Annotated in this window: 53 protein-coding genes and 1 riboswitch (2 of these 54 running past the window's edge); of the genes, 30 read left to right on the top strand and 23 right to left on the bottom strand. The window is 38.9% G+C overall.

Going from position 1 to position 57671, the window contains the following annotated elements:
- From glnE to F935_RS01085, 7 genes are all read left to right on the top strand, one after another.
- On the top strand, positions 1 to 2467 hold the 3' portion of the coding sequence (gene glnE / locus F935_RS01115; RefSeq protein WP_016137223.1) for a bifunctional [glutamate--ammonia ligase]-adenylyl-L-tyrosine phosphorylase/[glutamate--ammonia-ligase] adenylyltransferase. Its footprint begins 284 nt before the window's first position; the window shows 2467 of its 2751 coding nt (coding positions 285-2751); the start codon falls outside the window, past its left edge; it ends in the stop codon at positions 2465 to 2467.
- Positions 2468 to 2491: 24 nt separating this feature from the next.
- The gene (locus F935_RS01110; protein WP_016137222.1) at positions 2492 to 3418 is read left to right on the top strand and encodes a branched-chain amino acid transaminase; all 927 of its coding nucleotides are present in this window, start codon (positions 2492 to 2494) and stop codon (positions 3416 to 3418) included.
- A 67-nt stretch (positions 3419 to 3485) separates the two neighbouring features.
- Complete coding sequence (locus F935_RS01105) at positions 3486 to 4376, top strand: mitochondrial fission ELM1 family protein (RefSeq protein WP_016137221.1); 891 nt, start codon at positions 3486 to 3488, stop codon at positions 4374 to 4376.
- A gap of 22 nt (positions 4377 to 4398) precedes the next feature.
- On the top strand, positions 4399 to 5427 hold the full coding sequence (locus tag F935_RS01100) for a glycosyltransferase family protein (RefSeq protein WP_016137220.1): 1029 nt from the start codon (positions 4399 to 4401) through the stop codon (positions 5425 to 5427).
- A complete protein-coding gene (locus F935_RS01095) occupies positions 5424 to 6179 on the top strand; it encodes a polysaccharide deacetylase family protein (protein WP_016137219.1) in 756 nt (251 codons plus the stop codon). Before F935_RS01100 ends, F935_RS01095 begins: the two co-directional genes overlap by 4 nt.
- On the top strand, positions 6176 to 6940 hold the full coding sequence (locus F935_RS01090; RefSeq protein ID WP_016137218.1) for a glycosyltransferase family 2 protein: 765 nt from the start codon (positions 6176 to 6178) through the stop codon (positions 6938 to 6940). The genes F935_RS01095 and F935_RS01090 overlap by 4 nt, the downstream gene beginning before the upstream one ends.
- Before the next feature lie 11 nt (positions 6941 to 6951).
- Positions 6952 to 7986, top strand: a complete 1035-nt coding sequence (locus F935_RS01085; protein WP_016137217.1) for a glycosyltransferase — start codon at positions 6952 to 6954, stop codon at positions 7984 to 7986.
- Here the strand turns inward: F935_RS01085 and ghy are convergent.
- Positions 7983 to 8870 carry a glycosyl hydrolase Ghy gene (gene ghy / locus F935_RS01080; protein WP_016137216.1) on the bottom strand — a complete coding sequence of 296 codons (888 nt, stop codon included), beginning with the start codon at positions 8868 to 8870 and terminating at the stop codon, positions 7983 to 7985. The two genes, F935_RS01085 and ghy, sit on opposite strands and share 4 nt — an antisense overlap.
- Positions 8871 to 8953: 83 nt before the next feature.
- On the opposite strand from ghy, the gene F935_RS01075 reads away from it, so the two are divergent.
- Both F935_RS01075 and F935_RS01070 read left to right on the top strand, forming a co-directional pair.
- On the top strand, positions 8954 to 9712 hold the full coding sequence (locus F935_RS01075) for a glycosyltransferase family 25 protein (RefSeq protein ID WP_016137215.1): 759 nt from the start codon (positions 8954 to 8956) through the stop codon (positions 9710 to 9712).
- A gap of 38 nt (positions 9713 to 9750) precedes the next feature.
- Positions 9751 to 10695, top strand: a complete 945-nt coding sequence (locus F935_RS01070; RefSeq protein ID WP_016137214.1) for a glycosyltransferase family 2 protein — start codon at positions 9751 to 9753, stop codon at positions 10693 to 10695.
- 6 nt (positions 10696 to 10701) lie between these two features.
- Here F935_RS01070 and F935_RS01065 read toward each other — a convergent pair whose 3' ends face one another.
- Both F935_RS01065 and F935_RS01060 read right to left on the bottom strand, forming a co-directional pair.
- Positions 10702 to 11625 (bottom strand): glycosyltransferase family 32 protein, encoded by a 924-nt coding sequence (locus F935_RS01065; RefSeq protein ID WP_016137213.1) that lies wholly within the window; start codon positions 11623 to 11625, stop codon positions 10702 to 10704.
- Positions 11626 to 11658: 33 nt separating this feature from the next.
- Positions 11659 to 11874, bottom strand: a complete 216-nt coding sequence (locus tag F935_RS01060) for a hypothetical protein (RefSeq protein ID WP_016137212.1) — start codon at positions 11872 to 11874, stop codon at positions 11659 to 11661.
- A 203-nt stretch (positions 11875 to 12077) separates the two neighbouring features.
- Here F935_RS01060 and F935_RS01055 point away from each other — a divergent pair, with 203 nt between their 5' ends.
- The gene (locus F935_RS01055) at positions 12078 to 13106 is read left to right on the top strand and encodes a stealth conserved region 3 domain-containing protein (RefSeq protein WP_016137211.1); all 1029 of its coding nucleotides are present in this window, start codon (positions 12078 to 12080) and stop codon (positions 13104 to 13106) included.
- A gap of 65 nt (positions 13107 to 13171) precedes the next feature.
- Here the strand turns inward: F935_RS01055 and aspS are convergent, their stop codons facing one another.
- Positions 13172 to 14956 carry an aspartate--tRNA ligase gene (gene aspS / locus F935_RS01050; protein WP_016137210.1) on the bottom strand — a complete coding sequence of 595 codons (1785 nt, stop codon included), beginning with the start codon at positions 14954 to 14956 and terminating at the stop codon, positions 13172 to 13174.
- Between the two features lie 170 nt (positions 14957 to 15126).
- Entirely contained in the window at positions 15127 to 15891 is a 765-nt protein-coding gene (locus tag F935_RS01045; protein WP_016137209.1) for a DUF4184 family protein, read from the bottom strand.
- 137 nt (positions 15892 to 16028) lie between these two features.
- Here F935_RS01045 and znuD point away from each other — a divergent pair, with 137 nt between their 5' ends.
- Both znuD and F935_RS01035 read left to right on the top strand, forming a co-directional pair.
- Positions 16029 to 18080, top strand: coding sequence for a zinc piracy TonB-dependent receptor ZnuD (gene znuD / locus F935_RS01040; protein WP_016137208.1), 2052 nt, complete (start codon positions 16029 to 16031; stop codon positions 18078 to 18080).
- A 75-nt stretch (positions 18081 to 18155) separates the two neighbouring features.
- Positions 18156 to 19619: a phospholipase D family protein gene (locus F935_RS01035; RefSeq protein WP_016137207.1), complete on the top strand. Its 1464-nt coding sequence runs from the start codon at positions 18156 to 18158 to the stop codon at positions 19617 to 19619.
- A gap of 312 nt (positions 19620 to 19931) precedes the next feature.
- Here the strand turns inward: F935_RS01035 and F935_RS01030 are convergent, their stop codons facing one another.
- A complete protein-coding gene (locus F935_RS01030; RefSeq protein WP_004789125.1) occupies positions 19932 to 20378 on the bottom strand; it encodes a hypothetical protein in 447 nt (148 codons plus the stop codon).
- A gap of 164 nt (positions 20379 to 20542) precedes the next feature.
- On the opposite strand from F935_RS01030, the gene F935_RS01025 reads away from it, so the two are divergent.
- Entirely contained in the window at positions 20543 to 20926 is a 384-nt protein-coding gene (locus F935_RS01025) for an RcnB family protein (RefSeq protein ID WP_004789127.1), read from the top strand.
- 48 nt (positions 20927 to 20974) lie between these two features.
- Here F935_RS01025 and F935_RS01020 read toward each other — a convergent pair whose 3' ends face one another.
- The 4 genes from F935_RS01020 to F935_RS01005 form a co-directional block, all read right to left on the bottom strand.
- Positions 20975 to 21457 carry a phosphate-starvation-inducible protein PsiE gene (locus F935_RS01020; RefSeq protein WP_016137206.1) on the bottom strand — a complete coding sequence of 161 codons (483 nt, stop codon included), beginning with the start codon at positions 21455 to 21457 and terminating at the stop codon, positions 20975 to 20977.
- Positions 21458 to 21579: 122 nt separating this feature from the next.
- Positions 21580 to 23361: an acyl-CoA dehydrogenase C-terminal domain-containing protein gene (locus F935_RS01015; protein ID WP_016137205.1), complete on the bottom strand. Its 1782-nt coding sequence runs from the start codon at positions 23359 to 23361 to the stop codon at positions 21580 to 21582.
- 167 nt (positions 23362 to 23528) lie between these two features.
- Positions 23529 to 25331: an acyl-CoA dehydrogenase C-terminal domain-containing protein gene (locus tag F935_RS01010; protein ID WP_016137204.1), complete on the bottom strand. Its 1803-nt coding sequence runs from the start codon at positions 25329 to 25331 to the stop codon at positions 23529 to 23531.
- A 289-nt stretch (positions 25332 to 25620) separates the two neighbouring features.
- Positions 25621 to 25998 carry a hypothetical protein gene (locus tag F935_RS01005; RefSeq protein WP_016137203.1) on the bottom strand — a complete coding sequence of 126 codons (378 nt, stop codon included), beginning with the start codon at positions 25996 to 25998 and terminating at the stop codon, positions 25621 to 25623.
- 132 nt (positions 25999 to 26130) lie between these two features.
- Between F935_RS01005 and baeS the strand changes: the two genes are divergently transcribed.
- Together baeS and F935_RS00995 are read left to right on the top strand one after the other, a co-directional pair.
- Positions 26131 to 27789: a sensor histidine kinase efflux regulator BaeS gene (gene baeS, locus F935_RS01000; protein WP_016137202.1), complete on the top strand. Its 1659-nt coding sequence runs from the start codon at positions 26131 to 26133 to the stop codon at positions 27787 to 27789.
- 21 nt (positions 27790 to 27810) lie between these two features.
- Positions 27811 to 28497 (top strand): response regulator, encoded by a 687-nt coding sequence (locus F935_RS00995; protein WP_003655179.1) that lies wholly within the window; start codon positions 27811 to 27813, stop codon positions 28495 to 28497.
- 71 nt (positions 28498 to 28568) lie between these two features.
- On the opposite strand, the gene F935_RS00990 is transcribed toward F935_RS00995, so the two are convergent.
- The 3 genes from F935_RS00990 to F935_RS00980 form a co-directional block, all read right to left on the bottom strand.
- A complete protein-coding gene (locus F935_RS00990; RefSeq protein ID WP_016137201.1) occupies positions 28569 to 29150 on the bottom strand; it encodes a L,D-transpeptidase family protein in 582 nt (193 codons plus the stop codon).
- A gap of 65 nt (positions 29151 to 29215) precedes the next feature.
- Entirely contained in the window at positions 29216 to 30658 is a 1443-nt protein-coding gene (locus F935_RS00985) for a protein adenylyltransferase SelO (protein WP_016137200.1), read from the bottom strand.
- Positions 30659 to 30757: 99 nt separating this feature from the next.
- Positions 30758 to 31930 (bottom strand): acyl-CoA desaturase, encoded by a 1173-nt coding sequence (locus F935_RS00980; RefSeq protein WP_016137199.1) that lies wholly within the window; start codon positions 31928 to 31930, stop codon positions 30758 to 30760.
- A 208-nt stretch (positions 31931 to 32138) separates the two neighbouring features.
- Here F935_RS00980 and F935_RS00975 point away from each other — a divergent pair, with 208 nt between their 5' ends.
- Entirely contained in the window at positions 32139 to 32672 is a 534-nt protein-coding gene (locus F935_RS00975) for an META domain-containing protein (protein ID WP_016137198.1), read from the top strand.
- A gap of 28 nt (positions 32673 to 32700) precedes the next feature.
- Here F935_RS00975 and F935_RS00970 read toward each other — a convergent pair whose 3' ends face one another.
- From F935_RS00970 to F935_RS00960, 3 genes are all read right to left on the bottom strand, one after another.
- Entirely contained in the window at positions 32701 to 33414 is a 714-nt protein-coding gene (locus F935_RS00970) for a glycerophosphodiester phosphodiesterase (protein WP_016137197.1), read from the bottom strand.
- A 74-nt stretch (positions 33415 to 33488) separates the two neighbouring features.
- Positions 33489 to 34067 carry a cob(I)yrinic acid a,c-diamide adenosyltransferase gene (locus F935_RS00965; protein ID WP_016137196.1) on the bottom strand — a complete coding sequence of 193 codons (579 nt, stop codon included), beginning with the start codon at positions 34065 to 34067 and terminating at the stop codon, positions 33489 to 33491.
- Between the two features lie 96 nt (positions 34068 to 34163).
- Entirely contained in the window at positions 34164 to 36038 is a 1875-nt protein-coding gene (locus F935_RS00960) for a TonB-dependent receptor plug domain-containing protein (protein ID WP_016137195.1), read from the bottom strand.
- Positions 36039 to 36073: 35 nt separating this feature from the next.
- Positions 36074 to 36281, bottom strand: a riboswitch (cobalamin riboswitch).
- 126 nt (positions 36282 to 36407) lie between these two features.
- Between F935_RS00960 and F935_RS00955 the strand changes: the two genes are divergently transcribed.
- The 4 genes from F935_RS00955 to F935_RS00940 are packed head-to-tail and all read left to right on the top strand — an operon-like array spanning position 36408 to position 39835.
- Positions 36408 to 37076 (top strand): phosphoribosylanthranilate isomerase, encoded by a 669-nt coding sequence (locus tag F935_RS00955; protein WP_016137194.1) that lies wholly within the window; start codon positions 36408 to 36410, stop codon positions 37074 to 37076.
- Positions 37051 to 38280, top strand: a complete 1230-nt coding sequence (gene trpB / locus F935_RS00950) for a tryptophan synthase subunit beta (RefSeq protein WP_016137193.1) — start codon at positions 37051 to 37053, stop codon at positions 38278 to 38280. Before F935_RS00955 ends, trpB begins: the two co-directional genes overlap by 26 nt.
- Before the next feature lie 9 nt (positions 38281 to 38289).
- Entirely contained in the window at positions 38290 to 38802 is a 513-nt protein-coding gene (locus F935_RS00945; protein WP_016137192.1) for a DUF1543 domain-containing protein, read from the top strand.
- A 37-nt stretch (positions 38803 to 38839) separates the two neighbouring features.
- A complete protein-coding gene (locus tag F935_RS00940; RefSeq protein WP_016137191.1) occupies positions 38840 to 39835 on the top strand; it encodes a DUF2804 domain-containing protein in 996 nt (331 codons plus the stop codon).
- Positions 39836 to 39843: 8 nt separating this feature from the next.
- Here F935_RS00940 and F935_RS00935 read toward each other — a convergent pair whose 3' ends face one another.
- Positions 39844 to 40719: a metal-dependent hydrolase gene (locus F935_RS00935; protein WP_016137190.1), complete on the bottom strand. Its 876-nt coding sequence runs from the start codon at positions 40717 to 40719 to the stop codon at positions 39844 to 39846.
- Positions 40720 to 40840: 121 nt separating this feature from the next.
- Here F935_RS00935 and F935_RS00930 point away from each other — a divergent pair, with 121 nt between their 5' ends.
- The 6 genes from F935_RS00930 to F935_RS00905 all read left to right on the top strand — a co-directional run bounded on the left by F935_RS00930 (position 40841) and on the right by F935_RS00905 (position 47187).
- Positions 40841 to 41890: an AraC family transcriptional regulator gene (locus F935_RS00930; protein ID WP_016137189.1), complete on the top strand. Its 1050-nt coding sequence runs from the start codon at positions 40841 to 40843 to the stop codon at positions 41888 to 41890.
- Between the two features lie 246 nt (positions 41891 to 42136).
- The gene (gene trpA / locus F935_RS00925) at positions 42137 to 42940 is read left to right on the top strand and encodes a tryptophan synthase subunit alpha (RefSeq protein WP_016137188.1); all 804 of its coding nucleotides are present in this window, start codon (positions 42137 to 42139) and stop codon (positions 42938 to 42940) included.
- A complete protein-coding gene (gene accD / locus F935_RS00920) occupies positions 42937 to 43833 on the top strand; it encodes an acetyl-CoA carboxylase, carboxyltransferase subunit beta (protein WP_016137187.1) in 897 nt (298 codons plus the stop codon). The genes trpA and accD overlap by 4 nt, the downstream gene beginning before the upstream one ends.
- The gene (gene folC / locus F935_RS00915; RefSeq protein WP_016137186.1) at positions 43830 to 45116 is read left to right on the top strand and encodes a bifunctional tetrahydrofolate synthase/dihydrofolate synthase; all 1287 of its coding nucleotides are present in this window, start codon (positions 43830 to 43832) and stop codon (positions 45114 to 45116) included. The genes accD and folC overlap by 4 nt, the downstream gene beginning before the upstream one ends.
- On the top strand, positions 45107 to 46165 hold the full coding sequence (locus tag F935_RS00910; RefSeq protein ID WP_016137185.1) for an SPOR domain-containing protein: 1059 nt from the start codon (positions 45107 to 45109) through the stop codon (positions 46163 to 46165). The genes folC and F935_RS00910 overlap by 10 nt, the downstream gene beginning before the upstream one ends.
- A gap of 92 nt (positions 46166 to 46257) precedes the next feature.
- Positions 46258 to 47187 carry a DUF6929 family protein gene (locus F935_RS00905; protein WP_016137184.1) on the top strand — a complete coding sequence of 310 codons (930 nt, stop codon included), beginning with the start codon at positions 46258 to 46260 and terminating at the stop codon, positions 47185 to 47187.
- Between the two features lie 136 nt (positions 47188 to 47323).
- On the opposite strand, the gene F935_RS00900 is transcribed toward F935_RS00905, so the two are convergent.
- The 3 genes from F935_RS00900 to F935_RS00890 all read right to left on the bottom strand — a co-directional run bounded on the left by F935_RS00900 (position 47324) and on the right by F935_RS00890 (position 49584).
- Positions 47324 to 47905: a dual specificity protein phosphatase family protein gene (locus F935_RS00900; protein WP_016137183.1), complete on the bottom strand. Its 582-nt coding sequence runs from the start codon at positions 47903 to 47905 to the stop codon at positions 47324 to 47326.
- Entirely contained in the window at positions 47902 to 48714 is an 813-nt protein-coding gene (locus F935_RS00895; protein ID WP_212749572.1) for an MBL fold metallo-hydrolase, read from the bottom strand. Before F935_RS00895 ends, F935_RS00900 begins: the two co-directional genes overlap by 4 nt.
- 219 nt (positions 48715 to 48933) lie before the next feature.
- Positions 48934 to 49584, bottom strand: coding sequence for a peroxiredoxin (locus F935_RS00890; RefSeq protein WP_016137181.1), 651 nt, complete (start codon positions 49582 to 49584; stop codon positions 48934 to 48936).
- A 407-nt stretch (positions 49585 to 49991) separates the two neighbouring features.
- Here F935_RS00890 and secA point away from each other — a divergent pair, with 407 nt between their 5' ends.
- Both secA and F935_RS00880 read left to right on the top strand, forming a co-directional pair.
- Positions 49992 to 52712, top strand: a complete 2721-nt coding sequence (secA, locus tag F935_RS00885) for a preprotein translocase subunit SecA (RefSeq protein WP_016137180.1) — start codon at positions 49992 to 49994, stop codon at positions 52710 to 52712.
- Between the two features lie 133 nt (positions 52713 to 52845).
- A complete protein-coding gene (locus F935_RS00880) occupies positions 52846 to 53289 on the top strand; it encodes a hypothetical protein (RefSeq protein WP_016137179.1) in 444 nt (147 codons plus the stop codon).
- Between the two features lie 61 nt (positions 53290 to 53350).
- On the opposite strand, the gene F935_RS00875 is transcribed toward F935_RS00880, so the two are convergent.
- Together F935_RS00875 and trhA are read right to left on the bottom strand one after the other, a co-directional pair.
- Positions 53351 to 54661 carry an MFS transporter gene (locus F935_RS00875; RefSeq protein WP_016137178.1) on the bottom strand — a complete coding sequence of 437 codons (1311 nt, stop codon included), beginning with the start codon at positions 54659 to 54661 and terminating at the stop codon, positions 53351 to 53353.
- A gap of 133 nt (positions 54662 to 54794) precedes the next feature.
- The gene (trhA, locus tag F935_RS00870; protein WP_016137177.1) at positions 54795 to 55436 is read right to left on the bottom strand and encodes a PAQR family membrane homeostasis protein TrhA; all 642 of its coding nucleotides are present in this window, start codon (positions 55434 to 55436) and stop codon (positions 54795 to 54797) included.
- 127 nt (positions 55437 to 55563) lie between these two features.
- Between trhA and F935_RS00865 the strand changes: the two genes are divergently transcribed.
- Positions 55564 to 56775 (top strand): class I SAM-dependent methyltransferase, encoded by a 1212-nt coding sequence (locus F935_RS00865; RefSeq protein ID WP_016137176.1) that lies wholly within the window; start codon positions 55564 to 55566, stop codon positions 56773 to 56775.
- 12 nt (positions 56776 to 56787) lie between these two features.
- Entirely contained in the window at positions 56788 to 57207 is a 420-nt protein-coding gene (locus tag F935_RS00860) for a GNAT family N-acetyltransferase (RefSeq protein ID WP_016137175.1), read from the top strand.
- Positions 57208 to 57236: 29 nt separating this feature from the next.
- Here F935_RS00860 and F935_RS00855 read toward each other — a convergent pair whose 3' ends face one another.
- A protein-coding gene (locus F935_RS00855; protein ID WP_035365929.1) for a patatin-like phospholipase family protein crosses the window boundary here: on the bottom strand, positions 57237 to 57671 show its 3' portion. 426 nt of this gene lie beyond the right edge of the window; only the last 435 of its 861 coding nucleotides appear in the window; its start codon lies beyond the right edge, outside the window — the gene reads right to left on this strand; the stop codon is at positions 57237 to 57239.

The raw sequence follows: 57671 nt of genomic DNA, 5'->3' as shown, positions 1-57671 counted from the left end.
TTCTGATTTTGCCGATGCCAGTATTTGTGCGGCAAAGGACTTTGCACGTGTAGCACTTGTGGCGAAACACGGTGAACCGATGAGTTACTCTGGCAAACTTCAGGATTTGATTGTGGTTGCCATGGGTAAGCTTGGGGCACAAGAGCTTAATCTATCGAGTGATATTGACCTGATTTTTGCTTTTGATGAACAAGGCGAAACCAATGGCCGCAAATGTATTGATGTACAGCAGTTCTGTATTTTATGGGGACAAAAACTCATTTATTTGCTTGAACACATTACCGCAGATGGTTTTGTATTTCGAGTTGATATGCGCTTACGCCCTTGGGGAGATGGCTCGGCACTAGCGATTAGTCACGCAGCTTTAGAAAAATATTTAAGTCAGCATGGTCGTGAGTGGGAACGCTATGCATGGATTAAAGCGCGTGTTGTGACGGGAGGTAAAGAAGGACAAGACTTGTTGGAAATGACACGTCCTTTTGTGTTCCGCCGTTATGTCGATTACACCGCTTTTGCCGCGATGCGCGATATGAAAGCGATGATTGAGCGTGAAGTGTTACGTCGTCATATTGAGGATGATATTAAACTCGGGGCAGGTGGTATTCGCGAAATTGAGTTTATTGTTCAGGTCTTTCAGCTTATTTACGGTGGCTCTAAACGTGAGCTGCAAGACCGCCAGTGTTTAGTTAGCCTTGAGCATATTGGTGAAGCAGGTTTGTTAGAAAGACAGGCTGTTTTAGAACTTGAGGATGCTTACCTGTTTTTACGCCGTATTGAACACGCGATTCAAGCGCTGAATGACCAGCAAACACAATTGTTGCCAGAAGAAGTAGACCTAAGACAGCGCATTATAGATACCTTAGGTTTTGCGAGCTGGGATGAATTTATTGATGTTCTTAACGAGAAACGTCAAAAAGTAAAAGTTCAATTTAAGCAGCTCATTGAAGATACAAGTTCAAATGCCGCAACTGAAAACTTTGGACAGTTAGAACAGCAGTTAGATGAAGTGTTGGATGACAATGCGAAAAATCTGATTCATGAATTCTGGCATGGTCACGCACTCAAAAAATTACCTTCAAATGCTGTCCAGCGTTTAAAAACATTCTGGCCTCATTTAATTGAAGTGATTTTACAGTCAGAACAACCTCAAACTGCACTTTTGCGTTTAATGCCGCTGATTGAATCAGTCATGCGCCGAACCGTGTACTTAGTGATGCTGATTGAAAGTAAAGGTGCATTGCAACGTTTAGTTAAAATGGCGACGGTAAGTCCGTGGATTTGTGAAGAGTTAACGCAATATCCAGTGCTGCTTGATGAGTTTTTATCGATGGGCTTTGAGTTGCCAAAACGCAAAGACTTAGAGGATTCTTTACGTCAGCAATTGCTTCGTATTGAAATTGATCAAGTTGAAGACCAAATGCGCGCACTTCGACTGTTTAAAAAGAGCAATGTACTCACTGTTGCGGCAAGTGATGTGTTAGCGGAAAGCCCGCTAATGAAAGTATCTGATGCATTAACCGATATTGCTGAAGTCAGTGTAAATGCAACACTTCATTTGGCTTATCAGACTGTGGCAAAGCGTCATGGTTATCCATGTGATGTCGAGGGAAAACGTTGCTCACTCGACTACAAAGCCTTTGCCGTTATTGGTTATGGCAAGGTGGGTGGTATTGAGCTGGGTTATGGCTCTGACTTAGACCTTGTCTTTATTCATTATCTAGATGAGCAAGCCGATACGGATGGAACGAAGTCGATTACTGGCTTTGAGTTTGCTATGCGTGTCGCTCAAAAGTTTATGTCACTCATGACCACTCAAACGCTTGATGGCCGTGTCTATGAAATTGATACACGTTTAAGACCTTCAGGTGAGGCCGGTTTATTGGTGACGAGTCTTAAGGCCTACGAACACTATCAGTTGAAAAGTGCATGGCTTTGGGAGCATCAGGCACTCGTTCGAGCTCGCTCTATTGCAGGCGATGAGGTGCTTTGCCAGAAATTTGAAATATTTCGCCGCGAGATATTGACTCAATCTAGAGATGAGGCTTATGTTCGTGAGGAAGTGTTGAAAATGCGTCAGAAAATGAAAGACCACCTGGGTTCATCTTCTGAACAAAAAAAACATGGTATTTTTCATTTAAAACAGGATGCAGGTGGTATCGTAGATATCGAATTTATGGCACAGTATGCTGTACTTGCATGGAGCGGGACGAACCCCGATCTCGCCCATTATTCTGATAATGTAAGAATTTTAGAAGATGCTGCTAAAGCAGACTGCTTATCCAGTGAAGATGCCACAGCATTAATTCGAGCCTATCTTAGTGAACGTGCCGAAAGCCACCGCTTAGCCCTTGCGAATCAATCCATGCAAGTCAGCGCAGCGGACTGGCGTAGTACCCGTGCGGTCGTTTGCAATTTATGGCAAAGATTAATAGACCCAACCGCCTCGGTTGAGTTGGATAGTGAATGATTTTATAACAATTTGGAGTGTTCCATGAATTTGGCTGATCGTGATGGTTTTATTTGGCAAGATGGGCAATTAATTGATTGGCGTGATGCAAAGATTCACGTTTTAACACATACTTTACACTACAGTATGGGCGTATTTGAGGGTGTTCGTGCTTATGAAACTCCTAAAGGTACTGCCATTTTCCGTCTTCAAGACCACACAAAACGTTTGTTAAATTCAGCAAAAATTTATCAAATGAAAGTACCGTATGACCAAGCAGCGCTTGAACAAGCACAAATTGATGTTGTACGTGAAAATAAACTAGCTTCTTGCTATTTACGTCCGCTTATTTGGATCGGTTCAGAAAAACTTGGTATTGCAGCAACAAATAACACGATTCATGCCGCAGTTGCAGCATGGGCGTGGGGCGCATACCTTGGTGATGAAGCAATGGCGAATGGTATTCGCGTTAAAACTTCATCATTTACTCACCATCATCCAAACGTGACGATGTGTAAAGCAAAAGCATCTGGTAACTACACATTGTCAATTCTTGCTCACCAAGAAGTTGCACATTCTGGTTACGATGAAGCAATGTTAATGGATCCACAAGGTTATGTCTGCCAAGGTTCTGGTGAAAACGTATTCTTGATTAAAGATGGCGTTTTACATACTCCAGATATCGCTGGTGGTGCGCTTGATGGTATTACACGTCAAACAGTAATGACGATTGCTAGAGACCTTGGTTATCCAGTTGTTGAGCGTCGTATTACACGTGACGAATTCTACATTGCAGATGAAGCATTCTTCACTGGTACTGCTGCGGAAGTAACGCCAATTCGTGAATATGATGACCGTCAAATCGGTGCAGGTGGCCGTGGCCCAATTACTACTGAAATTCAAAAGACTTACTTTGATGCAGTTCAAGGTAAAAATCCGAAATATGAACACTGGTTAACTTACGTAAAATAAGTTAATCCGTTAACATAAAAAGGCGAACTTTGGTTTCGCCTTTTTATTTTTGGCTTAGGGAGCTTTTATGCATATTGTCTATGTCTCTGATGGTAAGGCAGGACATCGCTCACAAGCATTAGGCTTGTTTCAGGCGATGCAAAGACAAAAGGCAGAAACAACTTTTGAAGAGATCCTTATTTCTGATTTACCTATTATTTCTTTAATTCAGGCACTGTTCTCTTCAAAAAATTCCTTATTTAAACAAGCACCCGATTTTATATTCGGAGTGGGAAGCCACACTCATTTTCGTGTCTGGTTATTCGGTAAAATTTTTAGAAAAGCCAAAACTATTATTTTGATGAAGCCTAACTTACCTTTGGTTTGCTTTGATTACGCTGTTATTCCTGAGCATGACGGTATTCACGCCAACAGCAATTTGATTGTGACACGCGGTGCATTAAATCCAATTCGTAATGAAAACCGCCATGAAAAAGACCGAATTTTAATCGCTTTAGGCGGCTCATCTAAGCGACATCAATGGAACCCAAATAAAGTATTAAGCAGTGTTCAAAAAATTGTTGAGAATAATCCAGATGCTGAAATTATTCTGACGACTTCACGCCGAACGCCACCAGAATTTATCGATATTTTAAGACAGCAAAGCTTTGCTGGGCATTTACAAATATTTCCGGTTGAGCAAACACCGCAGGGCTGGATTTTTGAAGAAATGCAAAAAGCAGAAGCTGTTTGGGTAACTGAAGATAGTGTGTCTATGATTTTTGAGGCGCTTACCGCGGGTTGTCGAGTCGGTGTAATGGCAATGGACCGTTTGAAAGACGACCGGATTACCCACTCAGTTGATCAAATGTTAGAATCAAAATTAATTTCACAGCAGACTTGTGTTGTACAGTTACCACAACCTTATGCTTTTAAAGAAGCAGACCGTGTGGCAACATATCTTTTAGCGAAAAATTAAATTTTTTATTTTGAGTAAATAAATGAAAATATTGCATATTGCGAATTTTGGCTTTAATAAACAAGGCGCCCATTTTTACTGCACAGACCGTAAAATTTCTGCCGGACTAATTGAAAATGGCCATTTCGTTTATGACTTTAGTTTTCGTGACATGGCTCGAATGGGAACTATTTTTAAAACAAAAAAACTGGGTGCCAGTTGGGCCAACAAAGAAGTACTAAAGGTCGTTAATAATATTGAACCTGATCTGGTACTGATCGGGCATAGTGACTTAATGAGTCCAGATGTTCTCAGACAGATTAAAGAATCTTATCCAAATACTAAAATTGCATTTTGGTATGTTGATCCGCTTTATCTCGAAAGCAAACTCGACTTTGTTAAAGCATTCTCGCCATATTTAGATGCTATTTTCTGTACAACCGGTGGCGAATATCTACAAAAATTAAAACAGCCGCATTTAAGCGTAGCTTATCTGCCAAATGTGGGTCATCGTAATGTGGAAACACTACAGCAATTTTCAAATGTGAATACGGATAAGACCTTTATTTTTTGTGGCGTGGTCTATAAAGAACCTGAGCGTGAGAAGTTCTTAAAGGACTTAGCAGATGCGTTGCAACAAGGCCATGTGAACTATCAATATTATGGTTGTTTTGAACAACCGGGTGTTTACGGTAAAGCTTATTATAAAGTTCTATCTGAAACAAAAATGGGACTTAATTACTCACGCCGTAATGATGTAACTCTGTATAGTTCTGACCGTATTGTACAACTGACTGGTAATGGTTTATTGACTTTTAGCCCAAGAATTCCGGGCTTTGAGAAGCTCTATACCGAGCAGGAAGTGGTTTATTTTGATGATCAGTTTGATTTGGCCAAGAAGATCCAATTCTTTGATCAAAACCCAGATCAGGCTGAAAAAATAGCGAAAGAGGGCTGGGAGAAAACACGTAGGTCTTTCAATGCTAAACGCATCACCCAGTTTATGGTTGAGGTGACATTTAAGCAGCCCCTTTCAGAAGATTATGAATGGTCACATGAGGTTTATGCATGATGTGGTTTTTGTACGTTGCGGTAGGCCTATTAGTACTTGCTGCACTGTTATATGTGCTGGGTAATTATACTTTCTGGCTTCCGTTTCGTTCAAACAAACTACCACGTATTGTAATGTTGCATCAGGTTACCCCTAAAGATGCAGCCTCTGGCATGAACATGCCTCCTGAAAAGTTTGAACAACTCTTACAGTTGTTGACGCGTAAAGGAGCTACTTTTTGTTTTGTCTCTGAGCTTGACCAATACCGTAATCAAAAAAATGTCGTTGCTTTAAGTTTTGATGATGGCTTTATGGATAATTATCTTTATGCCTATCCATTACTCAAAAAATATAATGCAAAGGCAACTATTTATTTGGCGACACAAATTGAAGGAATCGAAAAGCTAACTCATGAGCAAATCCATGAAATGGCGAATTCAGGTTTGATTGAATTTGGTGCGCACACACAACATCATGTGAACTTACTTAAACTTGATGATCAAACTGCTTACGATGAGATGTTGCAATCTAAACGTGACGTTGAAGCATTAGTTGGAAAATGTCCGAGCTTTGCCTATCCATTTGGTCGATTTAACGAAAAACACCAGAAAATGGCTCAAGAGATTGGCTTTAAAAATGCAGTATCGACTCGTAAAAAAATCGAAGCTTACGAAGCAGTTAATCAATTTAATATTCCACGTGTCAGCACGCATGGTGCCATGAATGCTTTACAGATGCGTATCGCCCTTGCTAAAGGACGTTATAAGTTATGAATAAAATTCCATGTAGTGTCTATATTGTCACTTTAAATTGTGATGCTTGGTTAGAGCGAACATTACAAAGTGTCAGTGAGTTTGATGAAGTCATTATTTTAGACTCTGGCAGTACTGATAATACTTATGAAATTGCACAGCACTTTGAAAATACGCAAATCTCTCATCAAGATTGGCAAGGTTATGCTGGGCAAAAAAGTTTGGCTTTAGCAAAATGCCGAAATGATTGGGTACTCAATTTAGATGGTGATGAAGTCTTATCTAATGAGTTAAAACAAGAAATTGTTGAGACCATTCAGAAAAATAAGCTTGATGCTTTAATCACACCGATTAATGACGTGTTTTTAGGTGTTCCCAACAGTAAACATACTAAAAAACATGCGAAAGTCCGTTTTTTCCGTAAGTCTAAAGGGCATTATGACCTTGCCAATAAAGTCCATGAAAATGTGATTGTGGAAGGTGAATCTCAGCGCGCTCAATATGATATTTATCATTATGGCGAGTCGAGCATTTTCGTTAAAGTCGAAAAAAATAACCAATATTCAAACCTCAAAGCACTAGAGAAATACCAAAAAGGAAAGTCTCCAAGCGTTGCAAAATTGGTTTTGGTAATGCCAGTGACTTTTCTGAAGTCTTATTTTATTCGCCGTAGTTTCTTAAATGGTTGGCGTGGTTTCGTAAATAGTATGATTAACGCGTTTTATGCTTTTCTAAAAGAAGCCAAACTGTTTGAACAGACCATGAATAAAGATAAAAAATAAGTAGGCAAGCTATGAAAATTGTTCAGGTATTGGCAACTAGTGGTGGAATTGGTGGTTTAGAGCAGCACACTTTTAACCTTGTTAATGAGCTTGCTTTAAATCATGAAGTACATGTGATTGCACATCCTTGCTATCTAGACAAATTTAGCCAACAAGTACATTTTCATGCTGTTGATTTTGCACGTAGCCGTTGGAATATTTTTTTACTCTGGCAACTTAAAAATCTCATTCAGCAAATTCAGCCTGCTATTGTTCATGCACAAGCAGGAAAGGCGGCTGAGCTGATTGCCCGAATTAAGCCATTTTTATCTGGTCCAAAATTTGTAACGACAGTACATGGTACTAAAAAGAATAAATCTGCTTATTTAGCCGGTGATGCGGTTATTGCCGTGAGCCAAGCACTCACGCAAGGCATTCCAGAGTCTAAAGCACATGTGGTTTATAACGGGGTCTATCCTCAACCCGTACTTACAATTGAAAATAAAGAAAAGTTACTTCAATCTATTCAAAAAGATTTTGCTGAGCTAGATGCAAGCAAAAAAGTTGTTATGTGTATTGGACGTCTAGAGCCAGTAAAAAATATCAGTTTATTGATTGAGTCGATGCAACAAATTGATGCCAATTTATGGATTATTGGTGATGGTTCACTTCGAGTAAGTTTGGAAAAACAAGTTAGTGAATTAAACATGCAAGATCGGGTCGCTTTTCTTGGATTTAGAACTGATGCTCGAGATCTGGTGCAATTAGCAGATATCGTGGTTTTGTCATCAGATCGTGAAGGTTTTCCACTTGTTATGGTCGAGGCTTTACAGGCTGATAAAGCAATGGCTTCAACCAAAGTAAACGGTGTGATTGAGTGGCTGCCAGAGCAATATCTGGCAGAAATTGGAGATGCACAAGGTTTAGCAAATGCGATTCAATGTGCACTTCAACCTGAGGCTCAAAACGACTTTAGCGCTTTATATGCAAAAGCCAAGGCTGAACTGACTGTACCAGCCATGGCTGAGCAGACGCTTAATATTTATAAAGGCCTGCTGAAAACTTAATTATTTTTTGGCGTAAGGCGGATGGCATCAAGTACTACGAAGTTATCTTCGACATTAATGGTATGGCAACCGTCATCAGCCTGATTCCAGTCTGGCAAAACTACTTCTAGTAATTTTTCTTCATAAGCTGTCGGGCTAAGCTGAGTAATTGTCTTTAATTCGATATTGCCGCCATAACGTTTTAACGAATCTTGGCTTGGTCGAACCAGTTGCCCTTTATAAATAAAAGGTTTACCCGCCATACGGAACTGCTGACTGCCTTGGCACACTGGGTTCATTGGGTGCTCTTGCCAGTTCGGATTTAAAATATCTTCGGTAAAGAATAGGTCTAAACGGTCACCAAATTTCTTACAATCACGACGCGTTGAAGTAAAAAGATACCATAAGCCTTCATGATAAAAAGGTGTGCTGTCGACTGCTTCGATATTCTCGATCAGATTAGAATGCTTTTCCCATTTCAGTGGAAATTCAGTACATTTCCAAAGTTCAATCGTCTTGTTGGCAGAAGTTTCTGGGATCATGTACCAAGTGTCTTCTACTTTAAATACACAAGGATAAGAAAGGTGATAGTCGAGTTTTAATATTGTCTCGGGTGGGGTGTAAGTGCCATCTTTAAAGACTTCTAAGACCGAAAGAAAGCCCACTGGATGTTCGTCATCTACTTCTTCAAAAAAAATGAAATGACGACCATTTTCATAAGCATAAAAGCTATCTGCAAATGTAAACTTTTTAGGGGAGTGGATCTCAAAGAGAGAATCTAATTGCTCAAGTGTTGTAAACGGTTGTTCTAACCAGCCAAAACGCATATACCAATGAGAGTCAAAAGATTTTGCTTTTTTTGCTTGTTGGTATTTGTACCATTTTTTTTGAATTGAACGAATCATGACAATACAAGAAAATAAAAAAGATATATTAACTCTATTTTACATTAGATATGATACTCGCTGTTCAAAAGGGGAAGAGCTTAATGCAGATTTATATTGTAACTATCGAAGATGAAAAATCACCTCGTTTAAGAAAATTCCTCGACCAAAATTTTTTCAAGACTAGCGAAGTTGATTACAAAAAAGTAGGCGTTAAGGGAGTAGATTTACCCGTAAAACAATATTTTGAAATGGCCGTTAAAGGTCGTTCTCAGCCTTTAACACCTAGTGAGCTAGGATGTACCTTATCTCATTTAAAAGCTCTAGAGCTTTTTCTTGAGTCGAAAGATAAATATGCATTAATTTTTGAAGATGATGCAATCTTGCCCGATGATTTAATGATTGATACGTTGAAGCAGGAATTAGAAAAAGTAGCTTTACCATCGAATTTACTATTCAGTTTAGGCGGCATTCAAATGAAGGAGTGTTTAAAAACAAGAGGTGAATTCAAAGACTATAATTTTTTGAATAAAAAAGTATTAGAAGTGGTTCCAGATTTTTTTCATCGTGCTTGTTATGCATTTGCGTACGTTGTTGATAGAAAAATGGCAGAAACATTACTTAAATATCATCATAAAATAAGAAAAGCAGATGATTGGAGCTATTTGTTTGATTTTGATTCAACTGTTCATATCTTAATGTCATTTATTGTCGATCATCCAGTAATTGAAATTGGAGAAAAAGATCCAATATTAAGCCGGTTAGAAAGTGAAAGAGCAAAAACTGAAGATTTAGAAAAAAGTAAATACGGTCATGGTTTAAGAAAAAATTTGGCGAAATTATCATATAAGCGATACTTTTAAAATTTTAAATTATATTTTTAAGCTTAGAGATATTCTATATGAAAACTTTAATTAGTATTATTGTGCCAGCTTATAATGCCTCAAATACTATTCTTGATACTATTAAATCAATAGACGAACAAACTTATACAAATTTTGAGTGTATAATTGTAGATGATGGATCAAACGATAGTGCTGAGCTATGTGAAAATATAGCTGATTATCTAAGTAAAGATAAGTATAAATATTTTAAAAAAGAAAATGGGGGAGTATCGAGCGCTAGAAATTGGGGAGTAAATAATGCCTCTGGTGATTATTTAATGTTTATTGACTCTGATGACAAGATTGAATCTAGCTATATTGAAAAATGCTTAAATATATTGCAAATGCGTCCTGACTTAGCATTTGTATGTACAAATGTTCAAGAGTTTGAGCGCTCAAATAATAAGATTAACCATAAAATAGTGAGTTTAAAAGAATTCATTTTTCATAATGCTGTTTTTCCTTGTATTGCTCTAATGAGGACTGCTGACTTTAAAAGAGTAGGAGGCTATGATGAAAAACTTAAAGTATGTGAAGATTGGAACTTATATATATCTTTATTAAAAAATAACGAAAAATATTTTGTTATTCCAGAGTATTTATATTTTTATAGAAAAAGATCTGATTTATCTAGTTTAACTGATCAAATTGATTGTCAAAAAATTTCAAAACAAATTGCTTTGAATAGAATATATGATAATCATACAGACTTATATAGTGATCGACTGGGCTCAATCTGGGATATGGTTGAAACGAATAATAACACCATAAAAACTTCTAAAAGATATAGTAGAAGTGTTAGTCTGATTTTTACTGTATCCCTCATAAGTTTCTTTATTGCATTTTGGAGTGCTTCCTCTCAATATATTAAAATAACATTAATTTTTAATATATTTGTTTTTGCACTATTCCTTTTTTTAAATAATAAATTTAAAAAAGAAATAACGAGTCAGAGATATTAATAAGCTTTAAAAATCAAGAAGTGAGTTTTTCTTAACTTTATTTGATTTAATATATGGCTCTAATAAATTTCTATCTGAGCCAATTAGCTTTATAAGATATGGCATATTCAATGGTCTATAATTTAATACTAATGACTCAATAAAATGGATGTGAGATTTTTTATTGAAACTATGATAAATAAAAGCATTCTGATCACAGTTAATTAATGTAATACTCATCTCTGTTCGTCTAAGAACTTTTTGACAAGCTACATAAATGACAAGATATTCAAGCCGTCCGATATTTTGAAAATATTCATTACAATTTGGACAAGATTTTTTTATCTCATAAATGTAGTTTTTAATTCCTAACCTAACTGCATAAATTAGCTCATCTAACCACTCTTTAAAGAAATTATTATTTTTTTCTGAGGCTAAAAGCCAACTTTCAATTACTGGATACTGTTTTACTGTTGTATTGGCATTACTATAATATCCAAATGCTTTTGTTTTATTGTTATTACATAGATCAATAATCCAATCTAAATTATTATAGAGGATTACACTTGCATCAACCCAAATACCACCATGTTTATATAATAAATATAAGCGTAGTAGATCAGATTTTAATTGAGGAGTGAGACCTTCAAATTGAGAAAAGTCAATTTCACAAAAATCATTTATATTATTGTTATCTAAAATATGAACAGTATATTCGAGATTCAAACTTTTAATACATTCTAAACAGCGATCTACAAGTTCAGGTTTTTTAGAGTCCCAATATATCCATATGATTTTGGGAATATTAATTTTACCTTCAGATTGAGGATGAAGGGTGATTAGATTTGCTAGGTTGTTAGGTTCAATATTTTTGAAACGTTTATCTGTATAAAACCTAAGATGAAATCTTAAAAGGAAAAAAAGTTTTCTTGTAGATTTTCGTAAACCCATAACAACCTCAACTGATAAAATAAAAATTTCTTTTTATTTATCCGCATTTCCTTTTAAAACCATATAAATCAGCGCAACAAAAATAAGCAATGCTCCTGCTAAGCTACTTACGCAGAAATAAAGAATACGTTGACTTGTAGTGATGTTAAATAATTCATTTGCAAGGATATAGCGCATGAAAAACCATTGCGCAAGAGAGAATACAATTACGATTAAAGCGTGTCGACGTACATCAGGGCGCATTGCCATAATGAATCACCAAGGGAGAAAAAGTGGTGATATTATGCCATTTGCCCACTCTCATCTCAATAGAGCCTTAATTGAGTCAATTGTGTAGAAAAATTAAAATTATGAATAAATTGTGAATTTTTATTAACATTAATAAACATTGAATTCCATTTTTTATCTGAAATTTTCTAGTAAATTTCTGTACTTATTTGGATATATGTTTAATGCAGCCTGTTGATTTTGTAATGATTTGGGTGGACTCAACCGATACGAAATGGCAGCAACAATACTTATATTATAAATCCAAAGAAACTAAAACAAAGGCGGTTGAACTTGTTGATCAATGCCGCTATCGCGACTGGAATAATCTCCATTACTGGTTTCGATCTGTTGAGAAATTTTGTCCGTGGGTTCGAAAAATCCATCTGGTGACTTGTGGTCATTTCCCTGAATTTTTAGTCAAAAATCATCCTAAGTTAAATTTGGTCACACATGATCAAATTATGGAATCAAACTGTTTACCGACATTTAACTCACATGCTATTGAAATCAATATTCATAAAATTGAGGGATTAGCAGAGCATTTTGTTTATTTTAATGATGATACCTTTATCAATAGGCCTTTAGAGCCCGAGTTCTTTTTTAGAAATGGTTTACCTTGTGATGGTGTGCGTTTACAGCCACTTATGGTCGTAGGTGAAGAGAACTTTCTAGGCGCAGTTGCCCTAACGGATGTTGCGATTATTAATAAGCATTTTGATAAGCGAAAATTACTTCATAAAAATCCCTATGCACTTTTTAATTATCGCTATTCTATGAGCAGTAATTTGGGTAATTTTTTAAGTTTATATAACCGAAAATTTTCAAGTTTTTATAGTACTCATTTGCCTCAACCTTTTTTGAAATCGGTATTTGAAGAAGTCTGGAAAACTGAAGAAGCTTATTTAAAAGAAGTATCAAGTCATCGATTTAGACAGCCTTTAGACGTTAATCAGTATCTTTTTCGGTTGTGGCAGTTGTGCTCATCTCGTTTTTATCCTGTTAATATATTTGAGCGTGGACAAAATTTTAACTTAAGGCTACAAAATCTTCCTGAAATTAATCAGGTTATTAAGAGTGAACAACTTCCACAAATTTGTCTAAATGATGATGAACATGTGGTCGATTTTGAAAAGCTTAAAACCGAAATCATTCAGATTTTTGATCAAAAATTTAAAACGCTCTCAAGTTTTGAAAAAGAAATATCCCATTGAAATTTGAAAATTAATGAATAAAAAACCCTGCATAAGCAGGGTTTTTTAATTTGAGAATCTAAAAATTATTTAGATTCTTCAGCTTTTGGCTTTTCACGTAAGCGGATGCCCAAGTCACGAAGCTGATTTGCTTCAACAGGAGCAGGTGCTTGAGTAAGTGGACATTCAGCAGTCTTAGTTTTAGGGAATGCAATAACGTCACGAATAGAAGTCGCGCCAGTCATTAACATCACTAAACGGTCAAGACCAAATGCCAAACCACCGTGAGGAGGAGCACCGTAACGAAGCGCATTTAATAAGAAGCTGAATTTCTCTTCTGCTTCTTCATCAGAAATACCAAGCGCTTCAAAAATCGCTTTTTGCATTTCTAATGTATAAATACGTAGAGAACCACCACCAACTTCAGTACCGTTCAATACCATGTCGTAAGCAACAGAAAGTGCTTCACCTGGATTGCTCTTCACTTCTTCTACACTTGATTTTGGTAGAGTGAATGGATGGTGAACAGAAGTCCATTTGCCATCGTCAGTTTCTTCAAACATTGGGAAGTCAACAACCCAAAGTGGAGCCCACTCACAAGTTGAAAGATTCAAATCATGGCCAATCTTCACACGAAGCGCGCCCATTGCATCATTTACAACTTTAGCTTTATCAGCACCAAAGAATACGATATCGCCATCTTGCGCACCAACACGTGCCAACAGTTCAAGTACGATCGGTTCAATGAATTTCACGATTGGAGATTGAAGACCTTCAATTCCTTTAGCGAGTTCATTAACTTTGATGTAAGCCAAACCTTTTGCACCATAGATGCCAACGAATTTAGTGTATTCATCGATTGCACTACGTGGCAATGCTGCTGCACCCGGAACGCGTAAGGCAACAATACGGCCTTTAGGATCTTTTGCAGGACCCGCAAATACTTTGAACTCTACTTCTTGCATTAAGTCTGCAACGTCAATGAGTTTCAACGGGATACGCATATCAGGTTTGTCTGATGCATAGTCACGCATTGCATCTGCGTAAGTCATACGTTGGAATTTATCGAATTTAACACCAAGAAGTTCATCGAACATCTTCACAGTCAGGACTTCCATTAAGTCCATAATGTCATCGTCACTCATGAACGATGTTTCAACGTCGATTTGAGTAAATTCTGGTTGACGATCAGCACGTAAATCTTCGTCGCGGAAACATTTCGCGATTTGGTAGTAACGATCAATACCACCCACCATCAACAATTGTTTGAATAATTGTGGTGATTGTGGAAGTGCATAGAAACTACCATTTTGTACACGACTTGGTACTAAGTAGTCACGCGCACCTTCAGGAGTTGCACGTGTCAAAATAGGTGTTTCAACGTCTAAGAAACCATTATCTTCGAAATAGTTACGAATAAGATTGGTCAATTTAGAACGGAAGCGTAAACGATCCAACATTTCAGGACGACGAATATCTAAGAAACGATATTTCAAACGAATTTCTTCAGAAATATTGGTATTTTCATCATTTAACGGGAATGGAGGTGTTTCTGAAGCGGCAAGAACTTCGATGTCTTTACCCAAAACTTCAATTTGACCACTCACCATGTTGGCATTTTCAGTGCCTTCATAACGGCGACGAACACGACCTGTAATTTTTAATACATATTCAGAACGTGCTTTATCTGCAGTTGCAAATGCTTCTGGAGTATCTGGGTCAATAACCACTTGAACGAGGCCATCACGGTCACGCATATCAAGGAAAATAACACCGCCATGGTCACGGCGACGATGTACCCAACCGCATAGTGTAACGGTTTGGTCGATTTGGGCTTCAGTTAAAGAGCCACAGTAATGAGTTCGCATCATGATGAAAAATATCCAAACTATATTGGCTGAAAAGACGGATGCGTAAACCGCGCACCGTCAAAAAAATAAGTTTTCGATTATGCCTTGTTGCTTGGTTTGCCACAAGAACTAGATCAAAAAACCGCGGAAATTAAGCTGAAAATGAGCAATTTGGCAGCAACTTTTCTGATTCATCCCATTCTTTGTTGTCGATCTAAAAACAAGAATAATAAGCATCCTAAGCTAAAGGTACTTAACCAACCTTGCATAAACTCGTTGATAGAACGGCCCGTAAAATAATAGGTATCAGCATGCCAAACTTCATGAGGTATGTAGCGGGCATAATCCCAAAGTGAAAATAAGCCTAAGACTGTAGATAGAATAAATAGAGACCATGCAAAAAATTTAATTTTTTTACTTACTTTCCAGTGTTGTTTGTAGCGCTGGTAATAGTGAATACTCATCCAACCGAGAAAAGGTAGAGCAAGAGCAGACGAGCCAAGCTGTAAAAGACGATGCAAGGGGTAAGGATGACCAAAAAAATGAATAGTTGTAGCTAATACATCTTTAAATACAAACGTTCGAAAGTCTGAATGTGTTAAACCATCCCAAATTAGATGAGTTGTTATACCGACAATGAGTGCAAATATAACGCCAATAAAAAATATAAAAATACGTTTTAAAGAGCTGAGGCCAAGATCATGTTGCACACCAAAAAAACGGTACACCACTGGACGATAAAGAAAATACCAAACTGCACAAAAGACGAGGCCTAATGCAAGGTTGGGATAAATCAGACCTTTCCATTGGTGCGTCAGCATGCTGGACTGAACTGTAAATAAGCGGTAAAGATCGGGTGTCATACTCCCAATGGCTAACGCAGCAATCGGTAAAGTGTTTTGGCTAAGCTTGGAGAGAGGAGGAGCTATAACGGCATGAGAGATGGTAAAAGGCATTAGAAATCAAAAATTACTCACATCATTTAGTTGACCAGTCTAACGAATCATCTAATTAAAAATGTTTTTTATTGCAAAACAAATGAAATGTTATAGTATAACAAAAATAAAACATATCGTGATCCGGGACACATCCAATGCAGTTTTATAAAAATATTTTGACCATATCCATTTTAGCTGTCATATCCGTTCCTTCGTTTGCAGCAGAAAGTGAAAATGTTGAAAAGTTAGAAACTATTCGAATTAAGGCTCATCCACTTGAGCAAACTTCACAAGATTTTGCAGTTGCAGATACTGTTGTTGATCAAAAGCATTTATCGCAAGGTGCCGCCACCATTGGGGATGCGCTGAGTAGTGAAGTAGGAATTTATGCTAATCAGTTTGGGGCTGGTTCGAGTCGTCCAGTGATTCGTGGACAAGATGGGCCACGCGTTAAAGTACTTCAAAATTCATCAGAAAATATTGATGTTTCGACCTTGTCTCCTGACCATGCGGTAACTGTAGATCCTGTGCTTGCGAAGCAAGTCGAAGTGATTCGAGGCCCTTCAACTTTACTGTTTGGTGCTGGAACTGTAGGTGGTTTAGTCAACGTTATTGATAACAAGATCCCTACGCAAATGCCTGAAAATGGTTATGAAGGACAAGTTGGCTTACGTTACAACACTGGAAGTGATGAAAAACTGGCGAGCGCTGGAGTAACTGTTGGCTTGGGTAGCCAAGTTGCTTTACGTGTTGAGGGGTTAACACGTGATGCGAATAACTACATTGCGCCAAATTACATTCATGAAGGTGAAAAAGAGCGCCGTGTAGACAATACTTTTGCTCAGGGTGATTCAGTTAACGTCGGGTTGTCTTGGATTTATGACCGTGGTTATACGGGTATTTCTTATAGCAACCGTCGCGATCAATATGGTTTACCGGGGCATAGTCATGAATACGAAACCTGCCATGTAGATGATCTGAGCTTGCATTGTGGAGATCATGACCATGCAGGTCATAGTGATGAAGAAGCTCATGATCACGAACATGGCGGTCCATGGATTGACTTAAAATCTGAGCGTTATGATTTTAAAACTGAGTTAAATGATCCGTTTGCAGGCTTCCAAAAGTTACGTGCACAAGCGAGCTATACCGACTATCAACATGATGAAATTGAAGAGGGAGCAATTGCAACCCGATTCCAAAACAAAGGCTATGACGGACGTGTTGAGTTAGTACATAACCCAATTGCAAGTTGGGAAGGGGTGATCGGTGCACAGTTAGGACAGCAAAAACTGAATTTAACTGGCGAAGAAGCATTTATGGCACCGACTACTACTAAAAAGTGGAGCGTATTTGCTTTAGAACATAAGCAATGGAAAGACGTACACTTTGAGCTTTCTGCACGTGCAGATCAGCAAGAAGTTGATGTAGACGATAACTCTAAACAAGATTTTGATGGCTCTGCATTTTCTTATGCAGGTGCTGCGAATTGGGAGTTTGCACCGAACTACAAACTTTCTTTTGTCGCTTCACATCAGGAACGTTTACCTTTAGCTCAAGAGTTATATGCAAATGGTGGGCACTTTGCGACAAATACTTATGAGTTAGGAAATGATCAACTCAGTAAGGAAAAATCGAATAATGTTGAGTTAGGTTTGCATTTTGATAATGACAAACTTGATTACCATCTTCATGTTTACCATAACTGGTTTGATGACTACATCTATGCACAAACCCTTGACCGTTATAAAGACTTCCGTTTAGTTCAATACACTCAAGATAAAGCACGCTTCTATGGTGCAGAGGGTGAAATTGGTTATCAAATTACCCCAATGTACAAGATCAGTGCTTTTGGTGACTATGTACGCGGTAAAATTGATGCAGAAGGTAATGCTCCGCGTATTCCAGCAGGACGTTTAGGTACTAAAGTCGATGCAGATTTTGGTGATGGTTTTAGTGGTTCTGCTGAGTATTATCATGTCTTTAACCAAGATAAGATCGCAGCTTACGAGACTGACACTGAAGGCTATAACATGCTCAATCTTGGAGTGGCATATTCTGGGCAATATGGTGCAAAAACAGATTATCGTGTTTATATGAAAGCGAATAATTTGTTAGATGACACGGTTTATCAACATGCATCGTTCCTATCAAATATTCCACAAGTTGGACGCAATTTTACAGTAGGTGTTGATTTTAGTTTTTAAGGCTTTAACACGAAACTAAACTTGAAAAATCAATCCAAAAGACCTAATTTGAAAGCATCAAGTTAGGTCTTTTTTATGCGTATTTTTCAACGAATTCATCAAAAAATAAATTGGTCAGGGCGTCGTTATATGGCGATATTACTTTGCGTTGTTGCTATTGCATATCTTGCATCAGCAATTTACCACACAGTAAAACCATTGCCGCAAGGGATTAACTTTAGTGGCAAGCTTAGACATGCCGATGTTAAATTTTTAGCAGATAAAACCTACCTTGATGCAAAAGGGCAACAACAGGTTGATCAGCATATCTTTGATGAAATTTTGAAAATGATTGATGAGGCAAAGACCACGGTTGTGGTGGATATGTTCTTGTTTAATTCAGAAGTAGGTGACTCAAAACTGAAACAAAGACCATTAATGCAAGAGTTAACCGATGCATTAGTCAGTAAAAAAAGACAAAATCGCCTAATCCAGATTGTATTAATTACTGATCCGATTAACTCGGTATATGGTGGTTTAAGCCCTGAACATTACCGCCAGTTACGTCAAGCAGGTGTTGAGGTAGTTGAAACCAATTTAGGCCCTTTACGTGCTTCTAATCCGTTCTGGTCAGGCTTATGGTATATCTGCTGTCAGAATGTGGGAAATAACCCTGAGAAAGGCTGGTTACCAAATCCATTCGGTGATGAAAAAATTACACTGCGCAGTTATTTGAACTTATTTAACTTTAAGGCAAATCACCGTAAAACTGTAGTTGTCGATACTGATGCTGGTTGGAAGTCACTGGTGACTTCAGCAAATCCCCATGATGGTAGTTCTAGACACTCAAATGTTGCATTAGTAGTAACAGGAGCGACAGCAGCGGATGTTCTACAAACTGAAGCCGCGGTTGCGCGAATGTCAGGTAGTAGTTCTCCATCGCTCATTTTAGGTGACTTCGAAAAAGACGTAACTAAACCTCAAGTTCAGGTGTTAACTGAAGGGGCCATTTATCAATCTGTATTGAAATTGATTAATTCAGCTAAGCCTAAAGAGCATCTTGATTTAAGTATGTTCTATTTGTCTGAACGCAAGATTATTCAGGCTCTAAAAAGTGCTCAAGAGAGAGGGGTTATTGTCCGAGTTCTACTTGATCCAAATAAAGATGCATTTGGCCGACAAAAGAATGGTATTCCTAATCGACAAGTTGCTTCAGAGTTACATGCTACGGGCATTCCAATCCGTTGGTGTGACACACATGGTGAGCAGAACCATAGCAAAATGATTTTGAAATATAACGCCCAACACGCTGAGTTAATTGTGGGATCTGCTAATTTTACAGCCCGTAATTTAAAAAATTATAACCTTGAAACAGATATGTTGGTTATGGGTAAAGTTCAAGATCAAGTTTTTAAAGATGCTCAAGATTACTTCAATACTTCTTGGTCAAACTTACAAGGTAGACAGATGAGCGTGGATTACGCGAAGTATGCAGATGAGTCTAAAGTGAAGTATTGGATTTATCGTTTTATGGAATGGTCAGGATTGTCTACTTTCTAATGACCATCTTTGGAGTTTTCCAAAAATGGCTTGTGCCTAGAGTCATCCACAACCTGAGCGAGGGAAAGCAAACATCGTTTGCTTCGAGCGCAAGACAAACAAAGTGCGTAGTTCAAACTCAAGCATAGCTTTCGCCTTGCGGTACGGCAAAGATTATTAATCTTTGCTATTCGTACCTCAGGTTTTGTGGATGACAAATGCTTTTGGTTACTTTGGGCGAAACCAAAGTAACGAATTGGCTACTACAACTAGAACTTAAAGCGGTAAGACTCCGTCGTGCTAATTAAAAAAGAGAATAAAACTTTGAATATTTTAAGGTGCTGGCGGAATCAACTGATCCAAAGTCTTATCATCTAACTTTTCCAACTCACTCAAATCAGTCTTAATTTTCCACTGCGACTCATCATCCACAGGATTTGGTAAACGTGCCTCAAGCCAGTCACAGACCACATCTGGGTTAAATTCAGGATGGTTACACTGAATAATCCACGATAAAAAGTCTTTCGCTTCACCGTTCATGTAAGGCGGTGGAGAAACAGGGAAGAATAAAGTCGGTAGACGTTCATTCGTCGAGAGATAGTTTAAAACATGTCCTAATTCTTGAACTGTTTGCCATGCTAGCGGATGTTCTACATCAATGCTGAACTTAAACCACCAAGCATGTTCGCCATCTGCTCCATGAGCCATGATACGGGCTTCTTGTACGGTTGGAACTTTGCAAAAAAATTGATGAAGACGTTCAAAACTGATTTCAGACACAGCAATTGACCTAGTTTGAAAAATGGTAATGGTAGCACAGATACAGATTCTTCATATTTTCTTTATAGTCATTACAAACAATATCAATCAAAGCTGTTTTATTCATGGTTTCTCCTTGACTCTCTTTTAATCTAGCTTCAGATCAAGATAAAAGGAAATAGTCCATGAAAAAGCCAATCGTTCTTGTACTTTCAACATTAATGTTGGGTATGTCAGCTACTGCGATGGCCGATACAAGTCATCGTTGGGACAATAATCATGGTAAAAACTATGATCGATATGAGCATCGTGATGACCGCCGTCATGACTACAGAAATGATCATCGCGCTCCACAGTGGTCAAATGCCGATCGCGGTAAGCACTATGGTCGATATGTAGCATTTAAGCGTGGCGATCGTGTTCCAGCAGAATACCGCAATAGTCGCTATTATGTTTCAGACTGGAGATCGCATCGTTTGTATGAGCCGCCACGTGGATACCGTTGGGTGAAAACACCGAACCAATATTTACTCGTAGATTCAAAACATCAAATTTATCGTGTTCGTTAATTTTGAAATCTAGAATATATAAATGGCCTCAATATTGAGGCCATTTTTTTATGCTAACTCATCATCTTGAGGTTGAGGAGGCTTTAACGTTGTTGATGTTTTTGCATGTTTCTCTTTCATCACTGAAGGATAATTCCAAGATGCAAAACGAACCACCAAAATAGACAAAGCTAAAATAAGAATTGAGCCGGTAATAATGACTTGGTCCATATCAGCTTTATGGTCATGTTGAATATCTGAAATGAGTAGGCGCGTTAAGGCCGTAATCGCAACATAAATAAGAAAGCGTACAGGCATATGGTTAGTTTTAAAGTAAATTCCAACCATCGCCCCAAGTTCTAAGTATATAAATAATAATAAAATATCATCAATTGAAGCATACTTTTTGACGGTTAAAATTTCAAAAACAGTATTGGCTGCGGACCAAGCCACCATACATCCAATAATAAACAGGGCTAAATAGTGGAAGACTTCTACGGCGTAATGACCAAAACGGTCAAGTATTCGCTCGTATTTTTTAGGATCAGGCATAGTAAGATCTTTTGTTTGTTTCTTAATGTTTAGAAATTAAACAAATTTCATGCTAATGGAAATAGTAAATACAAAATAAAAAAACGCCTGAATATTCAGACGCTTTTTCATAAAGAATTTAATTAAGCTTGGTTCGTAAAGTAGTCTTCACTGAAGCCCATAATTAAGTCAGAACCCGCTTTAATTTTAGCAATACGTGCATCAATATCCGGCAAGATACGATCAGCAAAGTATTGAGCTAAAGCAAGTTTGTTTTGGTAGAAATCACCAGACTTATCTTTTGCTGCCGCCGCAATTTTCGCAAACATATAAGCGAAGCTGAGTAAACCAACTGCATGTAGATAATCAACAGCAGCAGCATTCGGGAAGTCTACGTTTTCAGCAGCTTGTTCAATAATAAACTGGGTGATTGCTTCTATTTCAGTTGCAGCATCTAAAGTTGCATCTTTAATGAAGTTCAAATCGGTGTCTAAGTCATTTGCAAAGTCACGAATTTCAGTGATGTATTCAGCAATGAACGCACCGCCACATTTAATGGTTTTACGACCAATTAAATCTTGAGACTGAACGCCGTTCGTTCCTTCGTAGATTTGAGCAATACGAAGATCACGAATACATTGTTCCATGCCCCATTCACGAATATAACCGTGACCACCAAATACCATCTGAGCATCTAAAGTTGCTTGGAATGCGGTATCTGTGAGGTAAGCTTTAGCAATTGGTGTTAAAAGCGCAACGCGATTATTGGCTTTTTTCACAGCTTCGGCATCAGTTGAGAATTTAGTGATATCGAGCTGTTGGCCAACATAGACTGCAAAAGCACGTGATGCTTCATTGTTTGCACGTACGTTTAACAACATACGACGAACATCACCATGGACTAAAATGCTGTCAGCAGGTTTATTTGGTGATTGAACACCAGCTGCACTACGACCTTGTAAACGGTCAGTCGCATATTGCGCTGCATTTTGATAAGCAAATTCAGATGCGCCTAAACCTTGGATACCCATTGATAAACGTTCGTAGTTCATCATGACAAACATGGCAGCAAGACCTTCGTTTTCTTTACCAACGAGGTAACCTTTTGCTGCATCAAAGTTCATCACACAAGTTGCAGATGCTTTAATCCCCATTTTATGTTCGATCGAACCTGGGCCAACGAGGTTGCGTTCACCTAATGAACCATCTTCATTCACCAAATACTTTGGTACGATGAACAACGAAATACCGCGTGAACCCGCAGGGGCATCTGGAGTTTTAGCAAGTACCAAATGAATGATGTTTTCTGCTAAATCGTTGTCACCGCCAGTAATAAAGATTTTAGTACCTGTAATGTTATAAGTACCATCTTCATTAGGTTCTGCTTTGGTTTTAATAATACCTAAATCAGTACCTGCATGTGGTTCAGTCAAACACATCGTGCCCGACCATTCACCTGAGTAAATCTTTGGTAAGTAAGTTTCTTTTTGTTCTTGAGATGCATAGCTGCTTAAAGCCATGCCTGCACCCACAGAAAGAAGCGGGTAGAGCATAAATGAAGGGTTAGTTGCAAATAACATTTCATCAGAAAGAACGGTGAGCATTTTTGGCATGCCTTGACCGCCCCATTCTTCATCGGCACCTAAGCCAATCCAACCACCTTCTGCATATTGACGGAATGCATCTTTAAAACCAGCTGGTGTGAATACCTCGCCGTTTTCATAGCGAGCGCCTTCTTCATCACCAGTACGGTTTAATGGATGAGTCACGTTCTGAGCAAATTTAGCCATTTCTTCTAAAATTGCTTCAGCTGTTGCAGCATCTACATGAGCGAGTTTCTCATTAGACTGCCAAAATTGTTCTGCTTTAAATACATCATTTAAGATGAATTTCATATCAGCTAAAGGAGCATTGTAAATTGGCATAATCGTTCACCTTTTTTGTGCACATTGGCCTGTGCTAGATATCCTGTAAAACGAAATGGATATGGAATTTAAAGTGTAAATTTATCATTGATTTTATAAAAAAAGGACCGTCAAAACTGAGCAGTCCTTTTTTGTTTTTTAACATTGCATATCGCAACTAACTATGGTTAGAAAGCGAAATGTTCAGCATCTAATGACATTAATGGATCTACACCACCAGCAATCACATCAACATGTGAGCGAACGCGTGGCAAGATTTTTTTGAAATAGAAGCGAGCAGTGGTTACTTTTGCGTTGTAGAAATTAACATCGGTCGTACCTTCTGCTAATTTCTCTTGTGCAACAAGTGCCATACGAGCCCATAGGTACGCTAAAGTAATGTAACCTGAGAAGTAGAGGTAATCTACAGCAGCAGCACCTACTTCATCCGGGTTTTGCATTGCACGCATACCAATTTGCATGGTGAGATCGCCCCATTCTTTGTTAAGAGCTGCAAGCGGCTCAACAAATTCTTTCATGGCAGCGTTGTCTTTATTTGCTTCAACAAATTTGTGAACCATTTTGGTAAAGTCTTTCAGCATTGCACCTTGAGTTTGCAATACTTTACGACCTAACAAATCAAGTGCCTGAATTTCAGTTGTACCTTCATACAAGCATGCAATACGTGTATCACGTACGATTTGCTCCATGCCATGCTCAGAAATAAAGCCATGACCACCGAACACTTGAACACCATGCTTAGCAGACTCAGAACCTGTTTCAGTTAAGAATGCTTTTGCAATTGGAGTCAATAAAGACAAGATGTTGTCAGCAAACTTACGCTCTTCTTCTGTTTCGCCTTTTTCAACGATGTCAGCATATTGAGCAAGTAAGTAAACAAGTGCACGACCACCTTCAGCAAATGCTTTTTGAGTTAAAAGCATGTTACGAACAGCAGGGTGAACAATAATTGGATCTGCATCTTTTTCTGGAGCTTTAGGACCAGAAAGTGAACGCATTGCTAAACGTTCTTTTGCGTAAGTTAACGCACCTTGGAAAGATGATTCAGATGCTGCTAAACCTTGAACAGCAGTACCAATACGTGCTGTATTCATGAAGGTGAACATACAGTTCAAACCACGGTTTTCAGGTCCGATTAAGTAACCTTTAGCTTGGTCAAAGTTAATGACACAAGTCGCGTTACCATGAATACCCATTTTGTGTTCGATAGAACCACAACGGACTGCATTACGCTCGCCCACAGTTCCATCTGCATTTACATGGAATTTAGGAACGATGAATAATGAGATACCTTTGGTACCTTTTGGTGCACCGGGTAAACGAGCAAGAACGATATGGATGATGTTCTCAGCCATGTCATGTTCACCAGCAGAGATAAAGATTTTCTCGCCAGAAATTGCATAGCTACCATCAGCATTTGGTTCTGCTTTAGAGCGGATAATACCTAAGTCCGAACCTGCATGAGATTCAGTTAAGCACATCGTACCTGTCCAAACACCTGAAACAAGGTTTGGTAAATAAGTATTTTTTTGTTCATCAGAACCATGATGTTCTAATGTACGTACAGCTCCGTGAGACAAGCCAGGGTACATACCCCAAGACCAGTTTGCTGTACCAACCATTTCAGAAATTGCAATACCTAAAGAGTTAGGTAAAGCCTGACCACCGTATTGTTCTTCTGCTGATAAAGACGGAAAGCCAAGTTCAATATATTTTTGATAAGCTTCTTTAAAGCCTGTTGGCGTGGTAACTACACCATCATTCCAAGTACAACCTTCGCGGTCACCAACTTGGTTTAAAGGAGAAAGTTCATTTTCACAAAAGTCTGCCGCAGCTTCTAAATATTGATCAACCAATTCACGGCTTACGTTACCTTGGAAATCAGGTAATTTTGCATAGTGTTCTTCAGCATTTAATAATTCATGCAAAACGAATTGCATATCACGTAAGGGCGCTTTGTATTGTGGCATATCGGGTTCCTCAATACTGGTGAAACCAGAGTTATAATCTTAATCTATGAGAATGTGCCATGAGGCACCTTGGACTATTACATCGTGCAACAACTTGCATAACTGCACAAGCACCTCGGGACCTTTACTTTGTGACTGCAAAGTCAAGAAAAAAATGCTTAAACTAGCTAAGTGCTTTGAGTGTAAACACTTTTGGTTATGTTTATATGATACAAATAGTCAAAATCGTAAATAGTTATGTATAAACAAAAGGCGCCCCTAGGCGCCTTTTGTTTTATGATTTTTAGAATTATTTTGCTTGAGCTGATGCAGGAGCAGGGGCGTTAACTGGTGGTTGAGGGCGTTTTGGTTCAAAACGAAGGCTACAAGTACCTTCAATTGTTTTGTCGCCAAGTTGAACATTTATATTCTGCCCATTGACCTTGCCATCACATGCTTTTTGGATTTGTTCAAAGCGAGCTTGACGTTCTGCACGGTGTTGTTCCCATGCTGCTTTTTGCTCTGGTGTGAACTCACGATGTTTCATACGGTGATGGCCTTCACGTGTGCCATCTTGCATCATGCCACGCTCTGGTTTAGGTGGTTGAGTCGTTGTTTGACACGCCGCTAAACTTCCCATTGTTACAATTGCCGCACTGAATAATGCAATTTTTGCCGTCATTTTCATATTTAAAGCCTTTTAATGTTGTGTTTACTCATGGCTTAAAGATTAGATAATAAAGATGTAGAAACAATGGAGAGTTTTTCTTTTCGTTGTTGGTTACAATGCCAAATATAGGGTAAAAATGAGAGAGTGCTTTTGAACGTTCTACGTGTTCCCATTGCATTACGGTTGTTTTTGACAGTCTTGCTCACTACATTGCTTATTGCGACTGCAAGCTTGAGTGTTTTGCACTGGACAATGCAAAAGAACTTTGCCAAATATGTGGCCGACGTTGAAATGCAGAAGCTTGATCGACTCATTACCAATCTGGGCGATGTCTATACGGTGTACCATGATTGGGGAAATGCAATTCAGGCGCAGATTTTACAAATCGAAGGAACCGCAGCTCCTGACGACTATGATCGTCTCTCACAGTGGTGGCTTCGTCGTCAATATGACATTGCGATACAACAGCATTCTTTCGATGAACATGCTCTCATTAATATTTCACCTCAAGTTACGCCGACAAATAAAAATACTATTTTTAGTGATGAAGAACTTAGAACACTTGAGAAAAATTTACCCTCTCAATATCAACCCTTTGAAGGGTTAAGATTCCCCTTGAGTGCAAACCAGTTTCGCCCAAGTGATGATAAAAATAAGTCTAAGAAAGGGAGCTTAAAAGATATTGAAACTCAAAATGGTAAGAAGCGTTTTATTGCTTTGCCTGACCGTTTGGGTTTGAGTTCTCGTTTGTCTTTATATGATGCACGGCACCAGTTTGTTGTTGGTGAACCGCCTTCTTCAGATCAGATGTCTTTTCGCCCGATTATCTTAAATAATCAAGTGGTCGGATATTTAGGCTTGAAACCCGTTTTAGATAAAGAAGACGCTTTGAGCATTAATTTCTTTAGTAATCAAAAGCGCTATTTACTCTTAATTTATGCTTTAACCTTACTTTCAAGTTTAGTTGCAGCGCTATTGATGGCGACTTATTTTAAAAAACCGATTCAGCGTTTATTAAATGCAACCAATGAATTAACGAAAGGAAATTATCAACATCAAGTTATTATTAAACGAAATGATGAGTTGGGTGATTTATCAACTCAATTGAACCATTTGGCAGAAATTTTACATCAGCATGAAGAGTCACGACGTCAATGGGTGGCAGACACTTCTCATGAGTTAAAAACGCCGCTGGCTGTATTACAAGCGCAAATTGAAGCGATGCAAGACGGGATTCGAAAAGCAACCCCTGAACATTTAGATGCGATGATGCGTCAGGTCTCAAGTCTGAAAAAATTGACCCAAGATCTTGCAGACTTGGCACAGGCAGATGCACAACAACTCAAGTGCTATTTGAGTTCTGTAAATCCATGGGAAGTGGTATTACAAGAGATTGAAAACTTTAAACCGAAACTTGAGCAGGCTGGTCTCGAAATTCAGGTTGAAGGAACAGGTTCTCCGCTATTATTAGACCGCGATCGGTTTAAACAGATTATTGTTAATTTAATTAGTAATAGTATTCGTTACACAGAAACAGGTGGCAAAATTCATATTCATACGGCTCAAACTCCGCAAGAGTGGACTCTGTATGTCGATGACAGTCCATTTGGTTTAAACGATGAGCAGTTATCTCGTTTAGGTGAACGTTTCTATCGCGTAGATGATTCGCGTACGCGTAGTACAGGTGGAACAGGGCTTGGTTTGGCTTTGTCTTGTAAAATTGCGCAAGCACTTGGTGGTACACTCAGTTTTGAACATTCACCGTTAGGTGGTTTACGTTGTGTACTCACTTTTAAAAAGCAGAGTTAAATATAAAAGGAAAAATATCTCATGAAACATGTGATGTTGGTTGAAGATGAAGTCGAATTAGCGCATTTGGTGCGTGATTATCTTGAAGCTGCCGGTTTTGAAGTAAGTATGTTTCATGATGGTCAAGATGCCTATGCGAGTTTTCAGCAACGTAAACCTAATTTAATGGTTCTAGATTTAATGGTTCCACGAATGGATGGTTTGACCATTTGCCGTAAAGTTCGTGAACAGTCAGATTTACCGATTATTATGGTGACGGCTCGTACTGAAGAAATTGACCGTGTATTAGGTCTCAACATGGGGGCTGATGATTACGTATGTAAACCGTTTAGCCCAAAAGAGTTGGTTGCTCGCGTACAGGCAGTTTTACGCCGTTTAGAGCGTAAAGCAGAGCCTGAACAAAATGATTCTTTTCGCATTGATAAAGCTCAGCAAAGAATTTGGTATCAACAAAAATCATTGAGCTTAACGCCAACCGAATTTCGTTTACTTGAGCTATTTTTAGAACATGTAGGGCAAGTATATTCACGTGCACAATTATTGGATCATATTAATCCAGATAGTTTTGACGTTGCCGATCGTGTAATTGACAGCCATATCAAAAACTTGCGTCGAAAAATTAGTGAAGCGGCTGAAACTGGTAACCGCCATGAATGGATTCAAGCTGTTTATGGTGTAGGTTACCGCTTCGAATATCCTGAAGAGTAAAACACTAGCGAAAGTTATTCTGTGGATAACCACAATGTTATCCACAGAAAATGTGGATAGTTTTAAAGATTTCATGGATAAATAGTAATCTTCGTTTGATTTGGTACGAATTGCCAAATCTCATCTATATCTGCATTTCTAACCGCAATACATCCTAATGTCCAATCCTTATGTGGTATATAAGTCGAGCTAAAAGGCATAGATAAAAAGGATTTTGGAACGGATCCATGAATCATGATATCTCCACCTGTTGGTTGATTATGTTGTTTTGCATAAGCAATATCTTTCATATCGGGGTAGGAAATATGCAAAGATTTATAGTACGCACTTTGTGAATTGCGCCAATCTATAGAATAGATCCCCTCAGGTGTTTTTCCATCATTTTCAAAGTGTTTATGTCCTTTGGGATTAAAGCCAAGACGAATAGGATAACGACGAATTACTTCCTGATTACTCTTGAGCAGAAGTACGCGTTGATTTTTAACCACTTCAATTGAGGTGACGGGCTTTGTCTTGATTATTTCTAGGATCTCTTCATTTGAAAGTGCTTGATGGCTTGGCGTAAAAGTTGGTAAATATTTTTCATAATTATAAAAAGTGATTCCGAGTGGAATCATAAGAAGTGTACAAATAATGATAGGTTTAATTTTCATATATTATTCTTTGATGTTTAAGCAACTCTCTTAAGTGACTTAAGAGAGTTTTAGTCTTTAAAGTATTAAGATGAACAACTGACTGCTACGTCTGGTACATCACTTGGTAATGGACCTAAATCTTGTGGCTGTTCGAGCTCTGGTTGCCTTGTGTATGGCTGATTAAGCAGCTTAAACAAACGGTCTACTTCGCTAAAATCATCACGTTCCGCGGCTTCAATAGCACGCTGAGCCATGTGATTACGTAAAATATAAATCGGATTTGCTTCCTGCATCTTTGCATCAAGTTCATCAGTATCTTGATGTTCACGAATACTTTGATATTGGCTAAGAAACTCATCAAACTGTCGAATATCAAGGCAATCATCTCGTAGAGTTTTATATTCTTTATTTTGAAGTCGGATAAAGCTCTGAGTGTAATCGAGTTGTTCGGTTTGTAAGATTCTTAAAAACGCAAAACTACAATCAAGGCTGTCTTTGTGGAAATGGGGAAGTCCCATTTTTTGACATAAACCATTTGTGTAATGTTCAATAAAAGTCGGTTCAAATTGTTCTAAGCAACGCGCTAACTCTTCTTTGAACTGATCCTTTTGTTCAGGTTCAGCAAGTGGAATCAAGTTGTTTAACCACGTCCATAAATTCCAATGGCCTATACTTGGTTGGTTTTGATAAGTATAACGACCTTGATAATCTGAGTGGTTATTAATCCAGTTCGGGCGGAAGCGTTCCATAAAACCATATGGACCAAAATCGAGTGTTGAACCTGTAATATTTAAGTTATCGGTATTCATCACGCCATGAGCAAACCCAACCAATTGCCATTTCGCAATCATGATTGCAGTACGCTCAATTACCTTTTTTGCAAAAGATAAAATAGGGTTCTCAGTTTCTAGACACTCAGGATAATGCCATTCAATACATTTTTGAGTGAATTCTGGCAGCAATTCTGGAGCGTATTGATTAATCCATTCAAAATGTCCTAAACGGATATGACATTCAGATGTTCTGAGCAGCATTGCTCCCAATTCTAGTTTTTCGCGCTGCACCCCTTGAGTAGAGGTCGTAAAACCTACCGCGTGACTAGACGCGACACCTAAAGCATTTAGAGCATGACCAGCTAAATATTCGCGGACAACAGAACGCAATACCGCGCGTCCATCTGCCATTCTTGAGTAGGGCGTCGGGCCTGCACCTTTTAGATGTAGATCTATGGTTTGACCTTTTGTATTGAGTATTTGTGCAATCAGTAAGCCACGACCATCACCGAGTTGTCCTGCCCATTGTCCGAATTGGTGGCCAGCATAGACCATCGCCAGAGAAGGGAATTCAGAGAAAGTACGCTGTCCGCTACAGATTTCAACCCATGCATTTTTTTCGTCTTCTGACCATTGCAGCTCATCTGCCAAAGCGGCATTGAAATGGCCTGCTTTTGCACCACGTAAAGGTGATGGCTGCTGAACATGAAATAATTTAGAAGGAAGTGAAGGGTAGAGCGGATTAAATTGCATGGGCTTGGCAAAATAGAGAGAGCGGATTTTACTATACCATAGTTAAAAAGCAGGCATAAAAATAGCTCCCGAAAGAGCTATTTTAGATCAGAATTTATTTTAGTCTGACACTATATTGGTATTCTTTTTAACACTACGCATGAGTGTTTCTAAGCATTCACGGTGATGACTTAGACGGTGTTCAAGCAATTGAAAATCAACTTTAAGCTTGTGATCCATTCTATGAATCTTTTCAGCCATTGCTGCTTTTTTCACTTGTAACTCTTGTTCTTTAAGTTTTGCCCAATCATTTAAAGTATGGGTAAATGCTTCATATTCTTGTGCAATACGTTGTTTCATTTGACTAATGTCAGCATTTACATCATGACCATAAATAGCAAGATCTTGCTCGGCATATTTAAACTTCATCGCTAGTTCTGCTTTTTTAATATTAAAGCTTGGAATACGACGTAAATTTTTAGCTAAACCAAGTTTAGAACAAGACCAAATCAACCATTTTGTTGGGTCATATTGCCACCATTTCACACCATTACGATAATCGTATTGGAAGATATGGTGATAGTTGTGGTAACCCTCGCCCCAAGTGGCGATAGCTAACCAGAAATTATCACGTGCTGAGTTTTCGTCTGTATAAGGACGTTTACCCCACATATGACAAAGTGAGTTAATAAAGAAAGTCACTTGATGGCTAATGATTAAGCGTAATAGACCACCTATGAGAACTACACCCCATAAATCGCCAGTTGCCCAACCAATTAAGCCTAAAATTCCAACATGAACTGCAACTACGAGTAAACCGTAGTATTTATGCTGGAACATAACTAATTTATCATTGAGCAAGTCAGGTGCATTTTTAAAGTCAGGCTCAGATGGTGAATGATCCCGGATCATCCAACCCATATGGGCATACCAAAAACCACGCTCAATTGAATACGGATCTTCATCCACATGATCAACATGTCGATGGTGAGTACGGTGACCAGATGCCCAGAACAAAATACTATTTTGTACGGCAAACGTTCCACCGATCATTAAAAGAATTTTAAGCGGTAACGACGCTTCGTAAGCTCGGTGAGCCCACAGGCGGTGATAACCAGCAGTAATCCCCATACTACTTAGAGCTAAAAGAAAAAATAAGCTTACCCATGCGCTTACACTAAAATCATAATAATACGCGTAAATCGGGATTATTATTGCGGCAAGAATTGGTAAACCAATTAAGGTAATGCTAGCGGTCCAGTTAATTGGGGCTTTGAGTGGGGCGGAAGTCATATCCGGCAGCGCTCCTAGAATCCTTGTTAGACAAGGTACAAAGACAAAACGACATAGCAAAACCAATCATCAAGATATATTGCTATTCTATCCTTCATATTAACACGTGCTTAGTGAGATTCACTAAGATTATTGTACAGATGTATTGAAAGAACGGTAACAGATTTAAACTATGTCACAGAGTTTTTCAAGTAGGAGAAGTTGTTTAATGAACGTACAACGATTGAAAAAAAAGAACAGCATTGATATTGCAAGAAAATTATCATTGAAGTGTATTTTGGTCACAATCAGTCTTGTATTAGCCGCATGTCAAAGTGCACCCGATCAAAATACAAAAAAAGTTCAAACAAAAAAAACAGTTCATCATGTTCAATCGCCTGTGGTGAAAAAGAGAGTGAGTTCTGATGGTATTCAAGATATTGATTGGCAGATCACTCAGATCAGTGGCCATAAGGCAAAATTCTTTACACAGTGGCCAACTCTCTCTTTAAATTCTGCGATCAAAACAGTATCAGGCCATACAGGCTGTAACGGAGTTTTTGGTCGTTATACATTTGATTTTAGTCAGCAAAAACTTGATATGCAGGTTAATGCAGGGCATTTAAGTTGTGATGGTGCTTTGGCTCAAGAAGCAGAGCTGGTGGATGCTTTACAACGTATTCAACGCTTCCAGTTAGTAGGTAATACGTTATATCTGCTCGATCAGAATGGGCAACGCCTCATTCAGGCACAAAAGAAATAAAAGGTGGTTTTACCACCTTTTTTTATATTTATAGAGCTTGTAACATTGTGGTTGGAATATCTGTAATTAGCCCTTGTACATCTAAATCTCTGAGCCTTTTTGCTCTTTCTACCTCATTGACTGTCCAGACACTAATATTTAAGTCAGCCTGTTGTGAAAGTTGAATCATTTCATCTGTTGCGAGTTGATCGTGCCAGCCAATATGACAGCAACCATATTGATGAGCGAGTTCAATTGCGATTGCGCCCACTGGAAGCTCAACCAATAAGCCTCGTTTAAATTGAGAATTCATCTCACGTAAAGCAGTTAAAATTTGAAGATCAAAACTTGTGATGGTGACAACTTTTTCAAAACCCTGTAATTCAGTCTCAAGCTTTTGAACGAGTCGTTCTGCAAAAGCTATGTCTCTTACAGCTTTCACTTCGACTTCAATATGATCGAAATTATCAAGTAAATTTAAAACGCCTATGAGTGTTGGTGTTGGCTCTGAACTTGGCCAGTCAGGCCAGTTTTGACGATGATCAAATGACAACGCTTGAGCCAAACTAGATTGCTCAACAATTTGGTCGACTCCAGCTGTACGTAAAAAATTGTCATCATGAATTACGACTAACTCTTGGTCTTGAAGCTGACGAATATCAAATTCGACACCACGAATACCTAATTTTTTTATGTGCTGAAAACCGCCTAACGTGTTTTCAGGAGCTTCTTTGCGTGCACCACGGTGACCAATAATGCGCATAATTTTCTTCTATCAAGTATTTTTAATGATGGTCTCTTCAAAAGAGTAGAGACCATGTTTAATCTAATCTATTTTTAAATAATCTCATTAATATTTTTTTGCCAAAGTACTTCTTGTCCATCTTCGGCACGTTGTAAAGCACGAGATGCAACAAACAACCAGTCAGACAGGCGGTTTAAAAGTTGAAGTGCTGTGGTTTGAATGTTTTGATCACGTGTTTGTACCGACAGTAGAGATCGTTCTGCGCGGCGACAAACGGCACGGGCTTGATGGGCATAACTGCAAGTTAAAGAGCCTGACGGTAAAATAAACTCTTTAAGCATTGGTAAGTCTTCATTCATACGGTCAATTTCTTTTTCAAGAAACTCAATACAAACAGGCTCAAGTAAATTGTAGTTTGGAATACAAACCTCTCCACCTAAATCAAAAAGCCAATGTTGAACAAGGCTCAGACTTTTATCCCAATCCGCTTTGTTGGCCACTTGACTAGCTGTGATTTGAGCACGAAGTACCCCAATAATGGCATTGAGTTCATCGACATCACCAAGTGCTGCAATTCGTAAATCATCTTTGGCAACACGAGAGCCATCACCTAAACCTGTTGTGCCTGAGTCGCCTGTGCGTGTATAGATTTTGCTTAAACGGTGTCCCATGATGGATATCCTGAACATAAAAAAGGGGATAATGTCGGTCAGAACATTACCCCGAAACTGGAGTTAAGAAAATATTTTTGTAATTAAAGTGAGATATTAATAACGGAAAGTTACGCCAACAGAAGCTTGACGGCCACCGTTGATATATTCTGAACCGAAATCGTTAACGACAATATTTTCTACATCACCGATATTCTGAATATTCGTGAAAAGTTTTACATTTGAGCTGATATTCCAAAAAGCATTTAGATCAACTGTTGCATAACCTGGAACTTTAATATTAGCAGCGCTTGTATTTGCTTTTGAGCGAGCAACTACAGCAGCATTGACGCCATACAATCCATCATCATAGCCCACTGTCAATGTATAAGTTTGACGAGGTCGATAAGGAGTATCTAATTTAGTCTCTTTATTTTGTGCTTTTGAGTAGACATATTCAGCATTTGCAAATAGATTGTCGAGTACCCATTTTAAGCCAATTTCACCACCTTGAATTTTTGCTTTATTTAAATTGATGTAGGTTGTTTTTCCATCTATCTTGCCCGAGCTAATCAAATTCTCCACATCAGTAGAATAACCTGAAATATAAGCTGATAATCCGTAGTTTAGTTTTTGATCTAAACCAATTTCATAAGAGACACTTTTTTCTGGCTTGAGATTCGGATTACTATAAAAGCTACTACCATAAGAACCATATAAATGTTCTAGTGTTGGTGCTTTAAATGCCGTACCAACATTGGTATAGATACTTGTAAGTGGTAAAAGCTGATAGCGTACTGCGATTTGTCCAACAGTATGTGTGCCAAACCAATCATTATCTTCTAAGCGTATGCCAGCTTGAGTGTTGAGACCATTATTCTGATATTGGTGTTGTAAATAATAACCTGTAGAGTTCGTACTGCGTATCGCTTCCGGAGTAGATGATGCATCATATTCTGACTTGCTATATGTAACACCAGCTAAAATATTCTGGTGTTCCATGAATTTCCAAACTGCGTTTAGATCACTTTCATTTGTTTCAGTATTATAGTGACCAGATGTAAGCTTATAGGTTTGCCAATCTGTATCTGTTGATACACTTGTGTTCTTAATATTGGAATAACGTGCATTAAGCTTAATATCAGGATTGACTTGATATGAACCTAACCAATTGATGAGTTGATTTTTGAAATCACGTATTCCTGTGTTGGAATTTAAAGTTGAGTCATAATATACATTGGTACCTTGATTCTCACTAATAGAGAGACTGGTATCAATCTGATTTTGCTGATAACCTATTTTTGCATGGTATCCTTTTTGATCAAAGCCAGCTTTATCATTTTTATCTTGAATGCTAAGTATTCGTGTTCCATCCGATTCTAAACGTTGTCCGCCTACCTGAGCATAGAATCCAGAAGCATCAACATAATCTGCATTAATAATCGACTTATAAGTATTATTCTCTCCATAAATTCCAGTCAAATTTATGCCTGATTTTGTTGGTTTTTTTGAGATTAAGTTGATTACACCACTAATAGCATCTGAACCATATTGTACTGAAGCTGGACCTTTTAGAATTTCAATTTGATCAACATCAGTTAAATTTATAAATTCTGGATTGACTGGACCGAAACTATTTTGTGAATTTAAACGGGCACCATCTTTCAATAAAAGTGTTTGCCCAGTTTGCCCACCTCGTAAAGATAGGTCTGCAAGTTGGCCAATTCCACCATTTTGTTTTACATAAATAGATGCATCTTTTTGCAAGATGTCAGATAGATTTAAAGCAGGATTTTTTTCAATTTCTTCTTTAGAAATCACTGAAATTCGCGCCGGAACTTCACTGGCTTTTTCAGCACTTTTTGAGGCAGTGACTACAATTGGATCAAGTTGAGTTGCGTTCGTGGTATCTTCAGCAAAAATAACAGGTGAAAACCCCATCGCAATAGCGATAGCCCCTACCAGACGAGTAGGTTGAAAAGACTTAGACATAACATGCTCCATACATTCACCCCACGTGAATGATCGGGTAGATAGATGAAACAAGTAGGTCTCCGGACTTCAGCGCCATATTTGTGTTATGGACATATTCACCTTCCCACATTATTGCAGTGGCGTAAGTCGATATCGACTAAAAAAATATGCTTTACATTGTTACCGTTGCGGGGGCAGTGCCGGACTTTCACCAGCTTCCCTAAAGCATTAATTGCTTACACTTGCTTCCAATTTTACGCAGTATAAAGTGGTGATTTATTTCATACAATGTCATTTAGCCCAATTCCCAGAGAACTTTTACGCAAGGGGCAAAAATTGCATTACAATGGTGCTTATTTTAAGAAATGGTTGTAGTTTAGGCAGATCATGAGCCCATCAAACCAAAAACGTACACGAGCAAAAATCTGTGGAATTACTCGCATTGAAGATGTTCAGGCAGTTGTTGCTGCTGGAGCAGATGCGATAGGTTTTGTTTTTTTTCCGCCAAGTCCAAGACATGTGACAGTTGCGCAGGTTCAAGAATTAGCAAAAGTAATTCCACCTTATGTACAAATGGTTGGTTTGTTTGTTAATGCAAGTGCCACTGAAATTCAGGATGTACTTGATTGTGTTCCCCTAGATGTATTACAACTACATGGCGATGAAACTCCAGAACAATGTCAGGAAATAGCTCGCCATTGTAAACGTCGCTGGTATAAAGCGATTCAGGTTAAACCTGATTTAGATGTAATTGCTGAAATTCAAAAATATCAGGCGGCTGGTGCCAGTGCTGTATTGCTCGATGCGTGGCATCCTGAGCTTAAAGGGGGCACAGGACATCAGTTTGACTGGTCTAAATTCCCAAAACTTGATATTCCTTTAATCTTGGCAGGTGGTTTAACCCCTGACAATGTCATTGACGCTATTCATACTACCGGTGCTTTTGCAGTAGATGTGAGCGGAGGCGTAGAATCCGCAAAAGGTATAAAAGACCAACAACTCATTGAACGATTTATGCAAGGAGTCCAACGTGGATCAGCAAAACAATGTGATTGACTATACACAGTACCCAGATGCTGCAGGGCATTTTGGTATCCATGGCGGACGTTTTGTGTCAGAAACTTTAATGGCGGCATTAGAAGATTTAGAAAATCTCTATTCCCGCATGAAAAATGATGAACAGTTTCTGGCAGAATTCGACCGCGATCTCGCCTACTATGTAGGTCGTCCTAGTCCACTTTATTATGCTGAGCGATGGTCAAGAGAGTTAGGTGGTGCGCAAATTTATCTTAAACGTGAAGACTTGAACCATACAGGCTCACACAAGGTAAATAACACGATTGGTCAGGCATTATTGGCAAAGCTTTCTGGTAAAAAACGTATTATTGCCGAGACGGGCGCTGGGCAACATGGCGTAGCAACTGCAACAATTGCAGCACGTTTAGGTCTTGAATGTGTTGTTTATATGGGTGCTGAAGACGTTAAGCGCCAAGCCATGAACGTTTATCGTATGCGTTTATTGGGCGCGACAGTTGTTCCTGTGCAAAGTGGCTCAAAAACGCTTAAAGATGCTATGAACGAAGCGATGCGTGACTGGGTAACCAACGTTGATACGACGTACTATATAATTGGTACAGTTGCAGGCCCACATCCATATCCTCAACTCGTTCGTGACTTCCAGTCGATTATTGGCCGTGAAGCACGTAAACAGATCTTGGAGCAAGCAGGTCGCTTACCAGATGCATTGGTTGCATGCGTGGGTGGCGGTTCAAATGCAATGGGCTTGTTCTATCCATTCTTAAACGATGCCAATGTGAAAATGTATGGTGTTGAAGCAGCTGGTTTTGGTATTGAAACTGGTAAACACTCTGCGCCATTAAATGCAGGTCATGTTGGCGTATTGCATGGTAACCGTACTTACTTGATGAGTGATGAACAAGGCCAGATTATTGAGACACATAGTATCTCAGCAGGACTTGACTATCCGGGCGTTGGTCCTGAACATAGCTTCTTGAAAGATATGAAGCGCGTAGAGTACGTGCCGATTAATGATACAGAAGCTTTACAAGGCTTCCGTGATTTAACCAAAATCGAAGGGATTATTCCTGCACTTGAAAGCTCGCATGCGATGGCATATGTCTCTAAGCTTGCACCAACCATGTCTAAAGATCAGATTATTATTGCGACTGTTTCAGGTCGTGGTGATAAAGATTTAATGACAGTTGCACGCATTGATGGCGTAGAAATGGTCGAGATGTAAGAGAAAAAAATGCCAAGCTTGTTTATGGTGATGTTAGGTGGGTGTCATGCACGCGCTAATACAGAAGTTCATGATGTAGTTATGGCTGTAGGAGATACTTTGGAAGAAGTTTACCCTCAACTTAAACAGGCTTGGTTTGGTGAGGCTCAAGGATTACATATTGATGCTTGGGCCAAGCTCTATGGTGTCAGCTCTCAAGGGCAAAATTATCAAATTCATTTTACACATGCTGCTCCACAACCAGATGATTTAAAATTATATTTAATTAATCTGGGTGGATATAATGCTCGTGAATTCGGTGAACTTCATCGTTATGAGTTTGTAGTTGCACCGAATGCTGTTATTGCAAAACAATTGGGTAAACAATTTATAGATCAAGAGTGGCAAAAAGCACACACAGATCGAGTCATTGATATTGATGACTGCTTAGCGATAGATTGTGTAGCAGGGCGCTATATTCATTTAATAAAAGGCGATTTTGCTGCAACAATTTGGGAAAATACGTATTTGACCGTGGTATAGGTCATTTGAAATCTAATATTCATATGGAAGTGGGTAAATGGATTTAATTCAAGAAAATGGACAGCCTCGCTACGGGCGTTTTGAATCTGTACCGTCAACCATTCATGTACAACATTATATTTATAAAACCCCTTATGGTAAGGTCTTAAAGGGCTGGCGTAAGCAATTAAAATATAAAAAAATTAAATTCTGTGGCATTCAGCATCAACATTATAGTATTGGTCTGGCAATTGCAGATATTGGTTGGGTCGGGCACGGTTTTTTCTATATTTATGATCATGAAACCCAGCAAGTCATTGAGTGGAATGCAATTCAGCCTTTGGGGCATAAAACCTATCTTGATGAACAGCCGTTGTTTAATCAAAGCTATTTTTCTAAATCGCCTTATCAGTTTGATATTCAGCATGCCAATGGTGTGCGGTACATTCGAGTCACTAAATATGGTGAGATTCAACTCAGCGCTCGTATTTTTTGTGCTGGAACCGATATCTTAAGTTTATGTACACCGACAGGAATTAACGGTTGGACCTATACCCAAAAGCAGACTACGTTGGGTGTAGAAGGCATGTTTATTAATAAACAAAACCAAGTCGTCCAATTTGATGAAAAGACATTTGCATCTCTAGATGATACTTGTGGTTTTTTGCGACCTGAAACGGCTTGGTTCTGGCTTTCATGTAATTTCTGGGATGAGCAAGGCCGACGTATTGGTTTAAATTTAGCTTCTGGTGTTAATGAAAGTTTTGGTAATGAAAACTGTTTATGGATTAACGGAGTTTTATTGCCACTGACTGATGTTTTATTTGAAAAAGTAAATGATGAGCTTTGGCAAATTAGCTCTCTAGATCAAAAACTTAATCTACAGGTCCATATTGGTTGGTGCAGATACGAAAATATTAATTTAAGAATGATTGGAAGCCAGTTCAATCAGTGGCAAGCTAAAATTAGCGGCACGATTGAACATGAGGCAACCGATATAATCAATTGCAATGACCAATACGGTTTACTAGAACAACATTATGCAAAATGGTAACAAGCAGGTTATAAACCTGCTTGCCAAAATGCTTCACCAGCTGCAATAGGATCATTGGTCTTTTCAAGTGTTTCAATCCAGACAGGGTATTGACGAATGACTGGATGCTGACTTGGATGAAAATCTTTTTTAAACCAATCTAAGTATTGGCTTTTCATAGCGGTTAATGTGCCATTTTTGCCGAAAAACCAAGGTAAACCTTTAAGGCTCATCAAGATTCTTTCTCTAGAACTAAAGCCATCACATTTCAACATGATGTTGGTGCGATAGAGCGTAAAACCAAACATGAGTACTGTTGTAAGAACCAATACAAAACGACGAGTCGACTCAGGAACTTCACCTACTTGTTTCATGACATCAAAAGCAACATCACGATGCTCCATTTCTTCAATGGCATGCCAAGCAAACAGCGCTCGGATATACGGGTGAGCATTTTCCAAAGTTTTTTTATTGCTATAAAACGTTTCTGCCATTAATGCAGTTAAATGTTCAGCTGCTGCTGTCATTGCAATATTGTATTGCGGTGAGCGTTTGGTGAGTTCAAAACGAAAAATTCTTTTTAGCGTAGCTGTGAATTGGTCAACAGGCATACCTTGCTCTTTCATAAGCTGATTCATTTTGTCATGAGCAATACCGTGTTGAGCTTCTTGTTTAATAAAATCCACAACTCGTTTTTGTAGTTCTGGATCATCAATTTTGTCACGGAACATACGAACACATTCGATAAAATAACGCTCTCCATCTGGAAAGGTTAAGCTGAGTGCATCAAACATACGAGTCAAAAAAGGATCATTATTAAACCAAAAGCGAGGTGCTTCGTTTAAGTGAAAATCTAGATCTTTACGAACCACTGGCTCGACCTGATAAGAAACATGTGCGTTCATATTTTTATTTCTCGCATCTAACTTGTTCACTAGTATGTCGCGATTGGTCGGCTTTGTTTTGACAGTTATTGCCAATTTTTATACAGTTTGCGACAAGATGGCAGTAAAAAAAGGATGAGCCATGCAGGATTTTACAATTTCAAATGGTTATTTTTACCTATGGAATACTTACTTAAAAGAAAGGGGAATGGACTGGCAGGCATTAAATCTGACGGATGTTCAGGCCCGACAAGTTCAAAATATTTTAGCTTCGTCTATTGATGCTCAATCATCTTTAAATTTTTTTCTTGAGCTTTTAGAGCTAACCGAATCTCTGCTACAAGTTTCCAATTTAGCTTTGGAAATGGCTACTTGCATTACACCTGCCAATTTTGGAGTATTGGGTTATATGGCATCCCGAAGTGGCAGTTTTGCAGAGGTTCTTGAATATATTATGAAGTTTCATCGTCTGGTGATTGACGGTGAGCAAGTGGTGCCTATGCAAATTGAGCAAGATGCTTCAAAAATTCGTTTGTATTGGCCGTTGGTTGATGACAGCAATATCATACTTTGTGAATTGACCTTGGCCGCGATGGTACAGCTTGCTAAACAAATAGCCCCACTGCATGATTTTCTCTTGCAACAAGTTGAGTTTGTGCACCGTGCACGTGGTCCGTTAGTGCACTATCAGCGGTTCTTTCAATGCAAATTATCATTTGAAAAATCTTACTATGCATTAACTTTTGCAAGTGAGGGACTAAGTATTCGTCCTCAGCATGCAGACCCAACCTTAATGCAACTTTTAGTGAAACAGGCAGAAGAAGCATTAGCTCAGCGTAAAATACATACAGATTTAGCTCAGCAAATTCATTGGATCGTCCATGAATATTTTAAGCAAAGGCAGCAGGTCCCTAAAATAGAAGATATTGCCATCGAGTTAAATATTTCAGTACGAAGCTTGCAGCGCCAGCTACAGTCACTAAACACTTCATTTAAATTAATTTTAGATGCAGAGCGCATGAGACGCTGTGAGATATTACTTAACCAAAATGCCAGCCTCACTTTAATTGCTGAACAATTAGGATATTCGGACCAGTCGGCACTTGCACGGGCCCATAAAAATTTGACAGGTCAAACTTTGCTAACCAGAAAAAGGCAATTACAGCTAACAAATAAAAATGCAGCGAAATAGCCCTTTTGTGGGGATTTTCTATTCAGATGACGATCTAATAATGGCTCGAAAATAGGAAGCTTTGATCATTGAGAAAATTTTCAAAATATTGATAAATGTACACCATGGGTTGTATGAATCATACAATCGAATATCGCCATAACGTTAGACCTGTTCAATGGACAAAAAATAGCGTTAAAATGCGATGTTCTTGTATTTCTACAAACAACTCCTCAATTTTAAATAATTCAAGGAAAGCACAACCCTATGTCACGTCTTGCCACCCGTTTTGAAAAGCTTAAGTCCCAACAACGTAAAGCGCTTGTATCTTATGTTATGGCGGGTGATCCACAACCGCAAGTAACAGTTCCGTTACTGCATAAAATGGTTGAGGCAGGAGTAGATGTCATTGAGCTTGGTTTACCATTTTCAGATCCAATGGCCGATGGTCCAGTAATTGCGCTTGCAGCTGAACGTGCGCTTGCAGCAGGGACTAACACATTAGATGCTCTTAATATGGTAAAGGAGTTCCGTGAACAGGATCAGGATACACCTGTTGTTTTAATGGGTTATCTAAATCCAGTTGAAGTGATTGGTTATGAGAAGTTTATTTCTCATGCGAAACAGTGTGGTGTAGATGGCTTATTGCTGGTGGATTTACCGCCAGAAGAGTCAAAAGAGTTTGCTGCTGTGTTGAAGCAACATGACATGGATCAAATCTTCTTACTCGCGCCAACTTCTACAGACCAACGCATTCAACATGTGGCAAATCAGGCAAGTGGATTTATCTACTATGTTTCACTCAAGGGTGTAACGGGAGCCGCAACACTAGATACAGCAGAAGCTGCTGCACGTATTCAAAAAATCAAAAATGCCACTGATATTCCAGTAGGCGTTGGTTTTGGTATTAGTGATGCCGCTTCAGCAAAAGCAATGGGTAGTGTTGCTGATGCTGTGATTGTAGGTAGTGCTTTCGTTAAAAATTTTGCAACGTTGGCAGCGGATGACGCTGTTGAACAGACGGTGAATAAAGTCAAGGAGCTTCGAGCAGCGCTCGATGAGTTAGTATGAATCAAGAAGTGAAATCAGGGAAAGTTCTTAGCCCTGCGACCCCATGGACAAAACGTCCGGTTCCAGGTATTGAAGTCGCAAATGAGCAACAAATTCTCAAAGCAACATTTACTGAGCCAACGATTGAATGCCCTGAATGTCATGCTCTAGTGACACGTACAGCAATCTCTTTCAATGCGTATGTTTGTCCGCAGTGTGATGAACACTTACGAATGAAAGCTCGTGATCGTTTGAACTGGTTCTTCGACAATGTAGTAGCAGAATTAGGACAAGAGTTTAGCGCGAAAGATCCGTTAAAGTTTGTCGACACTAAGCCATATCCAGATCGTATGCGTGAAGCGCAAAGCAAAACTGGTGAAACAGAAGCTTTAATTGCAATGCAAGGCAATTTAAATGGCGTTGATTTGATTGCATGTGCTTTTGAGTTCGACTTTATGGGCGGCTCTATGGGTACTGTAGTGGGCGACCGTTTTGTTCAGGCTGCTGAACTTGCTATTGCAAAACGTCAACCATTGATCTGTTTCGCAGCTTCTGGTGGCGCACGTATGCAAGAAGGCATGTTGTCACTTATGCAAATGGCGCGTACTTCAGCGGCGATCCAAAGATTAAAAGATGCAGGCTTGCCTTATATCGTGGTGTTAACACATCCAGTGTATGGTGGTGTAACAGCTTCTTTAGCAATGTTGGGTGATATTCATATTGCTGAACCTAAAGCGATGATCGGCTTTGCTGGTAAACGTGTAATTGAGCAAACTGTACGTGAAACTCTAGAAGAACCGTTCCAACGTGCAGAATATTTGCTTGATCATGGTGTAATCGATCAGATTGTTCATCGTCATGCTTTACGTGATACTGTATCTCGACTTGTATCGAAATTGATGAACTTACCTTGAATCAACAAGCTCCACTTTCAATAGACTCTTTAGATACATGGCTCAATTATTGGAGCCATGTTCACGTTACAGGGATAGATCTTGGTCTGGAACGTGTAATTCCTGTTGCAGAAAAGCTGGGTGTCACTCAGCCTACTGCTAAAGTTTTTACAGTAGCCGGAACGAATGGTAAAGGCTCAACTACAACCACACTAGCTGCTATCTTAAATGAGCAGGGTTATAAAGTTGGGTTATATCAGTCGCCCCATATCTATTGCTTTAATGAGCGAGTTAAATTAGGTGGAGTCGAAGTCGATGATCAAAGTCTGATTGATGCTTTTGTTCAAGTTGATCAGGCTCGTCGCGATTGTGATTTGAGCTTATCTTTTTTTGAAGCAACCACTTTGGCTGCTTTTGTCATTTTTAAACAACAGCAATGCGATGTATGGGTACTCGAAGTCGGTTTGGGCGGACGCTTAGATGTCGTCAATGTAATTGATCCCAACGTTGCAGTTATTACTAATATTGGCCTAGATCATACTGATTGGTTAGGCGATACGATTGAAAAAATTGCTTTTGAAAAAGCAGGAATTATTCGTCCACAAATTCCGGTTGTCTTTGCTGGCGAACAACTTTTACCTCAAGCAATTCAAGATAAAGCAGAAAGTACAAAAGCAGACTTATATACCGTTAATCGTGATTATTTTTATAAACTCGCCGATGATGGACAAAACTGGTACTTTGCCTCTGAGGGAACCACTTTAAAGCTTCCTTTAGGTCATTTAGCCATTGAAAATATTGCAGGGGCCGTTGCTGCCATTTTAAATAGCGGACTTGAAGTTTCCCAGTCAGCATTAGAAAAAGGTATTCAATCTGCACGCTTAGCAGGGCGTTTTGAACAGCGTCAAGTTGAAGGAAAAACAGTAATTTTTGATGCCGGACACAATCCACATGGTGTTGAATTTTTGTTAAAGCAATTGCGAAATTTCTTAGAATACAATAAACAGTACACAGAAGTTGTCGCAGTATTTTCAATGCTGGCAGATAAAGATATAAAATCAGTAGTCGATTTATTGAAACCTACTGTTTTACATTGGAAAATTGCTGAGTTGAATGTGCCGCGTGCTGCACCGATTCAGCAACTCAATGATGCCTTGCAAGGTCAGACAGTACAACAATATGGCAATATCAAAGAGGCATTTAAATCAGCGCTTGAGCAAACAAATAACAATCAGCTGATTTTGGCCTGTGGTTCGTTTCATACTTTAGAAGCGATTTGGGAGTATTTGGAAGAATGTCAATGAATAACAAACAACGCTGGATGGGTGGTGTTGTTTTACTGGGAGGTGGTGTTTTATTGGCAGCATTACTTCTAAAAGGAAATGAGGAAATAAAACAGGTTGAAGTTCAACCACCCGCATCCACATCGCCAAAAACTCAAACTAAGCCAAAGCAAGCAACTGAAGGCCAAATGGTACAACTACAACCTCTAGCGGTTGATGTTGAAACAGAAAAACGTTTGCTAGAAGAGCAGCGCCGTTCGCGTGAAAAAGCGGTTGCTGAGCAAGAAGCACGTGCAGCTGAGTTTTTAGCAATGCAACAGCAAGCTGAAGCTGATGCTGCTCGTAAAGCAGCAGCAGAGTATGCTGCGATTAATGCACGTCGTACAGCTGCTCAAGAAAGTTCAGATAATATTCCACCAGAGTTAGTGGGTGAGGCGAAAGCTAAAAAACAGCAAACTAATGTGGCGAATAAAACAACTGATACTTCAAAAATAGAAGCAGATAAGAAAGCAGCTGAATCAAAACGCCAAGCAGAAGCAGATAAGAAAGCAGCTGAGGCAAAACGCCAAGCGGAAGCTGATAAGAAAGCAACTGAGGCAAAACGTCAGGCAGAAGCTGATAAGAAAGCTGCTGAATCAAAACGCCAAGCAGAAGCAGATAAGAAAGCTGCTGAAGCAAAACGTCAGGCAGAAGCAGATAAGAAAGCGACTGAAGCAAAACACAAAGCAGAAGCTGATAAGAAAACATCAGAGGCTAAACGTAAAGCAGAAGCTGATAAAAAAGCTGATGCTGAGAAAGCGCGTGAACTGCTGGAAAATGGTGATAAAAAGTGGATGGTGCAAGTTGCATTAGCTGCTAACCAAGCAAATGCAGATTCAGTTGTTTCTAAATTACGAGCTAAAGGCTACAAGGTAACTACGAGTCAAACCAGCAAGGGAATCCGTATTATGGTAGGACCTGCGAAAGACCGTGATACAGCAGATGCCGCCCGTAAGAAAATTACTTCTGATTCAAGTTTAAACATGAAATCGGCTTGGGTCATTGACTGGGTACCGCTTGATCAGCGATAACGGCTGATCATCCCCTAAATCAAATCAGGAACACTTACTTCAACGGCTTTATTCTTGTGAAGAAGTGTTCCACTCAATAGGGGATCTTGAAGATGAATACAACGATTAAAATATTAGAACAATTTGTTTTTGCACAAGATTCAGGGATTAGCGCACTGTCTGGAGTTGCTTGTGTGGGGGATGATCTTTATTTTGTTGGTGATAATCTCCCTTATTTATTAAGAATCAATCGAAACCAGAACATGGCCGATGCAACGGTCTTTGAAAAAATTCCGTTATTTGATCCTTCAGAGCAAATACCGCTAAGTGCATTAAGCAAACAACAAAAGCCTGATTTTGAAGCTTTAACCGCTATAAGTTGGAACGGACAATCACAGCTTTTGGTGATGGGCTCAGGTTCAACAGAAAATCGAAAACGAGCATTACTCTATAACCCTGCCAATGATCAGGTCAGAACTTTCTTGGGTGCGGTTGATTATGATTTTTTGCAGCATCAGGTTGAATTAACAGGCGGGGCTGATCTTAATATAGAAGCCATATGTTCAGACCATCGTTATCTCTATATCTTTCAGCGTGGCAACATAAATTTCCATCATGGGGTTTTAGTCTTTGATTTAATCAAAATTCAAGCAGGAAAATCCTTAGCAAATGCACTTATACATTCGCTCAAACTGAGCTTAGCTGAGCTTGATGGTTCAGCAAGTGGCATTTCAGATGCTTGTTTTTTAGTGGATAAAAATTTGATTGTTGCTACAGCTGCGGTCGAGCAAACACTCAATACCTATGATGACGGTGCTGTCTTGGGAAGTTTTATCTTGGTGTTTTCGCCTGATGGTAAAGCTTTAGCGGCTCATTTGATTCAAGATGCGAAAGGACGAACACTGCCAATCAAGATTGAAGGGATTACTTGGTTCGAGTCGAGATCAGATGGCGAAGTCTTTTTATTAGTGACAGACAGCGATGGTGGGGATTCTGAAATTTTGAAGGTATTACTTAGCAATGCCGCTTTGGGAAAATCATAAAGTTAAATCATATTTTTGATGATCATCTATCTTTAAATGTATGTTTTTCGGTGTAATTGAAAATAATAAATAAGTTGGTGATTGAGCCAACTTATTTGCCTAATAATCATGTTTGCATATAAAAGCAATCCAGTCTTTAGCTGCTGGAATTCGAAAGTTGCTGTTGAATCCATTTTACATTTTCAGGTGTAAATAAACCGTCAATGTTCTTCCAGATAATATGGTAGCCATAACCACCTTCTTTCATTTCTTTAACTGCATCATCAATTGCCCAATTCTCAAAAATAATTCGATACATCGCAACACTAGCGCCTGTACGGTCTGAACCATGGTAGCAGTGCAATAAAACACGTTGATTATTCTGTTTAGCAATTTTGATTTGCTGCATAACCTCTAATAGATCTTGTCGGTCGATTGCCCATGTATTGATAGGAATATGCACAAGATTAAAATTTTCATTTTTAAAAACTAAAGTATCTGCATCTTTGGCCCTTAAATTAATAATCGTTCCAATTTGATGGTTCTTTAATTCTGAAATCATTGCAGCGCTCGGTTGTTCACTGCGAAAAACATCATTACTAATTTGATAAAAGTTATGGCTCTGAGAAACTAAAGTACCCCAGTCTTTTGGGCGTTGCTCATGGGCAATACTTTCATGCTGCATACATCCTTGTAAATTTATACAGATGAGAAGTGTGATGAGCGATAATTTTTTCATGTTTGATACCGGTTAAGCTCATAAGGATCATGAGCACAAATTATTTCAATCGTTGGCTCATGTTGAGCTAAATGCTGTAAGCGTTTGAGATTAACAAGGCGTTGCTCATTATCTTCTGCAAATGTTTTTTCCAGCACACTGAGTGATCTTAATTTATTTTTAGGGTTTAACTCTAGATGTGAGTAGTATGCATCCCCACAAAATAATAACCATTGATTTTGTTGCTTTATGGCAATACCACAATGACCAGCTGAATGCCCCAATAGAGGCACCATTAAAATTTCATCTTGGAACAGCGGAAAACCTTTTACTTTTTCGAGGTTAAACCATGTTTCACCTTGCTGATATTCAACAAAGTTCCAGTAACGATGATCTTTATATTGATTGGTTCTATAACGAAGTTTGCCCTTGAAATTTGGAAGTTGGGCTGCGTTATATTCTGCTGCTAAAACATGCACAGTGGCATGTGGGAAATCTGAAATTCCACCTGCATGATCAAAATCAAGATGAGTCACAAAGATGTGCTGTACATCTTTAGGATTAAACCCGAGCTTTTGGATTTGCTGAATGGCACTAAACTCAAGGTTAGGTTCAATTTTACCTAAACGCTTAACTAATGAGCCTAGGCGTTGTTTCATATGTAAATAATCTTGCAAGCCAAAGCCGGTATCAATAAGCACTAAGCCTCGATCAGTTTCAACCAGAAGACAATGACAGACGACTTCAGCTCGAAAGCCTTTTTGTCCAAAGAGTGGGGCGCAAACTGGGCACATGCTGCCACACTTTAAATGATGAATTTTATAGATCATGATTTTTATTTTTTATACCGAATCGCTTCGAGTTATAACTGATCTGAGCAGTAAAAACCATGTGTATTCAATACATAAATAAAAAAGCCATCACGTTGGATGGCTTTTTAAGGGTGAAATATTTACTTATTTTGCTTAAGATTTACTATGCGGTTGGCTTATTTGAAATCTTCTGATGCCTGCCTACGCGCTTCGCTTGTCTTGCAAGTAATAAAACCTTTAGTCGGTTTTATTACTTGCAGGTTGTGGTGTTAGGCGTAAATAAGGTTTAACCGCTGTATAGCCTTTAGGGAAGCGCTGTTTAATTTCTTCTTCATCTTTAAGTGATGGGACAATAACGACATCTTCACCTTGCTGCCAGTTCGCAGGCGTAGCGACTTTATGCTTATCCGTTAATTGTAATGAGTCAACAACACGTAAGACTTCATTAAAATTTCGGCCTGTTGAAGCAGGATAGGTAATAATTAAACGAACTTTCTTATTAGGGTCAATAATCACTAAAGAACGCACTGTGAGGGTTTCACTGGCATTAGGATGGATAAAACCATAGAGCTCAGATACTTTACGATCTTTATCTGCAATGATTGGAAAATTTACCGTTGTGTTTTGTGTTTCATTAATATCGTTGATCCAGCCCTTATGAGACTCTACATCGTCTACGGACAAAGCAATCGCTTTAACATTACGCTTCGTAAATTCATCTTTTAATTTTGCTGTGTAGCCTAATTCTGTTGTACATACTGGCGTATAGTCAGCTGGATGTGAAAATAAGATTCCCCAACTATCACCTAAAAAATCATAAAAATGAATAGTGCCTTCGCTCGATTCTTGTTGAAAATCGGGGGCAGTGTCTCCTAATCGTAGTGTCATGATATTTCCTCAATTGCTCATAATTTGTTATTCCATTGAATGAATATGCAGCATTTACTTTATGATTAAAATTATTGTTTTTTTATTTTATTATGAAGTTTTTATATAAGTGTAAATATATATGACTAAAACTCACTATTTTATGTGCTTAATCAATGTAACTTTAAGGTAAATTTGCTAAATTAGATTTCTCGGAAGTTGTGCTTAATAGATGAGCGTTAATGTTACGTTTTTAGGTGCAAGGCGCATTACGGGGGACTAGATGAATGATAAAACCATTCGTCTAACTATCAGATTTTTTTTAGGGGTTTTGTGCAAACCCCTTGTACTTCAAATTTCTGGCACCATAATAAACGACTGAGAAAAAGTTTATTCATTTGACCAAGCAAGATTTAGAGAGTTTATCCATGTTGGCAAGTCTGATCGGAGGTATCTTCGGTACAAAAAATGAGCGCGAACTCAAACGCATGCGCAAAATTGTTGAGCAAATCAATGCGCTCGAGCCGACGATATCAGCTTTAAGCGATGCAGACTTATCTGCAAAAACTCCAGAATTCAAACAACGTTATAATAATGGCGAAAGTTTAGATAAATTACTTCCAGAAGCGTTTGCAGTTTGTCGTGAAGCAGCCAAACGTGTAATGGGTATGCGTCACTACGACGTTCAGCTTATTGGTGGTATTACCTTACATGAAGGTAAAATTGCCGAAATGCGTACCGGTGAAGGTAAAACCCTGATGGGTACTTTGGCGTGTTATTTAAACGCATTAAGTGGCGAAGGCGTTCATGTCATTACTGTGAACGATTATTTGGCACAGCGTGATGCTGAGTTGAACCGCCCATTATTTGAATTTTTGGGTTTATCTATTGGTACGATCTATTCAATGCAAGGTCCGTCTGAAAAAGCGGAAGCTTATCTTGCTGATATTACCTATGGTACCAATAACGAATTCGGTTTTGACTACTTACGTGACAACATGGTGTTTTCTTTAGCAGAAAAGAAACAACGTGGTTTGCACTATGCCATTATCGATGAAGTTGACTCAATCTTGATTGATGAAGCACGTACACCATTAATTATTTCTGGTCAAAGTGAAGACTCTTCGCATCTATATTCTGCAATTAATTCGATTCCCCCTAAATTAAAGCCGCAAAAAGAAGAAAAAGTGGCAGATGGTGGGCATTTCTGGATTGATGAAAAGCAGCGTTCAGTTGAAATGACCGAAGTTGGTTATGAAACTGTTGAGCAAGAACTTATTCAGATGGGCTTATTGGCTGAAGGTGAAAGCCTATATTCAGCAACGAATCTAAGCCTTGTTCATCATGTGTCTGCTGCTATCCGTGCACATTTCTTATTCCAACGCGATGTTCACTATATTATTCACGATGGTGAAGTCGTGATTGTTGACGAACATACTGGTCGTACAATGCCGGGTCGTCGTTGGTCAGAAGGTTTGCATCAAGCAGTTGAAGCGAAAGAAGGTTTAGAAATTCAGCCTGAAAACCAGACTCTAGCAACCACAACATTCCAGAACTATTTCCGTCTATATAAAAAGCTTTCAGGTATGACAGGTACTGCTGATACTGAAGCTGCGGAAATGAAAGAAATTTATGGCCTTGATGTTGTGATTATTCCAACTCATCGCCCGATGGTACGTAATGACCAAAACGATTTAATTTATTTAAACCGTAACGGTAAATACGACGCGATTATTCAGGAAATTACGAATATTCGTGAGCAAGGTGTAGCACCGATTCTGATTGGTACAGCGACCATTGAAGCCAGTGAAATTTTATCTTCTAAGTTAATGCAAGCTGGTATTCATCACGAAGTGTTGAATGCAAAGCAACATGAGCGTGAAGCTGACATTATTGCTCAAGCGGGTAGCCCGAATGCAGTCACGATTGCAACCAACATGGCTGGTCGTGGTACTGACATTATCTTGGGTGGTAACTGGAAAGCGAAGCTTGCCAAAATTGAAAATCATACGGCTGAAGATGAAGCACAGCTGAAAGCACAATGGGAACAAGACCACGAAGATGTGTTGAAATCAGGTGGTTTGCACATCATTGGTTCTGAACGCCATGAATCACGCCGTATTGATAACCAGTTACGTGGTCGTGCGGGCCGTCAAGGTGACCCTGGTGTTTCTCGTTTCTATTTGTCTCTTGAAGATGACCTTATGCGTATTTTCGCAGGTGACCGCGTAGTCGGAATGATGCGTGCAATGGGTCTCCAAGAAAATGAAGCGATTGAACACAAAATGGTGAGTCGTTCAATTGAGAATGCTCAGCGTAAAGTTGAAGCGCGTAACTTTGATATTCGTAAAAACTTATTGAAATACGATGATGTGAATAATGAACAACGTAAGATCATTTATTCACAACGTGATGAAGTGTTAGCTGAAAATACTTTAAAAGAATACGTTGAAGAAATGCATCATGAAGTGATGAAAGGCGTGATTACTAACTTTATTCCACCAGAGTCAATTCATGACCAGTGGGATGTTGAAGGTTTAGAAAACGCTTTACGTATTGATTTGGGTATTGAGCTTCCAATTCAAGAATGGTTAGACCAAGATCGCCGTCTAGATGAAGAAGGTTTAGTTGAGCGAATCAGTGATGAAGTGATTGAGCGTTATCGTCAGCGCCGCGCTCAAATGGGTGATGAATCAGCAGCAATGCTTGAACGTCACTTTGTTTTAAACTCTCTTGATCGCCATTGGAAAGATCACTTAGCTGCAATGGATTATTTGCGTCAAGGTATCCATTTACGTGGCTATGCGCAAAAGAACCCTGAACAGGAATACAAGAAAGAAGCTTTCAACCTGTTTGTAAATATGTTGAGCATTATTAAAACTGATGTTGTGACTGATTTGTCTCGTGTACATATCCCAACACCAGAAGAACTTGCAGAAATGGAAGCTCAACAGCAGCAGCAAGCTGAATCAATGAAGCTTTCTTTTGAACATGATGATGTAGATGGTTTAACAGGTGAGGTTACACTTTCTCAAGAAACCATGAACGAGTCTGACGGTCAGCAAGCTTTCCCTGTTCCAGAAAGCCGTAATGCGCCATGCCCATGTGGTTCAGGACTAAAATATAAGCAATGTCACGGTAAGATCTAATCTGCCTTTGCATAAAAAAAGCAGAACAATTGTTCTGCTTTTTTTATGTTTGTAGTAAGCCTGTGAATAATGTTTGCAGTTTTAAGCATTAAATGCTATTTACTTCTCATCCAGAGTGTATGTTGGAAAGACAATGAAAAAAGTATTACAACCTTTATTTTTAACTGTTCTTGCTGTGCCTAGTTTTGTTTTCGCAGCAGAAGCAGCTTCAGCCCCTCAAACGACAACGGTTGATAAAGTACTTGCAGCAAAAGGGCCAACTTCGGCTCAAGCTGTAGTGAAGCAAGAAAATACAACAGTGATTAGCCCGCGTACAGGTATTCGCTATACGTTGGGTAACACAGGTAATCGCCCAATTATTTTACAAACGACAGCGATTGCTCCGGCAAATTCAGCAAACATTAATCGTATTGTGGCAACTAACCCTGCTTTATCTGCGAAGAGCCAAGAGAAAGCTAAAGTTGCACTCATTGGTGAAGCTGCTGTTGCAGGGCCAGCTGCTGTTGCAGCAAGTAATGTAACGGCTCCTGCTGTATCAAATAGCATTGCAGCTGCGAACCCTACAACTATCAACTAAGTTGTATTTATAAAAAACCAGCTCAATATGAGCTGGTTTTTTTTATAAGAATTTCTAATTTTTAGATCTGATTATTCACATCATCATTTTTTGTTTCACGAATGAGTAAGAAAGCGACTAGTGATAAAAGTGATGCAGCAGTAAGATAATAACCAACTGCATATAAACCATAAGTTTCAGCAAGCTTCGTTGCAATAAGTGGCGCAAATGATGCACCAAAAATGCCTGCCAAGTTAAACGTTAACGCTGAACCTGTGTAACGAACTGAGGTTGGGAAAAGTTCAGAAAGAACTGTACCAATCGGACCATAGGTCAAGCCCATAATCGCCAAGCCCGTACATAAGAAAAGGAAAACGATTAAGGTATTTCCAGACTCTAACATGCTAGAGAAAAACAAGCCGAAAATCGCAGCAGCAATACAGACGCCAATAGACGTGGTTTTACGACCAAATTTTTCTGCAAAAATAGCTGATAAAGGAATGAATGCAGCGAAGCAAAGGGTGGCAAAGAGTTGAAGTTCTAAGAACTCACCGCGTGCATAGCCAAGCTTTGTGGTTCCCCAGTTTAAGGCAAATACGGTGGTAAGATAAAACACGACAAACGTGCAGATTGCTGCAATTGTGCCAAGAATAAGTTTACCTGTGTGTTTGGTTAAGACTTCTTTAAACGGAATATTAACTTCTTTTTGCTTATCTAAAACTTTTTGGAATGCTGGAGTTTCATGGAGCTTTAAACGGATATATAAGCCTACAATCACTAATACAGCACTTGCAATAAATGGAATACGCCAACCCCATTGCATGAACGCTTGCTCAGGAATAGTCGCACTCAATAATAAAAATGAACCGGTTGCCAAAATAAAGCCAATTGGAGCGCCGAGTTGCGGGAACATGCCATACCAGGCTCTTTTCCCTTCAGGGGCATTTTCAGTCGCGAGTAAAACGGCACCACTCCATTCACCACCTAATCCTAAACCTTGTCCTAAACGGCACACAGCCAATAGTAAGGGTGCGAAAATCCCGATTTGTGCGTAGGTAGGAAGTAAACCAATACATACGGTTGAAACACCCATGGTCAGTAACGCTGCAACCAATGTGGCTTTTCGGCCAATACGGTCTCCTAAATGACCGAATATTGCTGCACCGATGGGGCGTGCAATAAAGGCAATTGCGAAGGTGGCTAAAGATTGTAAAACTGCGGCACTGCCACTACTAGCAGGGAAAAACAGGTGAGGAAAAATAAGAACGGCAGCAGTTGCATAGATATAAAAGTCGAAGAACTCAATGGTCGTACCGACTAAGCTTGCAAACAAAACCCGCGTTTTTGAATTAGTGGCTACTGCCGGAGCAGCCGCCGCAGAGGTTGAATCCATATAGAACCTTATATCAGTTAAAATTTATTTTTAATTTACTATTCCTTTTAAAGACGTATTTTTCTAAAAGAATAGCGTGAAAGAACATCATCCATGACTCTTTCAGGATCACTGAATAAGAGTGAAAAATGAACTAAACTATGTACCAATAGATCGCAAGAAAATGTGCTCCTGCACCTAAAAGCACAAAAATGTGCCAGATCGCATGGGTATATCTTACCTTTTTTAACGCGTAAAACAATGCTCCAACCGTATAAGCTAATCCGCCAATAATCAAGAAAATCAATGCGTCTTTACTTAAATAAGTGCGCATGTCATCCATAACAAACACGGCGAGCCATCCCATTAAAATATAAGCCAGCAAAGAAATTTTTTGAAAACGATGAATAAAAACTAACTTGAAAAATGTACCAATTGCCGCGATGCCCCATAGTGCAATCAGCAGATAATGAGCTTTTGTAGTAGGAATTGCGATACTTAAGAATGGGGTGTAAGTTCCAGCAATTAAATAATAAATGGCTGTATGGTCAAGTTTCTTATACCAGTAGCGTAGATTCTGTGTTTGAGCAAAGTGGTAAAGTGTAGAGCTCGTGAAAACCAGAATGAGACTAAATGAATATACCCATAAACCAATCCACTGAGCAGTTGAAAGATAAGATCCCTTCATAATTAAAAAGATAGAAGCAACAACTGCCATAACGACACCAGCCCCATGGCTGTAGGCATTAAATAGTTCTTCTTTAGGATCGTAAGTTTCCAGTACAGATTTACTCATAAGTTTAATTTTTTTGATTAAAAATACGAATGTATAGAAATACAAAACAGTCGTAAAGTTATTTTATTTTTAATCCTAGACCCTTTAAACTTCTATCTTATATGAGTCTTCATTTTTAGGTATATCCGTGTCGGTTTTTTCCTTTGAGCAAGAACAGCAATTCTTCCATGAAATTAAGCAAATGCTTGATCAACAAACTTTTGAGCGTTTGATCTTGAGCCAATATAAGGGAGAGTTGGAACAACTGGAAAAAATCACTTTCCGTGTTGTAGAGTTACATGGGCAAAAACAGATTTCAGCTTTATATCATTATACTACCCAAGATGTGACCAAAAACTATTCATTCGAAGATGGTTTGCAGCAGATTGAGCAGTTAATCATACAGTGTAAGCAAGCGAACTTATTTTCGACTAATCAAGAAATTCAACTCAAGAAAAATAAGAAAAAAGCGCTATTAAATATGGGTAAAAAGCATACGGTAAATGCGACGCAAACGGTTCAGACTCATGATCGTGAAAAGCAACGCTATGTACAGCAGGGCAATGCATTTTTAAAAGAGCTTGGTATTACCGATGAAAAAGGCCAAATCATTCCAAGCATGGCGCGTAAATGGAAACAGATTAATAAATTTATTGAAATTTTTGCGAGTGCTTATGAGCAAATTGATGCATCTCAGCAAGAACTACGCATTGTCGATTTTGGTTCGGGGAAAGGTTATTTAACTTTTGCTTTGTATGATTATTTGCAAGAGCAGCAGAAAACCCCATTGATTACTGGTGTTGAATTGCGCCCGAATCTGGTTGAGTTTTGCCAGAATGTTGCAGACAAAGTGCATTTTAACCATCTAGACTTTTTTGAAGGTGACGTACGTAGTTATCAACCAGAAAAACTAGACGTTATGATTGCCTTACACGCATGTGATATTGCGACTGACTTTGCCATTCACACTGGAATTCGTTTAAACGCTTCGATGATTATGTGCGCGCCGTGTTGTCACAAAGAGTTACGCCCACAATTACAAAGTCCAGAAGTGTTACAGCCAATGCTACAGTTTGGTATTCATGCGGGGCAACAAGCTGAGATGCTGACTGACACTTTACGTGCGTTACTTTTAAAAGCGTATGGCTATGAAACTAAAGTTTTTGAGTTTGTATCGCTTGAACATACCAGCAAAAATAAAATGATTTTGGCTACGAAACGCAAAAACGTTTCACAGCCTGATGCCAAAATTATGGCACAAATTCAAGCACTCAAAGCGATGTATGGAATTGAAAAACAAAGTCTTGAATTGTTATTACAAGACCAGCTACCAATCGAAAATATTGGCTGCAAGTGCTAGGGCGGTGAACGGATGTTGAGAATTATAGCGGGTAGTTGGGAACAGCTTGAGCAAGATGCGAAATACATCCGTGAACAAGTCTTTATTCAAGAGCAGGGAATTGCGCCTGAAGATGAATGGGACGATTTGGATGCCACAGTTTTGCATTTTATTGTTTATGACAAAGAACAGCCTATCGCTACAGCACGTTTGTTGCCACAGCATAGCGTGGGGCGTGTTGCTGTTTTAGTGCCTTATCGAAAGCAGGGTATTGGTAAAATTTTAATGCAGCATATTATTGAATATGCGCGCCATCAGAAACTGCCTTTTTTAAAGCTTTCAGCACAAACGTATGTGACTGCTTTTTACGAAGCTCTAGGTTTTCATGTGCAAGGTGAAGTTTACGAAGACTGTGGTATTCCACATATTGATATGGTTTTAGAGTTAAATTGAGACTTCTTTTTAGAAATCTCAATTTGGATTTATTTCATTGCATTCCAGCTTTCGATGGCTTGTAGCCCTGTTTCTAAACCGACTTCATAGCTGTAACGAAGCTTTTTAGGATTGGTGCTTAAACGACCAGCCATATTTTTAAGTGGCGGTGGGCAAACTTCTAAAATTTGCTGTTCTGGGTTTTGACCACGGACAAAATCGACTGAAGCGTTATAACGAGCACAACGGCTACGTAAGCTGTTTGCAAAACCATAGTGATGTTTAAACGCATATTTCGCGAGGAATTGATCACCTCGGCTACTTGCCTTAAAGTAATTTTTCGGGCGAGTGCGTAAAACCAATAGTTTTTTTACGTCACTTTGCTGAGCCGTCCAGCGAACGGGTAGAGCATCTGCAACACCACCATCAAAATAAGGTTCACCCATAATATCGACGGGATGACGCGTTAAAACTGGAATTGAGCT

The sequence above is a fragment of the Acinetobacter calcoaceticus ANC 3811 genome (assembly GCF_000399665.1).
GTDB lineage: Bacteria > Pseudomonadota > Gammaproteobacteria > Pseudomonadales > Moraxellaceae > Acinetobacter > Acinetobacter calcoaceticus_B.
Note: the sequence above shows the minus strand (reverse complement) of the source record. Positions and strands in the feature narration are given on the sequence as shown.

Excerpts from the sequence above, each read along its gene's own strand:
- F935_RS01010 (WP_016137204.1), bottom strand. The coding sequence starts at position 25,331 with ATGCCACAATACAAAGCGCCCTTACGTGATATGCAATTCGTTTTGCAT.
- F935_RS00960 (WP_016137195.1), bottom strand. The coding sequence starts at position 36,038 with ATGTCTAAGTCTTTTCAACCTACTCGTCTGGTAGGGGCTATCGCTATT.
- F935_RS00890 (WP_016137181.1), bottom strand. The coding sequence starts at position 49,584 with ATGACACTACGATTAGGAGACACTGCCCCCGATTTTCAACAAGAATCG.
- F935_RS00995 (WP_003655179.1), top strand. The coding sequence starts at position 27,811 with ATGAAACATGTGATGTTGGTTGAAGATGAAGTCGAATTAGCGCATTTG.
- F935_RS01090 (WP_016137218.1), top strand. The coding sequence starts at position 6,176 with ATGAATAAAATTCCATGTAGTGTCTATATTGTCACTTTAAATTGTGAT.
- F935_RS01005 (WP_016137203.1), bottom strand. The coding sequence starts at position 25,998 with ATGAAAATGACGGCAAAAATTGCATTATTCAGTGCGGCAATTGTAACA.
- F935_RS00965 (WP_016137196.1), bottom strand. The coding sequence starts at position 34,067 with ATGGGACACCGTTTAAGCAAAATCTATACACGCACAGGCGACTCAGGC.
- F935_RS00940 (WP_016137191.1), top strand. The coding sequence starts at position 38,840 with ATGGATTTAATTCAAGAAAATGGACAGCCTCGCTACGGGCGTTTTGAA.
- secA (WP_016137180.1), top strand. The coding sequence starts at position 49,992 with ATGTTGGCAAGTCTGATCGGAGGTATCTTCGGTACAAAAAATGAGCGC.
- F935_RS00900 (WP_016137183.1), bottom strand. The coding sequence starts at position 47,905 with ATGAAAAAATTATCGCTCATCACACTTCTCATCTGTATAAATTTACAA.
- F935_RS00975 (WP_016137198.1), top strand. The coding sequence starts at position 32,139 with ATGAACGTACAACGATTGAAAAAAAAGAACAGCATTGATATTGCAAGA.
- F935_RS00980 (WP_016137199.1), bottom strand. The coding sequence starts at position 31,930 with ATGACTTCCGCCCCACTCAAAGCCCCAATTAACTGGACCGCTAGCATT.
- F935_RS01095 (WP_016137219.1), top strand. The coding sequence starts at position 5,424 with ATGATGTGGTTTTTGTACGTTGCGGTAGGCCTATTAGTACTTGCTGCA.
- F935_RS00905 (WP_016137184.1), top strand. The coding sequence starts at position 46,258 with ATGAATACAACGATTAAAATATTAGAACAATTTGTTTTTGCACAAGAT.
- F935_RS00860 (WP_016137175.1), top strand. The coding sequence starts at position 56,788 with ATGTTGAGAATTATAGCGGGTAGTTGGGAACAGCTTGAGCAAGATGCG.
- F935_RS00935 (WP_016137190.1), bottom strand. The coding sequence starts at position 40,719 with ATGAACGCACATGTTTCTTATCAGGTCGAGCCAGTGGTTCGTAAAGAT.
- trpA (WP_016137188.1), top strand. The coding sequence starts at position 42,137 with ATGTCACGTCTTGCCACCCGTTTTGAAAAGCTTAAGTCCCAACAACGT.
- F935_RS01085 (WP_016137217.1), top strand. The coding sequence starts at position 6,952 with ATGAAAATTGTTCAGGTATTGGCAACTAGTGGTGGAATTGGTGGTTTA.
- F935_RS01105 (WP_016137221.1), top strand. The coding sequence starts at position 3,486 with ATGCATATTGTCTATGTCTCTGATGGTAAGGCAGGACATCGCTCACAA.
- F935_RS01065 (WP_016137213.1), bottom strand. The coding sequence starts at position 11,625 with ATGGGTTTACGAAAATCTACAAGAAAACTTTTTTTCCTTTTAAGATTT.
- F935_RS01110 (WP_016137222.1), top strand. The coding sequence starts at position 2,492 with ATGAATTTGGCTGATCGTGATGGTTTTATTTGGCAAGATGGGCAATTA.
- accD (WP_016137187.1), top strand. The coding sequence starts at position 42,937 with ATGAATCAAGAAGTGAAATCAGGGAAAGTTCTTAGCCCTGCGACCCCA.
- F935_RS00895 (WP_212749572.1), bottom strand. The coding sequence starts at position 48,714 with ATGATCTATAAAATTCATCATTTAAAGTGTGGCAGCATGTGCCCAGTT.
- ghy (WP_016137216.1), bottom strand. The coding sequence starts at position 8,870 with ATGATTCGTTCAATTCAAAAAAAATGGTACAAATACCAACAAGCAAAA.
- F935_RS01060 (WP_016137212.1), bottom strand. The coding sequence starts at position 11,874 with ATGGCAATGCGCCCTGATGTACGTCGACACGCTTTAATCGTAATTGTA.
- F935_RS00910 (WP_016137185.1), top strand. The coding sequence starts at position 45,107 with ATGTCAATGAATAACAAACAACGCTGGATGGGTGGTGTTGTTTTACTG.
- aspS (WP_016137210.1), bottom strand. The coding sequence starts at position 14,956 with ATGATGCGAACTCATTACTGTGGCTCTTTAACTGAAGCCCAAATCGAC.
- F935_RS01070 (WP_016137214.1), top strand. The coding sequence starts at position 9,751 with ATGAAAACTTTAATTAGTATTATTGTGCCAGCTTATAATGCCTCAAAT.
- F935_RS00875 (WP_016137178.1), bottom strand. The coding sequence starts at position 54,661 with ATGGATTCAACCTCTGCGGCGGCTGCTCCGGCAGTAGCCACTAATTCA.
- F935_RS00930 (WP_016137189.1), top strand. The coding sequence starts at position 40,841 with ATGCAGGATTTTACAATTTCAAATGGTTATTTTTACCTATGGAATACT.
- F935_RS01100 (WP_016137220.1), top strand. The coding sequence starts at position 4,399 with ATGAAAATATTGCATATTGCGAATTTTGGCTTTAATAAACAAGGCGCC.
- F935_RS01055 (WP_016137211.1), top strand. The coding sequence starts at position 12,078 with ATGCAGCCTGTTGATTTTGTAATGATTTGGGTGGACTCAACCGATACG.
- F935_RS00945 (WP_016137192.1), top strand. The coding sequence starts at position 38,290 with ATGCCAAGCTTGTTTATGGTGATGTTAGGTGGGTGTCATGCACGCGCT.
- F935_RS00970 (WP_016137197.1), bottom strand. The coding sequence starts at position 33,414 with ATGCGCATTATTGGTCACCGTGGTGCACGCAAAGAAGCTCCTGAAAAC.
- F935_RS01075 (WP_016137215.1), top strand. The coding sequence starts at position 8,954 with ATGCAGATTTATATTGTAACTATCGAAGATGAAAAATCACCTCGTTTA.
- F935_RS01035 (WP_016137207.1), top strand. The coding sequence starts at position 18,156 with ATGCGTATTTTTCAACGAATTCATCAAAAAATAAATTGGTCAGGGCGT.
- F935_RS01020 (WP_016137206.1), bottom strand. The coding sequence starts at position 21,457 with ATGCCTGATCCTAAAAAATACGAGCGAATACTTGACCGTTTTGGTCAT.
- F935_RS00990 (WP_016137201.1), bottom strand. The coding sequence starts at position 29,150 with ATGAAAATTAAACCTATCATTATTTGTACACTTCTTATGATTCCACTC.
- F935_RS00880 (WP_016137179.1), top strand. The coding sequence starts at position 52,846 with ATGAAAAAAGTATTACAACCTTTATTTTTAACTGTTCTTGCTGTGCCT.
- F935_RS00955 (WP_016137194.1), top strand. The coding sequence starts at position 36,408 with ATGAGCCCATCAAACCAAAAACGTACACGAGCAAAAATCTGTGGAATT.
- F935_RS01025 (WP_004789127.1), top strand. The coding sequence starts at position 20,543 with ATGAAAAAGCCAATCGTTCTTGTACTTTCAACATTAATGTTGGGTATG.
- znuD (WP_016137208.1), top strand. The coding sequence starts at position 16,029 with ATGCAGTTTTATAAAAATATTTTGACCATATCCATTTTAGCTGTCATA.
- F935_RS00985 (WP_016137200.1), bottom strand. The coding sequence starts at position 30,658 with ATGCAATTTAATCCGCTCTACCCTTCACTTCCTTCTAAATTATTTCAT.
- F935_RS01015 (WP_016137205.1), bottom strand. The coding sequence starts at position 23,361 with ATGCCAATTTACAATGCTCCTTTAGCTGATATGAAATTCATCTTAAAT.
- F935_RS01045 (WP_016137209.1), bottom strand. The coding sequence starts at position 15,891 with ATGCCTTTTACCATCTCTCATGCCGTTATAGCTCCTCCTCTCTCCAAG.
- trhA (WP_016137177.1), bottom strand. The coding sequence starts at position 55,436 with ATGAGTAAATCTGTACTGGAAACTTACGATCCTAAAGAAGAACTATTT.